Source organism: Maricaulis maris MCS10 (genome assembly GCF_000014745.1).
GTDB classification, from domain to species: Bacteria; Pseudomonadota; Alphaproteobacteria; order Caulobacterales; family Maricaulaceae; genus Maricaulis; species Maricaulis maris_A.
In genome coordinates this window covers 1,528,852-1,586,522 of sequence record NC_008347.1, presented here as the reverse complement: position 1 = coordinate 1,586,522, position 57,671 = coordinate 1,528,852, and the positions used below count along the sequence as shown (strand labels likewise).

Annotated in this window: 52 protein-coding genes (2 of these 52 only partly in view); 16 read left to right on the top strand and 36 right to left on the bottom strand. The window is 62.7% G+C overall.

All coding sequences use genetic code 11. The features are described from left to right. The 7 genes from MMAR10_RS07500 to dusB all read right to left on the bottom strand — a co-directional run. Positions 1-30: the 5' portion of a potassium transporter TrkG gene (locus tag MMAR10_RS07500; protein WP_011643385.1), read on the bottom strand. The gene continues 1,374 nt to the left of window position 1, outside the view; the window shows 30 of its 1,404 coding nt (coding positions 1-30); its start codon is at positions 28-30; the stop codon falls past the left edge of the window. A gap of 3 nt (positions 31-33) precedes the next feature. Beyond that, positions 34-1,407, bottom strand: a complete 1,374-nt coding sequence (gene trkA, locus MMAR10_RS07495) for a Trk system potassium transporter TrkA (RefSeq protein ID WP_011643384.1) — start codon at positions 1,405-1,407, stop codon at positions 34-36. Between the two features lie 21 nt (positions 1,408-1,428). Beyond that, positions 1,429-2,817, bottom strand: a complete 1,389-nt coding sequence (locus MMAR10_RS07490; RefSeq protein WP_011643383.1) for a sigma-54-dependent transcriptional regulator — start codon at positions 2,815-2,817, stop codon at positions 1,429-1,431. 3 nt (positions 2,818-2,820) lie between these two features. Beyond that, the gene (locus MMAR10_RS07485) at positions 2,821-5,034 is read right to left on the bottom strand and encodes a sensor histidine kinase (protein ID WP_233353879.1); all 2,214 of its coding nucleotides are present in this window, start codon (positions 5,032-5,034) and stop codon (positions 2,821-2,823) included. Positions 5,035-5,107: 73 nt separating this feature from the next. Next, a complete protein-coding gene (locus tag MMAR10_RS07480) occupies positions 5,108-6,373 on the bottom strand; it encodes a sigma-54-dependent transcriptional regulator (RefSeq protein ID WP_011643381.1) in 1,266 nt (421 codons plus the stop codon). Then, positions 6,370-7,419: a two-component system sensor histidine kinase NtrB gene (locus MMAR10_RS16145; RefSeq protein WP_011643380.1), complete on the bottom strand. Its 1,050-nt coding sequence runs from the start codon at positions 7,417-7,419 to the stop codon at positions 6,370-6,372. Before MMAR10_RS16145 ends, MMAR10_RS07480 begins: the two co-directional genes overlap by 4 nt. Then, a complete protein-coding gene (gene dusB / locus MMAR10_RS07470) occupies positions 7,416-8,360 on the bottom strand; it encodes a tRNA dihydrouridine synthase DusB (RefSeq protein WP_049755797.1) in 945 nt (314 codons plus the stop codon). The genes MMAR10_RS16145 and dusB overlap by 4 nt, the downstream gene beginning before the upstream one ends. A 134-nt stretch (positions 8,361-8,494) precedes the next feature. Between dusB and MMAR10_RS07465 the strand changes: the two genes are divergently transcribed. After that, complete coding sequence (locus tag MMAR10_RS07465; RefSeq protein WP_041637413.1) at positions 8,495-9,649, top strand: bifunctional 2-C-methyl-D-erythritol 4-phosphate cytidylyltransferase/2-C-methyl-D-erythritol 2,4-cyclodiphosphate synthase; 1,155 nt, start codon at positions 8,495-8,497, stop codon at positions 9,647-9,649. After that, positions 9,646-10,146, top strand: a complete 501-nt coding sequence (locus MMAR10_RS07460) for a CinA family protein (RefSeq protein ID WP_011643377.1) — start codon at positions 9,646-9,648, stop codon at positions 10,144-10,146. The genes MMAR10_RS07465 and MMAR10_RS07460 overlap by 4 nt, the downstream gene beginning before the upstream one ends. Here the strand turns inward: MMAR10_RS07460 and MMAR10_RS07455 are convergent. From MMAR10_RS07455 to MMAR10_RS07440, 4 genes are all read right to left on the bottom strand, one after another. Continuing rightward, entirely contained in the window at positions 10,117-10,617 is a 501-nt protein-coding gene (locus MMAR10_RS07455; protein WP_011643376.1) for a type II toxin-antitoxin system RatA family toxin, read from the bottom strand. The two genes, MMAR10_RS07460 and MMAR10_RS07455, sit on opposite strands and share 30 nt — an antisense overlap. Before the next feature lie 48 nt (positions 10,618-10,665). Then, complete coding sequence (gene lipA, locus MMAR10_RS07450) at positions 10,666-11,643, bottom strand: lipoyl synthase (RefSeq protein ID WP_011643375.1); 978 nt, start codon at positions 11,641-11,643, stop codon at positions 10,666-10,668. Positions 11,644-11,751: 108 nt separating this feature from the next. Then, on the bottom strand, positions 11,752-12,912 hold the full coding sequence (locus tag MMAR10_RS07445) for a Shedu immune nuclease family protein (protein WP_041636866.1): 1,161 nt from the start codon (positions 12,910-12,912) through the stop codon (positions 11,752-11,754). A gap of 185 nt (positions 12,913-13,097) precedes the next feature. Next, positions 13,098-14,141 (bottom strand): hypothetical protein, encoded by a 1,044-nt coding sequence (locus MMAR10_RS07440; RefSeq protein ID WP_011643373.1) that lies wholly within the window; start codon positions 14,139-14,141, stop codon positions 13,098-13,100. 1,085 nt (positions 14,142-15,226) lie between these two features. Here MMAR10_RS07440 and MMAR10_RS07435 point away from each other — a divergent pair. Continuing rightward, positions 15,227-15,958, top strand: coding sequence for a hypothetical protein (locus MMAR10_RS07435; RefSeq protein ID WP_011643372.1), 732 nt, complete (start codon positions 15,227-15,229; stop codon positions 15,956-15,958). A 148-nt stretch (positions 15,959-16,106) separates the two neighbouring features. Further along, positions 16,107-16,835 (top strand): SET domain-containing protein-lysine N-methyltransferase, encoded by a 729-nt coding sequence (locus MMAR10_RS07430; RefSeq protein ID WP_011643371.1) that lies wholly within the window; start codon positions 16,107-16,109, stop codon positions 16,833-16,835. A 12-nt stretch (positions 16,836-16,847) separates the two neighbouring features. Here the strand turns inward: MMAR10_RS07430 and MMAR10_RS07425 are convergent, their stop codons facing one another. From MMAR10_RS07425 to MMAR10_RS07410, 4 genes are all read right to left on the bottom strand, one after another. Next, on the bottom strand, positions 16,848-17,357 hold the full coding sequence (locus MMAR10_RS07425) for a DUF6702 family protein (RefSeq protein ID WP_011643370.1): 510 nt from the start codon (positions 17,355-17,357) through the stop codon (positions 16,848-16,850). Between the two features lie 24 nt (positions 17,358-17,381). After that, positions 17,382-19,817 (bottom strand): M1 family metallopeptidase, encoded by a 2,436-nt coding sequence (locus MMAR10_RS07420; RefSeq protein ID WP_011643369.1) that lies wholly within the window; start codon positions 19,815-19,817, stop codon positions 17,382-17,384. Positions 19,818-19,933: 116 nt separating this feature from the next. After that, complete coding sequence (locus MMAR10_RS07415; protein ID WP_041636862.1) at positions 19,934-21,247, bottom strand: hypothetical protein; 1,314 nt, start codon at positions 21,245-21,247, stop codon at positions 19,934-19,936. Positions 21,248-21,311: 64 nt separating this feature from the next. Next, the gene (locus MMAR10_RS07410) at positions 21,312-22,085 is read right to left on the bottom strand and encodes a hypothetical protein (protein WP_150099735.1); all 774 of its coding nucleotides are present in this window, start codon (positions 22,083-22,085) and stop codon (positions 21,312-21,314) included. A gap of 472 nt (positions 22,086-22,557) precedes the next feature. On the opposite strand from MMAR10_RS07410, the gene MMAR10_RS07405 reads away from it, so the two are divergent. Further along, on the top strand, positions 22,558-24,009 hold the full coding sequence (locus tag MMAR10_RS07405; RefSeq protein ID WP_418904046.1) for an AMP-binding protein: 1,452 nt from the start codon (positions 22,558-22,560) through the stop codon (positions 24,007-24,009). Between the two features lie 123 nt (positions 24,010-24,132). Here the strand turns inward: MMAR10_RS07405 and MMAR10_RS07400 are convergent, their stop codons facing one another. From MMAR10_RS07400 to MMAR10_RS07390, 3 genes are all read right to left on the bottom strand, one after another. Continuing rightward, entirely contained in the window at positions 24,133-24,795 is a 663-nt protein-coding gene (locus MMAR10_RS07400; RefSeq protein ID WP_011643365.1) for a hypothetical protein, read from the bottom strand. Positions 24,796-24,879: 84 nt separating this feature from the next. After that, positions 24,880-26,280 carry a dihydrolipoyl dehydrogenase gene (gene lpdA, locus MMAR10_RS07395; RefSeq protein WP_011643364.1) on the bottom strand — a complete coding sequence of 467 codons (1,401 nt, stop codon included), beginning with the start codon at positions 26,278-26,280 and terminating at the stop codon, positions 24,880-24,882. A gap of 125 nt (positions 26,281-26,405) precedes the next feature. Further along, on the bottom strand, positions 26,406-26,777 hold the full coding sequence (locus MMAR10_RS07390; RefSeq protein ID WP_011643363.1) for a cupin domain-containing protein: 372 nt from the start codon (positions 26,775-26,777) through the stop codon (positions 26,406-26,408). Between the two features lie 79 nt (positions 26,778-26,856). Between MMAR10_RS07390 and MMAR10_RS07385 the strand changes: the two genes are divergently transcribed. Next, on the top strand, positions 26,857-27,273 hold the full coding sequence (locus tag MMAR10_RS07385) for an ACT domain-containing protein (protein WP_011643362.1): 417 nt from the start codon (positions 26,857-26,859) through the stop codon (positions 27,271-27,273). Positions 27,274-27,328: 55 nt separating this feature from the next. Then, a complete protein-coding gene (locus tag MMAR10_RS07380) occupies positions 27,329-28,003 on the top strand; it encodes a 2OG-Fe(II) oxygenase (protein ID WP_150099734.1) in 675 nt (224 codons plus the stop codon). 1 nt (position 28,004) lies between these two features. Here the strand turns inward: MMAR10_RS07380 and MMAR10_RS07375 are convergent, their stop codons facing one another. The 12 genes from MMAR10_RS07375 to MMAR10_RS07320 all read right to left on the bottom strand — a co-directional run bounded on the left by MMAR10_RS07375 (position 28,005) and on the right by MMAR10_RS07320 (position 39,087). Next, a complete protein-coding gene (locus MMAR10_RS07375; RefSeq protein ID WP_011643360.1) occupies positions 28,005-28,787 on the bottom strand; it encodes an acyl-CoA thioesterase in 783 nt (260 codons plus the stop codon). 268 nt (positions 28,788-29,055) lie between these two features. After that, positions 29,056-30,378, bottom strand: coding sequence for a pyruvate dehydrogenase complex dihydrolipoamide acetyltransferase (locus MMAR10_RS07370; protein WP_011643359.1), 1,323 nt, complete (start codon positions 30,376-30,378; stop codon positions 29,056-29,058). 16 nt (positions 30,379-30,394) lie between these two features. Then, a complete protein-coding gene (locus MMAR10_RS07365; RefSeq protein WP_011643358.1) occupies positions 30,395-30,814 on the bottom strand; it encodes a GFA family protein in 420 nt (139 codons plus the stop codon). Between the two features lie 4 nt (positions 30,815-30,818). After that, entirely contained in the window at positions 30,819-32,189 is a 1,371-nt protein-coding gene (locus tag MMAR10_RS07360; RefSeq protein ID WP_011643357.1) for a pyruvate dehydrogenase complex E1 component subunit beta, read from the bottom strand. Then, positions 32,179-32,661, bottom strand: a complete 483-nt coding sequence (locus MMAR10_RS07355) for a DUF3291 domain-containing protein (RefSeq protein ID WP_011643356.1) — start codon at positions 32,659-32,661, stop codon at positions 32,179-32,181. Before MMAR10_RS07355 ends, MMAR10_RS07360 begins: the two co-directional genes overlap by 11 nt. Next, positions 32,654-33,064: a hypothetical protein gene (locus MMAR10_RS07350; RefSeq protein WP_011643355.1), complete on the bottom strand. Its 411-nt coding sequence runs from the start codon at positions 33,062-33,064 to the stop codon at positions 32,654-32,656. Before MMAR10_RS07350 ends, MMAR10_RS07355 begins: the two co-directional genes overlap by 8 nt. A gap of 2 nt (positions 33,065-33,066) precedes the next feature. Beyond that, complete coding sequence (gene pdhA / locus MMAR10_RS07345) at positions 33,067-34,107, bottom strand: pyruvate dehydrogenase (acetyl-transferring) E1 component subunit alpha (protein WP_011643354.1); 1,041 nt, start codon at positions 34,105-34,107, stop codon at positions 33,067-33,069. Between the two features lie 136 nt (positions 34,108-34,243). Next, positions 34,244-34,549 carry an FtsB family cell division protein gene (locus MMAR10_RS07340; protein ID WP_041636861.1) on the bottom strand — a complete coding sequence of 102 codons (306 nt, stop codon included), beginning with the start codon at positions 34,547-34,549 and terminating at the stop codon, positions 34,244-34,246. Between the two features lie 290 nt (positions 34,550-34,839). Continuing rightward, positions 34,840-36,114 (bottom strand): phosphopyruvate hydratase, encoded by a 1,275-nt coding sequence (gene eno / locus MMAR10_RS07335; protein ID WP_041636860.1) that lies wholly within the window; start codon positions 36,112-36,114, stop codon positions 34,840-34,842. Positions 36,115-36,261: 147 nt separating this feature from the next. Further along, positions 36,262-37,932, bottom strand: coding sequence for a formate--tetrahydrofolate ligase (locus MMAR10_RS07330; protein WP_011643351.1), 1,671 nt, complete (start codon positions 37,930-37,932; stop codon positions 36,262-36,264). 185 nt (positions 37,933-38,117) lie between these two features. Next, positions 38,118-38,300: a 50S ribosomal protein L32 gene (rpmF, locus tag MMAR10_RS07325; RefSeq protein WP_011643350.1), complete on the bottom strand. Its 183-nt coding sequence runs from the start codon at positions 38,298-38,300 to the stop codon at positions 38,118-38,120. Positions 38,301-38,433: 133 nt separating this feature from the next. Then, positions 38,434-39,087 carry a head GIN domain-containing protein gene (locus MMAR10_RS07320; protein ID WP_011643349.1) on the bottom strand — a complete coding sequence of 218 codons (654 nt, stop codon included), beginning with the start codon at positions 39,085-39,087 and terminating at the stop codon, positions 38,434-38,436. Between the two features lie 136 nt (positions 39,088-39,223). On the opposite strand from MMAR10_RS07320, the gene MMAR10_RS07315 reads away from it, so the two are divergent. Further along, on the top strand, positions 39,224-40,615 hold the full coding sequence (locus MMAR10_RS07315; RefSeq protein WP_041636858.1) for a pyridoxal phosphate-dependent decarboxylase family protein: 1,392 nt from the start codon (positions 39,224-39,226) through the stop codon (positions 40,613-40,615). Positions 40,616-40,760: 145 nt separating this feature from the next. Here the strand turns inward: MMAR10_RS07315 and MMAR10_RS07310 are convergent, their stop codons facing one another. From MMAR10_RS07310 to tpiA, 4 genes are all read right to left on the bottom strand, one after another. Further along, complete coding sequence (locus MMAR10_RS07310; protein WP_011643347.1) at positions 40,761-42,389, bottom strand: CTP synthase; 1,629 nt, start codon at positions 42,387-42,389, stop codon at positions 40,761-40,763. Between the two features lie 77 nt (positions 42,390-42,466). Beyond that, the gene (secG, locus tag MMAR10_RS07305) at positions 42,467-42,793 is read right to left on the bottom strand and encodes a preprotein translocase subunit SecG (RefSeq protein ID WP_041637408.1); all 327 of its coding nucleotides are present in this window, start codon (positions 42,791-42,793) and stop codon (positions 42,467-42,469) included. Positions 42,794-42,883: 90 nt separating this feature from the next. Beyond that, the gene (locus tag MMAR10_RS07300; protein WP_011643345.1) at positions 42,884-43,930 is read right to left on the bottom strand and encodes a response regulator receiver protein; all 1,047 of its coding nucleotides are present in this window, start codon (positions 43,928-43,930) and stop codon (positions 42,884-42,886) included. A 72-nt stretch (positions 43,931-44,002) separates the two neighbouring features. Then, entirely contained in the window at positions 44,003-44,773 is a 771-nt protein-coding gene (tpiA, locus tag MMAR10_RS07295) for a triose-phosphate isomerase (RefSeq protein WP_011643344.1), read from the bottom strand. 154 nt (positions 44,774-44,927) lie between these two features. On the opposite strand from tpiA, the gene MMAR10_RS07290 reads away from it, so the two are divergent. Together MMAR10_RS07290 and trpE are read left to right on the top strand one after the other, a co-directional pair. Continuing rightward, the gene (locus MMAR10_RS07290; protein WP_011643343.1) at positions 44,928-46,865 is read left to right on the top strand and encodes a peptidylprolyl isomerase; all 1,938 of its coding nucleotides are present in this window, start codon (positions 44,928-44,930) and stop codon (positions 46,863-46,865) included. After that, entirely contained in the window at positions 46,862-48,358 is a 1,497-nt protein-coding gene (trpE, locus tag MMAR10_RS07285; RefSeq protein ID WP_011643342.1) for an anthranilate synthase component I, read from the top strand. The genes MMAR10_RS07290 and trpE overlap by 4 nt, the downstream gene beginning before the upstream one ends. Here trpE and MMAR10_RS16140 read toward each other — a convergent pair. After that, complete coding sequence (locus MMAR10_RS16140; protein ID WP_011643341.1) at positions 48,323-49,375, bottom strand: divergent polysaccharide deacetylase family protein; 1,053 nt, start codon at positions 49,373-49,375, stop codon at positions 48,323-48,325. The genes trpE and MMAR10_RS16140 overlap by 36 nt on opposite strands. Before the next feature lie 98 nt (positions 49,376-49,473). Between MMAR10_RS16140 and MMAR10_RS07275 the strand changes: the two genes are divergently transcribed. The 4 genes from MMAR10_RS07275 to lexA all read left to right on the top strand — a co-directional run bounded on the left by MMAR10_RS07275 (position 49,474) and on the right by lexA (position 52,987). After that, complete coding sequence (locus MMAR10_RS07275) at positions 49,474-50,064, top strand: anthranilate synthase component II (protein WP_011643340.1); 591 nt, start codon at positions 49,474-49,476, stop codon at positions 50,062-50,064. Positions 50,065-50,350: 286 nt separating this feature from the next. Continuing rightward, a complete protein-coding gene (gene trpD, locus MMAR10_RS07270) occupies positions 50,351-51,370 on the top strand; it encodes an anthranilate phosphoribosyltransferase (protein WP_011643339.1) in 1,020 nt (339 codons plus the stop codon). 3 nt (positions 51,371-51,373) lie between these two features. Further along, positions 51,374-52,180 carry an indole-3-glycerol phosphate synthase TrpC gene (gene trpC, locus MMAR10_RS07265; protein WP_011643338.1) on the top strand — a complete coding sequence of 269 codons (807 nt, stop codon included), beginning with the start codon at positions 51,374-51,376 and terminating at the stop codon, positions 52,178-52,180. A 108-nt stretch (positions 52,181-52,288) separates the two neighbouring features. Further along, positions 52,289-52,987, top strand: a complete 699-nt coding sequence (gene lexA / locus MMAR10_RS07260) for a transcriptional repressor LexA (protein WP_011643337.1) — start codon at positions 52,289-52,291, stop codon at positions 52,985-52,987. A gap of 649 nt (positions 52,988-53,636) precedes the next feature. Here lexA and MMAR10_RS07255 read toward each other — a convergent pair. Beyond that, complete coding sequence (locus MMAR10_RS07255) at positions 53,637-55,745, bottom strand: ComEC/Rec2 family competence protein (RefSeq protein ID WP_011643336.1); 2,109 nt, start codon at positions 55,743-55,745, stop codon at positions 53,637-53,639. 70 nt (positions 55,746-55,815) lie between these two features. Between MMAR10_RS07255 and gltX the strand changes: the two genes are divergently transcribed. Together gltX and gltA are read left to right on the top strand one after the other, a co-directional pair. After that, positions 55,816-57,255: a glutamate--tRNA ligase gene (gene gltX, locus MMAR10_RS07250; protein ID WP_011643335.1), complete on the top strand. Its 1,440-nt coding sequence runs from the start codon at positions 55,816-55,818 to the stop codon at positions 57,253-57,255. A 24-nt stretch (positions 57,256-57,279) separates the two neighbouring features. After that, a protein-coding gene (gene gltA, locus MMAR10_RS07245; protein WP_011643334.1) for a citrate synthase crosses the window boundary here: on the top strand, positions 57,280-57,671 show its 5' end (the start). Its footprint extends 913 nt past the window's final position; 392 of the gene's 1,305 nt are visible here — the first part of the coding sequence; it begins with the start codon at positions 57,280-57,282; its stop codon lies beyond the right edge, outside the window.

Genomic DNA, 57,671 nt, shown 5'->3' with positions numbered 1-57,671 from the left:
AAGCGGCCGGAGGAAGGCGACGGGTGTCATGGCTCAGAAGTATTCGAGGCTGACACGGAAGAGATGCTCGACCTTGGGGATGAGCGCGGTGTTGCAGAACAGCAAGACCCGGTCATTTTCCCGGATCCGGCCCTCATCGCACGGCAGTATCACCTTGTCGCCCCGGACAACGGCCCCCAGGGCAACGCCGTCAGGGAGCTCCAGCTCGTCCAGCGTCTTGCCAACCAGGGGCGATGTGGACAGTGCAATCCCCTCCAGGGCCTCCGCCTGCCCGCCGCCAAGGCTCTGAAGTCCGGTAATCCGGCCGCGACGGATATGCTGCAGGATGGTCGAGACCGTGGTCGCCCGCGGATCGATCAGCACGTCGATTCCCAGTGCGTCGCGAAGCCCCTCAAAGCCACGATCATTGATCAGCGAGAGCGCGCGTTCCGCCCCTTCCCGCTTGGCCATGACCGCCGACAGCATGTTGACCTTGTCGTCATTGGTGACGCACACGACCAGTTCGGCTTCGCGGACACCGGCCTCATGCATCAATTTGGCATCAAGGCCATCGCCATGCAGGACAACGGTTTTCTTGAGGCTTTCCGCAGCCGCTTCGGCTCGGGCCTTGTTGGCCTCGATCAGGCGCACTTTCACGCCACCGGCCCGTTCCAGCGCCCGGGCCACATAGACCCCGATATTGCCCGCCCCGACCACCACCACACGGCGGATCTGTTCCGAACTGCGTCCGAAAATGTCGAGGATGCGCCGGACCTGCCGGCTTTCGGTCACCACATAGACGTCGTCACCCGCCAGGAGCGGGTCATGCATCTTGGGGATGAACAGGGTCTGTTCGCGCTGCACACCGACGACAGCCAGTCGCAGGTCCGGGAATAATTCCATCACTTGCTCGGTCGTCGAACCTGCGACCGGTGAATGCTCGTCCAGGCGCAGTCCCAGCAATTGGACGCGACCACCCGAAAAGACGGCGGTATTGAATGCGCCCGGCGTCTCCACACGCTGCAAAATGGCCCGGCCAACTTCCAGCTCGGGCGAAATCACCACATCCACCGGCATATTACCGGTCGAGAACAAATCGCCCCAGGCCGGGTCGAGATAGTTCTGTGCCCTCACCCGCGCGATCCGGGTCGGCGTGTGAAACAGCGAGTGGGCGACCTGGCAGGCAACCATATTGGTTTCGTCGGAATGGGTGACGGCGACCAGAAGATCGGCCTGACGCGCTCCGGCGCGTTCCAGCACGTCCGGATGCGAGCCGTGACCGACCACACCCTGCACATCAAGGTCGGTGACCACATTGTCGACCAGCTCGGTCGACCAGTCGACGACGGTGACGGAATTGCCCTCACGGGCCAGCGCCCGTGCGATACCGACGCCAACCTGCCCTGCTCCGCAGACTATCGCTTTCATGTCCGATCCATCCGTTCCGCGCTAGACCGCGCCCTCACGTTGAGGGCTGCCCACACCAAGCGATTTCAGTTTGCGATGCAAGGCCGAGCGCTCCATTCCGATGAAAGCGGCCGTGCGTGAAATATTGCCGCCGAAGCGGTCAATCTGTGCCTTGAGGTATTCCCGCTCGAAATTCTCCCGTGCTTCCCGCAAGGACAGGGCGATCATTTTCTCGGCATCATAGCCGACATCCTGATTGTCACGCGTAACGACTTCGGACGGCAGCGAGTCCAGCGTGATCGGTTCATCGAGTGATCCGGTCGCCAGGATCAACAAGCGCTCGATATTGTTACGTAACTGCCTGACATTTCCGGGCCAGCCATGGGCCTGGAGAGCGGCCATGACGTCATCCCCGAACTTGCGCCGCGGCAGGCCGGCAGCGGCGGTCAGGCGCTGGACAAAATGGGCGACCAGAGGCGGAATGTCCTCCCGGCGGTCCGCCAGCGGTGGCACCTGCACCGGAACCACAGCCAGACGGTGATAGAGGTCCTCGCGGAAATCTCCGCCCTGGATCCGGCTGGCGAGGTCCTGTGCGGTCGACGAAATCACCCTCACATTAACCTGTACATCCGCCGCTCCGCCAATTCTGCGGAAGCGTTGCTCGACCAGAAGGCGCAGCAGCTTGCTCTGGGTTTCCCGCGGCATGTCGGCAATCTCGTCGAGATAGAGTGTCCCGCCATGCGCCCGTTCCAGCAGTCCGACATGTTTGACGCTGCCATCCGCGTTTTCGCGGCCAAACAATTCTTCCTCGACGCCCTCTGGCGACATGCCAGGCGCGCTGACCGGCACGAAATCGGCCTCGGCTCGGGGCGAGTTTTCATGAATGAGGCGGGCGACCAATTCCTTGCCGGCGCCGGACGGTCCCCGGATGAGGACGCGGCTATTGGTCGGGGCGACCCGGTCAATCAGCTGGCGGACCTGAACAATCCCGCTGGACTCACCGATCAGGGAGCTCTGAGCCTCGCTGCGGGCCCGCAATTGCGCATTTTCCTGGCGCAAACGGCTGGTTTCCAGGGCGCGCGTGACCGTCAGCAGCAATTTGTCGCTCTTGAACGGTTTTTCCAGGAAGTCATAGGCTCCCTTGCGGATCGCCGCGACCGCGGTTTCGATCGTGCCGTGACCGGAGATCACGATGACCGGCATATTGGCATCGATCGAGCGGAACTCGTCGAGCAGTTCGATACCATCCAGACGGCTGCCCTGCAGCCAGACGTCGAGTATGACCAGGGATGGCTTGCGCGCCCGGATCTCGGCCAGGGCGCCGTCGGCATCAGCTGCTTCGCGGGTCTCATACCCGTCATCTTCCAGCAAGCCGCCGATCAGCTCGCGGATATCCGCCTCATCGTCCACGATCAGAATGTCGCGAGCCATTGATCAGGCCTCCTGTATGCTTTGAAGTTCTTGTTCCGGCAGGTCGGCGAGCGGGAAGATCAGGCGCACGACGGCGCCGCTTCCCGACGCAGGCAGGTCGAGTTCGAGCCGCCCCTTGTGGTCTTCCATCACGCGTTTGACGATCGCCAGGCCCAGCCCGGTCCCCTTCTCGCGCGTGGTCATATAAGGCTCGGTCAGCCGTTCCCGATTGGGTGTCGGCCAACCCAGACCATTGTCTGTCACTTCGATGATCGCGGATCCGTCCCGCTCGGTCAGTTGCACCGATATGGAGCCGGCACCACCGTCCTTTTCCATACGTGCTTCAACGCTTTCCGAAGCATTCTTCAGAATGTTGGCAAGGGCCTGGCTGGACAGTCGCGCGTCACACAGTCCGAGTACGGGCTGATCCGGCTTGTCGAAGGTGACATCAACCGAAGCGGAGGCCACGCGCCGCGCAAACACCGCCGACTTGGTCAGCTCACCCAGCTCCACCGCCTCCACCTTCGGCTGCGGCATGCGGGCAAAGGACGAGAACTCGTCCACCATGCGACCGATATCGCTGACCTGACGGATGATTGTTTCCGTGCACCGGTCAAAGGTCTCGAGGTCGCTGGATATCTCCGCCCGGTATTTGCGCTTGATGCGCTCGGCGGACAGCTGGATCGGTGTCAGCGGGTTCTTGATCTCGTGGGCGATCCGGCGGGCGACCTCCCGCCAGGCTGCATTGCGCTGCGCCGTTACCAGGCGGGTCACATCGTCAAAAGTGATGACCAACCCGGCTTCTTCATCCAATGAGGCCCGCGCAGTGATGTGGCGGATCTGCTCATCCGGCGTCTCAAGGTCTATCTGCGCCTCGGCAACCGAGCCGGGCCGGCGCCGGGCATCGAGGACGAGATCGGCCAGTGCTGGCGTAATGTCTTCAAGGTGGGTCCCGATCCTGTCGTCAGCCCCCGGCGACAGCATGGCGATCGCCGAGCGGTTGATCAGGGTGACCTTGTCATCCTTGTCCAGCCCGATGACACCGGCTCGAACGCCAGCCAGAATGGCTTCAATAAAGGCGCGACGTTGTTCGCTTTCCGCATGGCTCTCGATCAACTCGCGGCGCTGGGTCCGCAATTGCCGGGTCATCCGGTTGAAAGCCCTGGCCAAGGCCGCGATCTCGTCATCGTCGCGGCCCATTTGCACCCGCGCTTCAAGATCACCGCGACGGACACGTTCGGCAGCGGCGACGAGACGGGAAATCGGCGTGACGACCCGTGTGGCCGCGCTCAGTCCCAACCACACCGAGCCAATCAGGATCAGGGCAGCGACCTCGAAATACAGCAGGAAGAAGGTCTGCCGGATCGAGGACTCCTGTTCGTCGGCCCGGCGCAGGGCGACACGGGCTTCCTCCATCTGCCGGAACAAGTCCACATTCATGGGAATGGACACGAACAGATAGGCGTCGTCATAGGCTTCCAGCTGGTGCAATAGTCTGACGACGTCAGCCCCGACTGGCGAGAATTCCGGTGTCGATACGGCGACCCCGCCGTCGCTGGCAAGTTCATAGAGACGCGTCGAAGGCGCCACATAAGGTTCGTTTTCCTGGAACCGCGTCTGGGCCAGTAGATTGCCGCGCCCATCGACTACATAAGCCGCCGAGAAACGCTGTTCCGCCGCCAGCGAGCTCAAACCCCAAATGAATTGGATGCGGCTGGTGCTGAAGGTTTCCACGGCGTCCGGGCGATTCAAGGCTTCGGCCATCGCGGCGAGCTTGTACCCGGCTTCAGTGGTCTCGCGCTCATAGATTTCGCGGGCTACCGTGGCTGTCCCGTCGACCACGGTCGAGATACGCTCGCCAAACCAGTAATCGACGCCGCGGTTCAGGACTGCCCCCAGAAACAACGCGGCCAGGATGGCCGGGGCAGCGGCTGCCAGCGAAAACAGGGCGACGAAACGCAGGTGCAGACGCGGTGTCGGCTCCCCGAAACGGCGAGCCCGGACCCGCCGGACAAACCGGACAATCACGACGCCTGCCAATCCGGCGATCAACACCGAATTGCCGATCAACATCGCCATGGCGGTGCGATCACTCAAACGCATCACGCCATTATCGCCCAGCAGCCCGGTTGCCGCGATGGTCAGGAAAACCGCGGAGGCAACAAAGCCGATCCCGAACAGAGCCGCAGAGCGCGGCGATATGTTTCGGATCAGGGGCTTCGGGTCAGCGTTCGGCAAGTGTGGTCTCACATGTTGCAGAAGCGCATCATTACTCCGTTGTTGCACACAATCAACACCCGTGCCGCACAGGTCACATGTCGTCGCTGTCCGGGTCCAGTTCAGCCAAGCGCCGAGCGAGCGTGTTCCGATTCAGACCCAACAGGTCAGCGGCTCGGGATCGATTGCCGCCACACCTATCCAGAGCCTGGCTGAACAGGGCCCGGTCGACCGCATCAATGGCCACGGCCCGGGCACTCGTCCGGCTCAGGGACAGGGCCGCAATCGCATTGGCGTGCACATCGAGGGCTTCGCGAGCATCTCCGGCATCGGCCATGATGGCGGTCATGACATCGTCCAGGCCAGCCACCCTGCCCCGGGTCGCCAGCGACAAGCGCGACAGGACGGAGCGCAACTCGACGACATTGCCGGTCCAGGCCGAGCCCTCAAGGTATTGAACGGCATCCTTGTCGAGGCGCACCAGGTCTTGATTGTCCCGGCGTGCGAACTGACCCAGGAAGGCGTCGCACAGGGCCGGTATGTCACTGCGTCTTTCGCGCAAGGGCGGAACAGAAATGAGGCACTCGGACAAGCGCCCGAGCAAACGCGGATCAAGGCCCGCCTCCGGCGATTGAGAGGCTGTGGCAATGACCCGGCCAACTCCGGCGTCCAGAGCGTCGCGTGCGGCACGCTGTTGCTCTGAGCTCCATTCCTCCAAGCGCAACCACACGACCTGTTTGGCTGACTGGGTTGAAGCGAATATTTCGGCGACCGGGTTTGAGGGCGTCACCACGACGGCATCATCAGACGAAATCCCGCGCGCTCGCAGCAGGGCCTCGGCAGCCTGGCGCTTGCCGACCCCGGGTTCCCCCATGATCATGACGTGGGCCTGGCTGGTGGCGGCGCGGGCGATGGCCTTGAAGGCCGACTGCATGGCGGCGGACTGGCCGATAAAACCGGTCGGCTCCTCGGTCATCTTGCGCCGGCCAGCCTTGGCCTCCTCGCCGAGCGCAGCCGACACCGCCGAGATCATGTCGTCCAGGTCGAACGGCTTGGGCAAATACTCGAACACGCCGCCCTTGGCGGCGCTGATCGCCGTCGAAGCCGTGGCTTGTGCGCTCATCACGATGACCGGCATTTGCGGTCGCAATCGTGCGACCAGTCCGAGATTCTCAAGGAAATTACTACCGTCGAGCAAAACATCCGCGAGCAGGAGGTCGCCCTCACCGTTGCGAATCCAGTTCAGCGCGGTATCCGGCGATGCCGTGGCCCGGACCTGGTATCCCGCAGAGCCCAACGCACGGGAGAGGATCAGTTTCAGGCTTTCATCGTCTTCGAGCAACAGGATGCGGGCGGTCACGGCAAATCCTTCTTGGCAATCGGCAGGCGGATATTGAACACGGTGGTTCCCGGGCGGCTTTCAAAGTCGATCTGCCCGTCGTGCAGCGCGGCAATCCGGGCCGCGAATGCCAGCCCCAGACCTTCGCCGGCGGGTTTGGTCGTCACAAACGGTGTAAAGATACCCGGTCCGAGCGATTCCGGAATGCCGGGACCATTGTCGCGAACCGAGAGGACCAGCGGCGTGGGATGCCCGCTTGACCGGCTACGTGGACCGGCATCGTAGCGGGTCTCCACGGTAATCGTCCCGCCGGGATCGGACCGCACGGCATCGAAGGCATTCTGGATCAGATTCAGGACGGCCTGCATCAGCAGGTCCGGATCGCCATTGATTGACGGCAGGGATGGGTCAAAATTCTCGCGCAGGACACCGATCGTGGCCGGATCAGCCCGGTTGAGGCTCTCCATCGCACTCACTGCCAGCAGGTTGAGATTGATCTCCGACTGCTCGCCCAAGCGGATATCGCCGACCCGGCTCCAATGGTCAGCCAGCCGGGTGATGCGGTCGACATCCTGGATGATCAAGCGGGCCAGATCACGTGCGCCTTCCAGCTCGGTCTCGCGCCGGATCAGTTGCGCCGCCCCGCGAACGCTTGCCAGCGGGTTCTTCAATTCGTGCGCGAGCATGCGGCCGAAACCCAGCGCTGGCGCTTCAGACGCCTTGGCGCCCATGGATTGGTGGGGCAGGACCGAAAGGGCGAGCTGTTCATGCTGGTCAGACCAGCGGGCATGGACATCATAGAGCCCGGCCCCGCCCAGTGGTCGGCCCAGCGCCACCAGGGTCCGGCGCGCATCACAGGCTTGATCGACAATGTCGGCGAGGTGCGCGCAGACAGCCGACAATTCCCCGAACCGGCTTTTTCGGATGTTCCGGATCGACAGGCCGAGCCATTCCTCGGCCTGGGTATTGGCCCAGACACAGCGCGCCTCGTCGCTGAAAATGAGAATGGGGATAGCAGCCTGATCGGCGGCCAGGGCGGCAGCGCTGGGTTCGATCGCTGCCGTCATGCCACCGCCCGCCCATCGAGCGACCGCAAGCCGTCCAGCGCTGCATGGACATCGGCCGGCCGGTCGGACCGACACAGGATGGCCCGCTGGGCCCGCACCCAGTCCAGGTCCCCGACCTCGCATTCGACATCACAAAAGCTGGCAAAATGCTTGCGCATCATGCGGATACCCAGGCCTTCGCCATAGTGCTCAAGGCAGTCATCGAATTGCTGGCCGAGCGCGTCGATCTTGTCGTTCCAGGGCGTTCGGGCCGCCGGCTCACCCAGCAGTTCACGGCCGATTTCGCCGAGCAGCCAGGGCCGACCCTGGGCCGCACGACCGACCATCACCGCGGCAGCGCCGGATTGGTCCAGGGCCGCGCGGGCATCCGCCGTGGTGTGGATATCACCATTGACGATGACCGGCAGGTCGACCGCCTCTACCACCTTGCGGACGGCAGCCCAATCGGCCTGACCCTTGTAGAATTGCTGGCGGGTGCGCCCATGCACGGTGAGCAGTTTCACACCGGCATCGCGGGCCCGTCTGGCGAGCTCGGGAGCGTTCAGGCTGGCATGGTCCCAGCCGAGGCGCATCTTGAGGGTGACCGGTTTGCTGGTAGCGCCGACGGTGGCTTCGATCAGGGTCAGGGCGTGGTCGAGATCGCGCATCAGGGCCGAGCCGGACAGGCCCTTTGTCACCTGCCGGGCCGGACAACCCATATTGATATCAATGACTTCGGCACCCGCATCCTCGGCAATCCGGGCCCCTTCCGACATCCAGTGGGCCTGCCGTCCGGCGAGCTGGATGACGCAGGGCTTCAACGAGGCGTCGAGTGCTGCCTTGCGGATCATGTCGCGGCGACCGGCGGCCAAAGCGTCCGAGGCGACCATTTCGGAGACCACCATGCCGGCGCCGAAACGCTGCGCCTGGCGCCGGAACGGCAGGTCTGTCACACCGGACATCGGCGCCAGGACCGTCGGTATTTCAATGGCGTGGCTGTCGATTGAAAAGCGCATGCGGCTGGACAAATCCTCGGTGTGCGTCGTAAGGCCAAAGGCTAGCGAGTATGCTGCGCTGCGGCAATCCACGAGGCCTGTTGATGAAGATCGCTGCTGTCATTGTTGCCGCCGGACGCGGTGAACGGGCCGGTGGCGGGGTGCCCAAACAGTATCGGCGACTGGGTGGCTTCTTCGTACTCACCCATACGCTTCTTCGTCTGCTTCATCGTGAGGTGTTCGACAGCATCATCGTGGTGGTCAATCCGGCCGATGCCGACCACATCGCCGCCGTTGAGGCCGAACTCGACATTAAATTGGATACAGTGCCCGGCGGCGCGACCCGGACCGCCTCGGTGCGCGCCGGTCTGGAGCGGGCCCGTGATCTGGGTCTCGACGCAGTGATGATCCATGATGCGGCCCGGCCATTCCTCGGCGACGCGCTGATCGACCGTCTGGTGAAGGCCCTCGCCGACCATCCCGCCGTGATCCCGGCCCTGCCGGTCGCCGATGCCCTGTTTCGCGGCGGCGATGCGAGGATGGGAGACCCGGTCTCCCGCGATGGCCTTTACGCCGCTCAAACGCCGCAGGCCTTCCATCTGGCGCCACTGCTCAAAGCCTATGCCCGGCTGGGCGACACCGCCCTGCCCGATGATGCCGCGGTGATCCGCGCCGCGGGGGGTGAGGTTGCGCTGGTTCCCGGTGAGGCGGAGAATTTCAAGCTGACGACCCGGGCCGATTTCGAACGGGCAGAAAGACAGATCATGAGCGAGACGATCACCGTCACCGGTCAGGGCTATGATGTGCACCGGCTCGAGCCGGCGGATGTGATGTGGCTGTGCGGCGTCGAGATACGGGCCGGGCTGGGCCTGATCGGCCATTCCGACGCCGATGCCGGCCTGCACGCGCTCACCGATGCCGTCCTGGGCGCTGCGGGAGCCGGTGATATCGGCCAGCATTTCCCGCCCTCGGACCCGCAATGGAAGGGCGCCGCGTCCGACGCCTTCCTGTTGCACGCCATCAAGCTCCTCAAACAGGTCGGCGGCGAGCTCGTCCATGCCGACATCACCCTGATCGCCGAACGGCCCAAGATCGGCCCCCATCGCGACGCCATGCGGGCACGGGTCGCGGAGCTGACCGGGCTGCCGGAAAAGCGGGTCAATATCGCAGCGACCACGACGGAAAAACTCGGCTTTACCGGGCGCGGCGAAGGCCTGGCTGCCCAGGCCATTGTGACAGCGAGACTGACAACATGATGTTCAACCACGCCCTGATCGAACAGGCGGAAACCCTGATTGACCGCGCCCGCACGGCCGGTGTGATGGTCGCCACGGCAGAGAGTTGCACCGGCGGGCTGGTCGCCGGCCTGCTGACGGAAATCCCCGGCTCGTCAGACGTGGTCGACCGTGGTTTCGTGACCTATTCCAACGCCGCCAAGACCGAGATGCTGGGCATTCCGGCGCGGGTGATCGCGGCCAATGGCGCGGTCTCCAGCGAAGTCGCCCGGCGCATGGCGGACGAGGCCCTGTTGCGCTCGAACGCCGATATCGCCGTTTCGATCACGGGAATCGCCGGCCCGGGTGGCTCAGACCACAAGCCGGCCGGCCTGGTGCATTTCGGGCTCGCCTGCCGCGACAAGCCGACCCGCACCGAAGTCTGCCGTTTTGGTGATCGCGGACGCGACGCGGTCCGCCTGGCCAGCGTCGCCACGGCGCTGGACCTGCTAGCCGATGGCGTTGATCTCTTCGGCTAGGTCGAGGGCGGGATCACCGCAGGTTTGATAGCGACGCTCGGCCTCGGCCGAGAATTTGCCGATCAGGACCCGGCCGGCACGCTCGCGATTGCTCTCCAGCAGCATTTGCAGGATGGCATTCCTGAAGGCGGCACGGATCGAAAAATCAACCAGGCAGGACCCGTCGGTCAGGGCGTGAAAGCGCCAATGGTTTTCCAGCACCCGGAAGGGCCCGGCGACAAAGCCGACATCGATCCGCCGCACGGCCCGGTCGGCCTCGACCTTCGAGGTGAAACGCTCGGTGACGAATTTATAGCGCACGCGTGCTTCCGCAGTCAGCTCAAAGCGCGACCCGTCAAACCGCTCATCGAGCACGCGCATGGCCGTGATCTGGGGGATGAATTGCGGATAGCGACGGACATCGCTGACCAGGTCATAGAGATCATCGGCGGCATGAAAGAGGCGCAGGCGTTCGCGGACTTCAACAACCATCTTCGCCCCCTGCCACTGCCCTTGCCCTCACAGCCCGCCTGAACGCGATCAGCCGCGCGCCATCATCTGCTCGCGGGCCGCGCGCAGCTTGGCGAAATCATCACCGGCATGATGGCTTGAGCGGGTCAGCGGCGTCGCCGAGACCATGAGGAAACCCTTGGCGCGGGCGATCGTCTCATAGGCCTTGAACTCATCGGGATGCACGAAACGGTCAACGGCGGCATGCTTGCGGGTCGGCTGCAGATACTGGCCGATGGTGAGAAAATCGATGCCGGCAGAACGCATATCGTCCATCACCTGCATGACTTCTTCCTTGCTCTCGCCCAGCCCGACCATGATGCCCGACTTGGTGAATTGCGCCGGATCGCGATCCTTGACCCGCTCCAGAAGCCGCAGCGAATGGAAATAGCGCGCGCCCGGACGGATCGACAAATACAGCCGCGGCACCGTCTCCAGATTATGGTTGAACACGTCCGGCCTGGCATCGATCACCGCTTCGGCGGCGCCCGGCTTGCGCAGGAAGTCCGGGGTCAGGATCTCGATCGTCGTCGAGGGCGTCGCGGCGCGGATCGCCTCGATCACGTCGACGAAATGCTGCGCCCCGCCATCATCGAGATCATCGCGGTCCACAGACGTGATGACGACATGATTGAGACCCATCTGCGCCACCGCCTCGGCCACACGGCGCGGCTCGTCCGTGTCGACCGCGGCCGGCAGGCCGGTCTTGACGTTGCAGAAGGAACAGGCGCGGGTGCAGGTATCGCCCAGGATCATGAAAGTGGCGTGCTTTTGCTCCCAGCACTCACCGATATTGGGACAGCCCGCCTCCTCGCACACCGTCACCAGACCGCCATCCTTGACGATTTTCTGGGTCTCGGAAAACGTCTTGCCCAACGGCGCCTTGACCCGGATCCAGTCCGGCTTGCGAAGCACCGGCGTATCCGCGCGCTTCTGCTTTTCCGGATGGCGAGCCGCGCGCGCGTCAGAGGCAGCGGAACGGGCGGTGTTGTCGATCAGATTGGCCATGGGGGCGATGTATGATGTGGGGCGCGATGTGGCAAGGTTTTGGGGCTGTGGTGTGTGGGGGTGGGGGTCGAAGAATGAATTCTGGAAATATCACGGAGCGGTGCGCTGCTAGCGATCTCGAACGATGAACTGAGCACGGTCGAGCAGTTCGTCGAATGTTACGATCTCCAGGCTCCTGTTTTCGCGGCGAAACAATTCAAATGTATCCCGTTTAATATCGGCGCTTCGTCGATCTTCGCTATTGAATTCTAACAGAGACCCGACAACGAGGATGGTCTTCGCGTTTCGAGTCCGCGCGGCGAGGCGCTCATTTCCTGCGTGATTGTACTGTTGGCCTACTTGCGCAAATGAAAGCCATTCAGCCTTTTGTTCAAGTACCTGGGAGACAGCGCTCGTGAATTCCCTGCTGAATTCCCACGTCCCTGCCCGCCCCCCTCTACCTTTTCTGAATATCGGGGTGCTCGGCTTCTTAATTTCGACCAAGGCCGTGTAATCAGTAAAGGTCATCAAGAAGTCGACGACCGGCTTGTTTTTGTTATCAGTGCCCCCACTCCCGACAGTCATTTCGCGGTCAAATTGGCGCATGACCCGGTAATCCAGCCCATAGCCAAACACCCACGGCTCTTTCTCGAAAAAATCTTGCCATTCCGACTCAGCCCAATCGTCCATTTTGAGATGATTACTGTAGGTTTGAAGCGCATCTTTTCGTCCGAGAAGAATGTTAACCTCGTCCTTCGAAATCGTCCCTCGCAACTCTTTGAGAAATTCTTCGCGTTCTGATCTAGACATTTTCTTGACACGATCGACGATCACACGATCTGTGCCGTCTATAATAGCCTTGTGTCCGGCTTGCGTGGAAATATCCTCTATGTGGAAGTTGTCTTCATTGGACAAATCCACAAACTTGATCGCCTCTAGGAACTCTAGAAGCCGATTAAACTCATTCGCTCTGAATGTGAATGCGTGCTCTTCAATTGCCTCGAGCCAATCACCAGCTCGATTTTTGAACGTCAACAACGAAAGACGCTCCACCTTTTTGTCATCTTGGGTAACTAACGCCGTTATCTGAGTCTTTCGAATATTTCCTGTTAGACGTAGGCACATAGCGCCTTCAATTTCACCCAAGTATAATTCATCTGATCCATCAAGCACCATCCGGATTTTTCGGACGGGCTCAGGATTTTTTGTGTCAAAACTAAAAACTTTTGAAATGTATGTTTTCGTGGCTTGGCGGGCCCGGAAAAACTTGTGCTCGTTCTCGTCAATCATCCGGCTTAGCCTTTCGGTGTAATTGGACACGCTGTAGCCTCAGAGAAAGGCGCAGGAACAGCCAAACATTGTACACTCAAGAGAAGCAAGCGTTAGATGTGATTGAATGTATCGGCGTTTCGCCTTGGTCGACCTCCGGCCAGGAAAATGGGTGCGTACACCTGCTTATTGGAAAGCTGCTAGTTCTAGAACACGTCAGCAAGGTCTAGCGGAGTGCCCGACTCAATTGAGCCCTGATGGGCCCTGGCACATTCATGCACATGAGTTCCAAGTCGTTCGATATCGGCGGTGTGGTCTGACAGCTGCTTTCGAAAGATGACGTGCAGCTCGCCAGTTGCCTTATTGTGTCCGTTCCGGTGAACACAATCATGCCGCATGTCGATAATTCGTTTGAACCGCTCAATGTCACCATCCGCATCCGGGAAAATGGAAAAGCCGAATGCATTAGTGAACATTCTATCGACGAGCGGCAGATGGTGGAACGACATCGAATGTAGATGAGCATTGATCCGTGTTTCGACAATGTCCGGATCAGTCATCACCTCCGCGAGACGAATCGACTTTCCGTTCAGTTTGTCCGTAGAAGAAACAAAGCGGTGCTTCGCAGCTTCATCAATGTCAATAAGCGTCCGAAACGTCTCGTGGAGAAACTTTTCCAGTGCGCCGACCTGATGAATAAAGAGAAGGCGGCAAAGGAACGGGTCCTCGATCTCCATCGCTTGAATGCGTTCTCTAGTGTCCCTAACGTCTAGGCCAAATGAGAAAAAGGGGTGCGGTTCGCGATGGGTCCAGTCTAACCAATCTTCAGCTTCGGCCTGCTCGCGCTCGTACGCGTCGACGATCATTTCGTAGTTGCTGCATTGGTCATAAAACGGCGGTTCGCCGTCGTACACACCGTCGTCAGGCGCATGTTCTATTAGGGCATTCGCGACTTGGTCGTCACACTCCATGAAGTCCTGAACGCAGATGACTAGAGGTTCGCCTCGCTGGGTCATAAACGGTTTGTCGCGACTGTCGAGGCCGGCAAATTCTTGGCCACCTAGGCAATACTCGCTTCGAAATGCTTCATCGAAAATTTGCGCTGCCTCATCGATCAGAATTACAGGGTAACGGGTCCCGTGCGCGGTATCGAAATCGCATCTCCCGGCGGATCTCCCATGAAACAAATCTTCACTAACGGCCTTGTTCTGGATGCACGCTGAACAAACAAAAGAATCTGCGCCTAACATTTAGTAACGTCTCCTATTGAGCAGAGAGGGTACAGCCTATACGGATTTGCTGGGAACTTGCATTGGTGTTGTACAAATGGCCCAACCTAAAAAGATCTCGTTGCGAAGGAAAAGATAACAAGCACCAATTTTCAACGCACCCCACCCCATAAACCCCATGCCAGCCAGCGGGCCGTATCCGTTTCTTCAGGTCAAGGGCGCCGCAGGCGCCGCTTCGCGGGCATGCCCCTTGAGCTGAAGAAACGGATACGGCGATCTCCCGGCAAGGGGTTTATGGCCCAGAGCGCGCTCGGCGCGCTTGCTTCATGTCTGGATAGTGCGCGCTCGGCGCGCTTGATTGACGGGCTGTGGGATCGCCCGCCTCGCCTCCCCATTTTTCCCGGACGCGCTTCGGCGCGATCCGGGATCTGCCGGAAACGCATTGCTTGACGGGTCGCTCGGTGGGTCCCGGGTCTTCGCCCGGGAAAAATGAACATGGGGACGGACGCCGAACGCTCCGATCCGCGGTGCTGCCTTTCTTCTCCCTGGGGAGAAGGTGTCGCGGAGCGACGGATGAGGGGGATCAGCACCCAGGCACCGGGCTTTCCCCCTCACCCGGCCTTCGGCCACCCTCTCCCGGGGGGGAGGGAAAGGCGGTGCCTCTTTTCTTCCCCACGGCGTGGGGAAGTGGGCCGGCGCGCAGCGTCGGGTCGATGGGGCCGAGCGTCAGCGAGTGTGCCCCTGCCGCCTGCGGCGCCACCCCTCCGTCTCGCCCTGGCGGGCGATCCACCTCCCCACATTGTGGGGAGGAAAGTCGGAGCTCATACTCGCCTCCCCATTTTTCCCGGACGCGCTTCGGCGCGATCCGCTGTGCTGCCTTCCTTCTCCCTGGGGAGAAGGTGTTGCGGAGCGACGGATGAGGGGGATCAGCACCCAGGCACCGGGATGTCCCCCTCACCCGGCCTTCGGCCACCCTCTCCCGGGGGAGAGGGAAAGGCGGCGGCTGTTTTCTTCCCCACGGCGTGGGGAAGAAAATCCGCCCAGCCTTGCCTTGTCGGGCGCAACGCGCTCTTTAGGGACCGGGCTGTCCAGCCCGGGGGAAAAGCATGATCCTGCGGCGTCTTGCCATTGCCCTGCGCAAGCAGGACTGGTTCACCGTGGTGATCGAAACGCTGATCGTGGTGTTTGGCGTGTTTATCGGTCTGCAGGTCAACAACTGGAATGAGGCGCGGCAGGAGCGGATCGAGACGCACAGCCTGCTGGAGCGGCTGGAGCGTGATTTCGAGCAGCAATTGGCGCTGACCGAGAGCGGGATCGCGCGGCAATTGCTGTATCTGGAGGTCACGGACCGCTTGATCACCGGTATTCGTGCCGGCCAGCTTGATGAGGACTTCCTTGCCTCCGACCTCGCCCTGGTGGATTCCATCGGCAGCCTGCCGGCGCCGTCCGCCGCGTTCGAGGAATTGGTCTCGACGGGCCGGATGCGCCTGATCAGAAACGCGGTCTTGCGCGACGAACTCTACAGATATGACAGCTATACCGGCTTCCTGTATCTCCAGTTCTCGCAAGTCGCCGAGCCGGTGGCCGAACTGAGCCGGGTCATCATCCGGGCGAAAACACTGGAACTGACCGGGCAACCCTCACAGAGGTTCGAACAGCTTGGCCGGGTTGAGGCGATCGATCACGCGGTTCTGCTGGAAGATCGAGACATCATGGATGCGCTGCAGAGCGCTTATATCACCCAGGACAACACCCACCTCATCCTGATAGCCCTGCGGGCGCGGATCGAGCGGATCCTCGACCTTCTGGCCGAGGAGCGCGGAGAGGCGGGTCCCTAGTCCGAAACCGGGCCAAGCGGCCATATCGACACTGCAGGCGCTGTTAAAATGGCGCTCATGACTGGTCAGAATGCGCCCGCGCAAGCTTGCACCACAACACAAATCCCCTAACCTCGCCGGACCTATTGTTTGTGTTGGGGATTCGGATATGACGCAGTTTCTTGGAGCAACCAGAACGGCGTCAGTGCCGATTCATTTGATCGGTTTTCATGTCACCGCCGACGGGACGCGGCTGTATGACCGTGCCGCGCTGCTGATCGATACCGACGGCCGGGTCTCCGGCTCGGTCGAGCGCATCGCCGAGCGCGACGGTGTGGCCCGGCCCGCCGAGGCGCGCGGCATGGTGATGGGCGACCGCCTCGCCCTGATGCTGGAATTCGAGGGGCCGGCAACGGGCAGTGCGGCTGGCGTGATGCTCGACCTCGGGCCGGCGCCCTGCCTGCACGGCGAGGCGCTGGGCGGACGTATCGCCGGTGCCGGTGGTAGCGGTGCCCTGCCCTATGTCATGGCGCATGCGCCGGCGGTCCGGCTTGACCGGTCACCGACCCATGGCTGGGGCAGCGTGCTGGAACAGGCGGTGGCACGCGGTGAGGTCTTGCTGGGCATTGACGGACCGGTCGGCGCCAGGCAGACGCCCTACTCCTTCCGCACCGATGACAATCGCCATGTCGAGCCGACCGGTTATGGCCATTTCGTCAATCATGCCTGCGAGCCAAGTTGCGAAATCGTCTATGACCTGGAGACCGCACTGCCGACCCTCGTGGCGCTGCGCGATCTGGCGGCCGGGGATGAGGTGACATTTGACTATACCCGCACCGAAGGCGCACTGGCCGGGTCTTTCGAGTGCCGCTGTCCGGCGCTCGTACACAAGGTTTAGGCGCGGCGGGCCCTAGTCGGAAAAGCGGACCCGGACCGGGGCGCGCCGTCCCGGTCCCTGCATGGCCGTGCGGACAGCCGAGTTGAAGCGCAGGTTGGTCATCATCACCTGGTCGTCGAAGGTTTCGGCGAGCAGGTCATTGTCGACGATGAAGCTGGCCTGCTGCGCAGGAATGGCGGCGGAAAAATAGATCCAGGCAAACTCGCCATCGGCCTCGGCACCGACATAGCTGAGCGCCAGGAGCTCACCATCCGTGTCGGCCATGCGGAAAGTCTCGCCGGCATAGGTCCCGGCCGCGGCCAGGCCTTCCGGCGTGGCCAGGAAGGTCGCGGCATCAAGGCCGGTCCGGTCCAGCGCTTCCATCAGGTCGTGACCATAGATGCGGTGGATGATTTCCAGCTCTTGCGTGCGCTCATTGACGGCAATCTCGGTGACGCCGGCATGCATGCGATGGGCCCATGACGGGGCTGTCAGCAAGGACAGCCCCGCCAGTGCGGTCAGGATGGTCGAACGGATACGCATCTCGTTGAACCGGTCTCCTGTGGCTTATTCCGGACGCGTGCGGACACTGTCACGGGTCACTCGCAGGTCCAGATCATCCATCATGCTCGATGGATTGCTGGACGAACGATAGAGCTCGAGACGGGACGGTTCGATGCGCGGCGGATAGTAGTTGTCGGTGCGGTCGGCATCGGCGGTCTCGCGCAGCGGGTCGAGCTCGACCGAGACGACCTGGCGATCGGTGACATAGGTCCAGGTCACATTGCGCGGATCATAACGCCAGACTTCAGCCGGGATGCGGACGAGATCGGTCGTGCCGTCGGCGAAGGTGAATTCCAGGATGATCGGCATGATCACCCCGCCCTCATTGGTGAAGTCGAGATAGTAGACGCGTGTCCCGCTTTCGAGGATCTCCGCTTCCCAGTCTTCCATCCGCTCGCGCGCGGACTCATAGGCTTCCCGCTCGCGCTCGGTGACCGTGAACGGGTCATTGGCCGAGTAGAAATCCTGAACTTCCGGGTTGCGGTCGGCATAGGTCACGATCCCCTCAGCCGCATTGCGCTGCGGGGTGAGGTTTTCGCGGAATTCGGTATCGTCGGCCCGCTCCAGCAAGCTTTCAATGGCCGGATCCTCGGTATCGAACCTGCCTTCGATCACCCGGTCGAGCGAGATGTCGACATGGTCGGTAGAATAGAACCAGCCACGCCAGAACCAGTCGAGATCGACACCGGAGACCTCTTCCATGGTGCGGAAGAAGTCATAGGGCGTCGGACGCCGGAAACGCCAGCGCTCGGAATAGGCGCGGAAGGCATCGTCGAAGAGTTCCCGGCCCAGGATCGTCTCGCGCAGCACGACCAGAGCCGTGGCCGGCTTGCCATAGGCGTTGGAGCCAAACTGGACGATGGAATCCGACTGGGTCATGATCGGCATCTGATTGCTCGATGCCATATAGGCTGAGATCAGGTCGGGATCGCCGCGTCGGGAGCGGAACCCCTCTTCCCATTGCTGCTCGGCCTGGAATTGCAGGAAGGTGTTGATCCCTTCGTCCATCCAGGTCCACTGGCGCTCGTCGGTATTGACCACCATCGGGAAATAGATGTGGCCGATTTCGTGAATGATCACGCCGATCAGGCCGCGCTTGGAGCCGAGTGAATAGCTCAGATTGCCGTCATCATCGACCATCGGACGGCCATAGGAACCGCCATTGAAGGTGATCATAGGGTATTCCATCCCGCCCTGGGGACCGGCAATCGATTGCGCGACCGGATAGGGATAGGGGAAGGCAAACTCGTTATAGACGTCCAGCGTGTGCTCGACAGCGCGCGTCGAGAAGGTCGACCAGAGCGGCTCGCTCTCATTGGGGTAGAAGGACATCGCCATGACCAGGTCAGGCGCATCACCACGCCCGTCCTGCTCGACGCCAACCGCGTCCCAGATGAATTTGCGCGAGCCGGCCCAGGCAAAATCGCGGACATTCTCGGCCCGGAATTCCCAGGTCGCCATGGACCGGGTGCCCCGGCGCTCATTGGCGCGGGCTTCGGCCGGGGTGACAATGAAGACCGGCTCGTCGGCAGTCCGCGCCTCTTCAAGGCGGTCACGCTGCGGCTCGGTCAGGACCTCGTCGGGGTTTTGAAGCACGCCGGTCGCCGAGACGATAAAGTCCTGCGGTACCCGGATCGAGACGTCGTAATCGCCGAATTCAAGGGCGAACTCACCGCGGCCAAGGAATGCCTTGTTGTGCCAGCCCTCATAGTCAGAGAACACAGCGGCGCGCGGGAACCACTGGGCGATCTGGTAGATACAATCGCCGCCGGTATCCTCGGTCTCCTCGAAGCATTCCCAACCGGCCCGACCGCCAATTACCTGGGTCTCGACCAGGCGGTAATCCCACTCGATCGTGAAAGTGACGCTATCGCCGGTATTCAGATCATCGTCGAGATCAAGGCGGAGCAGCGTATCGACAATTGTGAAGTCCATCGGCTCGCCATCGGCATCGGTGACGCCGGTGATGTTGAAGCCATAGCCGTCAGCCTCGATCATCTGGCGACGCCGCATCGCCGACGCCGAAATCCCGTCCGGGAATGAGCCGCCGGCGCGTCCGGCCGAGCGTCCGCCACCGCCAACCGTCTCGGTCATCACAGCCATGGAATCGGGCCGGAAACGGTTCTGGTCGAGCAGGAACCACAGGAAATCGAGCGTGTCGGGGGCGTTGTTGGTGTAGGTGACCGTCTCGGTGCCGTAGAGATGACGGGCCTCTTCATCGAGGCGGATATCGATGTCGTAATCGACCTGTTGCTGCCAATAGTCCGGACCCGGCGCGCCGGTAGCGCGGCGTTCGCGGTTCGGTGACGGCCAGTCCTCGTCCTCAAGCTGACGGAAGGCGTCCTGCCAGTCATTGACGGTCTGCTGGACTGGCTGGGCAACCGCGACGTTGAAGGTCGCGGTTGCCGTCGCCAAGGCAATCATTGTGATGGTGCGCATAATTTCCCCGTTACCCCGTTTACTGGGCTGTGTTCAGGGAGAGAATTAGCGCGCACCTCCGGTCGGGTCACCCCTGGCTTACCGTATTGTCATGATACGGCCGGCCCGGGGAGTGACTAGACCGCCTGGCCCGGAGCCGGAATGGCGCCACGATCCCGTCGCTTGCCGAGCGACAGCATCCAGGCTCCAAAGCCAATGAAGAGCAGGGTGAACCCGGCGAAGAAGCCTAGCACGGTGACCGATCCCAGCGCCGCGAAGACCGCAATCACCACGAAGGAGGAGACCAGTCGCATGCCGAGGCCGAGCGATTTTTCGTCCGGACGGCGGTTGAAGATCATGTCGCCAATCGCGATGGCGCCAAAACCCATGCACAACAGCATGAAGGGCCAGAAAATAACCCACATGATCGGGATCAGCAGGACACCGATCACCGTGATCGCCAGCAGCACGGTCAGGATGACCAGGATGACGGGCGACAGGGCAAAGCCGATGAAGCCCAGGAAGCCACTGACGACCGGCTGCTCGCGGAATTTACGGGTGATCGCACGGGTCCCGCCCGGAGCGATCAGCAGGGACAGGGCGGCCAACAAAAAGGCGGCGCCCGGAATGAACAGGCCGAACACGGCCATTGACGGGAAGAAATCGAAATCGAAATCGACATCTTCCCAGTCTTCCGCACCGAAATTGAACTCGGAATACTCATAGTCATAGGCACCGAAGGTCGCGCCGTCGGCAACAACCGGCGCCTGCGGCGAGCGAATGGTCAGCGTACCGGTCACGCGCGTGCCTTCCAGGATATAGACCTCCTCGGCCATGATCTCGACATCGTCCAGAAACACACCGGACAGGTGGATTTCGCCGCCCTCCACATCAGCACGACCGTCAATCTGCCCGCGCAGGTGGACCTCTCCGCCGACGATCTCCGCTTCACCATTGATGCGGCTGGAGGAGGTCGTTGAAATATATCCGCCGGCCAGCTTGGCGTCGCTGCCGACCTGGCTGCCGATCTCGACATGGCCCGAGGCCGCATTGAGGAATCCCGCAATGGTGCCGGAAATTCGTGATTCGCCGCCGGCAAAATTGGCATCGCCGCCAACATTGGCATCAGAGTCGATCTCGCCACCGGCCAGATCAAGATCATTGCCGATTGTGCCGGAGACACTGACCTCACCGCCAACCAGCTGCACCGATCCGGTCACATCCGCATCGACGCGGATACTGCCGGCAATGCCCTTGATATCGCCTTCGACCTGGCCGCGAACGTCCATTTCTCCGCCGAGGAAAACAACATCATGGCGGCTGCCGTCGACGTCGACCTCGCCACCAATGATCTGGGCAGACGCATTGCCTGCGAAAAGGGAAATGGCCAGCCCCCCGGCCATCATCCACGTCTTCGCCATCTTCCACGTCTTCATCGTGTTCGTGTTCATTGACATATCTCCCTGCGCCCCCCGGCGGTCAGGTGAAGGATGAAAAAAACTGGGCCGCCCTCGATCAGTCGTCAATCAGGTCGTCGCAGTCGCGACCGTTGCGTGGGCGGTAGTCGAGCCCGGACACCTGGGCGCCAGACGCCACGCTCGGTGCGCTCTCGGCCCAAACGGTCACGCCTGAGCCGACACGGCTACCTTCGGCGAAGGCGACCGAAATCGCACAGATTTCACCACCACCGGCCAGCGTGCCGTCGATCTCGATCAGGCCGCGCTGATTGTTGCGACGGGAATTGCGCAACTCGTCAGCGGCAACCAGCTTGACGGGACCGCGCGCCTCTCCGGTAAACCGGATTTCGTCGGCTTCAGCGTGCAGGCTGTCGCCAAACCATCCGGCCAACACCATTTCGCCAGCTGCCATCGACGCTTCGCCATGCACCCGGCCTGAAAACTCGATTTCGCCGCCAGCAAGATTGAGTTCGTCGCCCACTTCGGCCGAAAAATTGATCTCGCCGCCTGTAATGGACGCTTCGCGGCCAACCCGGCCGGAAAAATTGATGTCACCGCCGACAATTGACGCATCCCCGCCGATATCGAGATCGTCGATATCAACATCGCCCGCGACAAGGCTGAGGTCGCCGCCATTACGGCCACGCAGCTTCACATCACCGGCCAGGCGTGTGTAGTCACCGTCGCGATCCAGCACGACATAGCCGTCGGCGGTTCGAGTGCTGTTGCCACGCATCATCTTGGCGTCACCTTCGTCAGCCACGACAATCACGCAGCCCGAAGTGACAAGAGCCATGGTCAGGGCCGTAGCGGCCAGCAGGACCTTTTGCATGTAAGTCTCCGTTCCAGTCAGGGCCATTGGAAGACCCGGTCAAACGCTCCCCAACGTTGAATCGGAGCATACATTATCGAAAATCGATATCAACCGGTTTTTTCGTTTTTCGATAAATTATTTCCGTAAATCGCGATGTCATGAGAGCCGGATGGATGTGAATCATTCCTCCCCCTTCCCTATGCGTCAGCCGCGCGTAATATCGACGGTCAAACGAGCATCCGCCCTACAAGGATGCCGATGGGAGGATTTCATGGCTGACACTACAGCCGCCGGAGCGATTCCGGCCGACACCGCCTTGCCGACCGATACCGCCGTGCCGACCGACGGTCAGGTTTATTCCGGCGGTGACTTCAACCTCAAACGGATCCGCAAATCCGTCTTCGCTGCCCTGCTTGATTCAAAACGGCGGTATGGCAGCAAGAAGCTGGCCGCCGTCGATGCGGACGGGCGCGAACTGTCCTTTGGCGACCTGACCAAGGCCGTGTTCGCCCTGGGCCATGCCCTCAAGGCCGGTACCGAGCCTGGCGAGGCTGTCGGTGTTCTTCTGCCCACCGGGGTCGGCGCCATCATCTCCTTCTATGCGGTGTCGGCCTATGGCCGTGTCCCGGCGATGCTGAACTTCACCGCTGGCGAACGGGCCCTCAAGGCAGCCTGCCGGGCCTGCAAGGCCAAGCGGATTGTCACGGCCCGTCGCTTCATCGAACTCGGCGAGCTGGAAGAGCTGGAGGCAACCCTCAAGGAAGATCACGAGCTGATCTATCTCGAGGATGTCCGCGAGAACCTGTCGATCATGGACAAGATTGCTGCCGCGGTCGGCATGGTGGCTCCCTTCCTGGTGCGTGCCCATCCGGACCCGGACAGCCCGGCGGTCTATCTGTTCACCTCAGGGACCGAAGGTGATCCCAAGGGCGTTGTTCTCAGCCATTCCAACCTGTTGGCCAATGTCGAGCAGGTCCGTGACCATATCCGCATTCTGCCCACGGACGTCCTGTTCAACCCCCTGCCCACATTCCATTGCTTTGGACTGACCGGCGGTGTGCTGGTGCCGCTGGGCCTGGGTGTGCCGGCGATCTGCCATCCCACGCCCCTGCAGGCCAAGACCATCGTCAAGCGGATCGCCGAGACCAAGGCGACCATCCTGTTCGCGACCGATACCTTCATGAACCAGTATGCGCGGGCCGCTGGAGCCGACGACCTGTCCTCGCTGCGCATGGCCGTCTGCGGTGCCGAGCGGGTGAAGGACGAGACGCGCTCCTCGCTGCGCCGCCGTTTCAATCTGGAAATCGTGGAAGGCTATGGCCTGACCGAAGCCGCACCGGTGTTCTCGGTCAACCAGCCGGACAATAACCGCCCCGGCACCGTCGGCCAGATCATGCCCGGTTGTGAAGCGCGCCTGGTCCCGGTACCGGGCATCAATGATGGCGGGCAACTGCACATCAAGGGCCCGAACATCATGAAGGGCTATATCCGGCCGACAGCACCGCTGGAACTGGAGGCGCCGGCCGATGGCTGGCACGATACCGGCGATATCGTCTCGATTGATGATGAGGGTTTCATCTCGATCCGCGGGAGGGTGAAGCGTTTCGCCAAGCTGGGTGGCGAGATGGTCTCACTGGCCGTGGTCGAAAACTGCGCCACCTCGCTGTGGCCCGACAACATGCATGCCGCCGCCGCGATCCCGGACAAGCGCAAGGGCGAGCAGGTCATTTTGCTGACCGATTACGACAAGGCCGACCGGGGTGACCTGGTCGCCTTTGCCCGCAATCACGGCATTTCCGAACTCGCCATCCCGCGCAAGATCATCAAGGTCGATTCGATCCCGGTGCTGGGGACCGGCAAGACCGATTACGGCTCGGTCCAGAAAACGGTCGAGGCCCTGATGGCCGAGACCGAAGCGCCGGTCGCAGAACCGGCCGAGTAGGTCCGGGGGTTTCCGGGGTCTGACACATCCAGCCGGGACAAGGGGGCTTGGGCTGGCTGGCTTCCGCGCAGGAAGCGTGATGTGCAGACCCCGAAAGGCAGAAGCGGGCCCGGAGAGCGGCGCTCAGACCCGGTCGCAATCCCGTCCGGCCAGGGCTTCAAAGGTGAAGCCAACGCCATCGGGTCGATTGTCGGAAATGATCCGCAAATCGCCTTCGATACGGGCAGCGCGGCGGATATTGACTTCGGCCGCACAGATCAGGCCGCCCTGGCGCAGTCGCCCGGCGAGATCGACGCGCCCATTGCGGCTGTCATCACGGCCCTGACCGCGGATCTGGACCGGTCCGGCGATATCGGCCCGCAGGATCATGCGGCCACCATCCATTTCCAGAGCGCCATCGATGCGGCCATCCAGCGTGATGCGCCCGGCGGCGATCACGGCGTCGCCGCGAATGATGGCATCAACATAGCCGGTCCCTGCGTCGATTTCGGCATCGCCGGCCACTTCGCCGGTAAAGCGGACACGGCCGCCGGCGGCGGTAAGATTGCCACCGACATGGGCACTGGACCGGACACTGGCACCGGCCAGGTCGAGATCGCCACCAACATCGCCATCCGCTCCGACAAACATGCCGGAGAATTCGGCGTCGCCCGGCACATCGACGTCGCGCGAGGCGACGAGACCGGCGGACTCGACCGAGCGATTATCGCCATGGCCCGACACCGAATAGGTGCAGGCGCTCAGGGCGAAGGCGGCGGTGGCACAAAGAAGGGATCGGGTCAGCATGGCATCCTCGCAAGGGTCTGGTTTGACCCTTGGATGCGCGGCATCGCAGAAACGGATGCAGTCGCCTCAGCTTTCTGCATTCACTCAAATGTGGAGGGCGCGTCCGTAGGCGTCGAGAACGCTTTCATGCATCATTTCCGACAGGGTCGGATGCGGGAAAACCGTGTGCATGAGTTCCGCCTCTGTGGTCTCCAGCTGCCGCCCGACGACATAGCCCTGGATCATCTCGGTCACTTCCGGGCCGACCATATGGGCGCCCAGGAGTTCACCCGTCTTGGCATCAAAGACGGTTTTGACCAGGCCCTGGTCATCACCCAGCGCGATCGCCTTGCCATTGCCGACAAAGGGAAAGCGGCCGACCTTGATCTCATGTCCGGCGGCCTTGGCCTTGGCCTCGGTCAGGCCGACAGAGGCGATCTGCGGATGGCAATAGGTACAGCCCGGGATATTGCCGGTCTCGAAGGCGTGGACATTCTCGCCGGCGATTTTCTCGATGCAGACAACGCCTTCGTGCGACGCCTTGTGCGCCAGCCAGGGCGGACCGGCGACATCGCCAATGGCGTAGAGGCCTTTGACATTGGTACGCCCGAAACCGTCATTGACCACATGGCCGCGATCAATCTTCACGCCCAGCGCTTCCAGGCCCATATTCTCGATATTGGCGGCAATGCCGACAGCCATGATGACTTTCTCGACCTCGACAATCTCGACCTTGCCCTTGGCGTCCTTGACGTGGACCTTCACAGTTTTGGCCGTCTTCTCCAGCTTCTCGACCTGGGCCGAAACCTTCAGCTTCAGGCCCTGTTTCTTGAAGCTCTTGGCCGCGAAGGCCGAGATTTCCTCGTCTTCGACCGGCAGGACGCGGTCCATCATCTCGACCACCGTCACCTCGGCACCCATTGTGCGGTAGAAGCTGGCGAACTCGATACCGATGGCGCCGGAACCGATGACCAGCAGGGATTTGGGCATTTCGGTCGGCACCATGGCCTCGCGATAGGTCCAGATCTTGTCGCCATCCGGTTCGAGGCCGGCCTGCGGGATGGTGCGGGCACGGGCGCCGGTGGCCAGGATGACATGCTTGGCGGTGTAGCGGTCCTTGCCGACGACGACCGTGGGGGCATCCTTGCCCCTGTCCAGCGCGGCTGAGCCTTCAATCACCGTGATCTTGTGCTTCTTCATCAGCATGCCGATGCCGCCAGTCAGGCGCGACGAGACCTTGCGGGAGCGCTGCACGATAGCCTCGATGTCGAAGCCGATCTTCTCGGCCGAGAGACCGAAATCAGCCGCGTTCTGCATGAGGTGGTAGACTTCGGCCGAACGCAGCAGCGCCTTGGTCGGGATACAGCCCCAGTTGAGGCAGATGCCACCGAGATTGTCGCGCTCCACGACGGCCGTCTTGAAACCCAGCTGCGCGGCGCGGATCGCTGCCACATAGCCACCGGGGCCTCCACCGATCACGATCACGTCGAAAGCGCCTGCGCTCATGGCCATCCTCATTTATTTTGCATGCGAAACAGATGCGTACAGTCTGTTCGCGGGATAGCAGTTGCCCCCGTGCAGATCAATGCCGGACACGAAAACCCTGACGGTGAAGGCGGCGGTGGGCCGGTCTACAGGTCAACAAGTTCCTGGGTCAGGTCGCTGTCGGGATTGTCACCGGTATTGGTCACGCCGGCCTTCTCGATCAGCAATATATGGACGGTTTCAGTCTGGGTGACGGGGCGGTGGCGCACGCCCTTGGGGATCACGCACAGCTCGCCCGGCCCCAGCAGGACCGGGTCCTGTCCCTCGATCTCGATCCTCAGAATGCCCTGGCTGATGAAGAAGAGCTCGTCCTCATCCTCGTGGCAATGCCAGTCAAAACTGCCCTCGCCCTTGGCCAGCTTGACCTCGTAATTGTCCAGCTTGGCGATCCGCTTGGGTGACCAGGGCTCGTCAAACTGGCTGTGCTTCTCCACCAGTGAGATCACGTCTACCGTCATTTGTCCGTTCCCCTCGTGCGACTCGTTATTCATTGTCCTCTAGTGCATCGATTCTAGTGGCAAGCGGGAGCGCTCCGAAATGGCCGGTATCAGTGATCTGAACGTCCTGTTGGCCGGCCTGCGGCCCGAGCCGGACCCGATCCGCTATGGTTTTGTGACCGGCCCGGCTGCCCGCCTGGACCCGATTGCCGGACAGGCCTTGATGCGTTTTGTCGAGGCCGAGGGTGTCACCTTGATCCTGCCCTTCGATGACGCCCTCGCGGCGGGACTTGAGCCCATCTTCCCGTGTCGCCGGATCACGCTGGCGATCCACTCCTCGCTCGAAGCGGTCGGCTTCATCGCCCGGGTCGCCGCGGTGCTGGCAGCCGAGGGGATCGGCTGCAATCCGGTGGCTGGCTATTTCCACGACCATGTCTTTGTGCCCGAAGACCGGCTCGGTGACGCCCTCGCCGCACTGAAGGCGCTGGCCCGTGCCAGCGGGCGCGAATTCGATTGACCGCGCAGGCCGCCGGGCGTACCAGCGCGCACCCTGATTGATCGGACCCACGCGTTTGAGCCTCATCCCATCGGGCCTGACCGGCCTGCCCGCCCTCGACATGGACACCGTCTGCGACGCCCTCGCAGGCCCCGGATATGTCGCGGTGCGCCTGACCGATACCGACATGCTGGCCGCCCTGCGCCGGGAGGCCGAGGCGCTGTGGCAGGAGGATGCCCTGACCCCGGCCGGCATTGGCCGCGCCGATGATCATGAGCTGATCGCCCGCGTCCGTCGCGACAAGACGAAATGGCTCGACGGATCAACGCCGGGACAGACCGCCTGGCTGGCCTTCGCGGAGACCCTGCGCCGGGAGGTCAATGCCCGCCTGATGCTGGGACTGTTCGCCTTCGAAGCGCATTTCGCGGTCTATGAGGCCGGCGCTTTCTACAAACGCCATCTCGACAGTTTTCGCGGCGCGCGCAACCGTGTCCTCTCGACCGTGCTCTATCTCAATCCGCACTGGCGCGAGGGCGATGGCGGTCATTTGCGGATCTATGGCGAGGACGATGACGTCATCACCGAGCTGCGTCCGGAATTCGGCACGTTGGTCCTCTTCCTGTCCGAAGAAATCCCGCACGAAGTGACAGTGTCGCACCGCGAGCGCTTCTCGATTGCCGGCTGGCATCGCTGCAATGATCGAGGCCTGGCGCCGGCGCTGCAGGTGCGGGCCCTGCCGATCGCACCCTAGACTATCCCAGAGGCCCGGCCGGGGTCGGTCGGCCCTCATCATCCAGGGCGACCATGACATAATCCGCCGTGCCGACCTTGCGGCGCTCGCCGGTCATCAGGTTTTCGGCTTCGGCCAGGACACTGACGGTCATGGAGGTCCGCCCCACCTTGGTGACCTCGGCGATGACATCCAGCATTTCGCCTTCAAGCGTCGGCGCGATGAAGTCGATTTTGTCAGTGGCCGCCATGCCGACATCGAAACGCGTATGGCGCGAGGCGGCGATATAGGCGGCCTTGCCCATGATCGACATGGCATTGCCGCCAAACAGCTGACCGAGATGATTGGTGTCGCCCGGAAAGACGAGTTGCAGCGTGCGCGCATAGGCTGGCGGGCTGGGCGCGAAATTCGGCGCTGCGTCGGGCGATGGCGGCAATCGGTCAGGATTGGTCTTGCGGTCCGCGGCGACCATGGTGAAGGCGCCGCGCGTGCACACATGACGCGCGCCGGTGGTCAGGTCTTCCGCCGCCAGTTCGACATCGACGATGAGCGAGGTGCGGCCGACCATGCGCACCTGCCCGGTCAACTCGATCAGATTGCCGACATGGACCGGTGCCACGAAATCCAGCTTGTCACAGGAAGCGGTCACGAAGGGCCGCCGGGCGTGACGGGCCGCGACCAGAAAGGCGATCTTGTCCATCTCCGCCATCGCCGCGCCACCAAAATAAGAGCCCTGGTGATTGCTCTGGTCCGGGAAGACGAGATCGGTATGGCGGATTTCGGCGAGATGGCGGGGCTGGGTCATGGGAGAAGGCCTCACTTTGTCGGTGATTTCTGACGACCGGCGCTTGCGCACACCCGCCCATTGATCGCTTGCCGAGACGACGCCTCAGCGCGTTTCTTCAGTCAAGGGGCATGCCCGCAGCGCGGCGCCTTCGGCGCCCTTGACTGAAGAAACGCGCTGAGGCCCGCTGGCTGCCAAGAGAACAATGTCTCCAACCGCGCAGAGCGCCGGTTTGATACGGGCTGACTGGTACCGGCCGAGGCCGGTCTCACCGCCCTACATCGGCCCCCTACATCAGCATCGTCATCGGGTCTTCGACATAGGTCTTGAAGGCCTGCAGCCATTTCGCGCCTGTGGCACCGTCGACGACACGGTGGTCGCAGGTCAGCGTCACCGTCATCACCATGGCAATGGCCAGGGCGCCGTCCTTGACGACCGGGCGCTGCTCTCCAGCCCCGACCGACAGGATCATGCCCTGGGGTGGATTGATGATGGAGGCGAAGCTGTCGATACCGAACATGCCCAGATTGGACAGGGAGAAAGTGCCGCCCTGGAATTCTTCCGGCTTCAGCTTGCGATCGCGGGCGCGCGTGGCGAGATCCTTGGACTGGCGCGAGATCTCGACCAGACCCTTTTGATCCGCATCGGCGATGATCGGCGTGATCAGCCCGCCTTCAATGGCCACGGCCATGGAGACATCGGCGTGCTTGTGGCGGGCGATCATGCCGCCCTCAATCCAGGACGAGTTGGCCGCGGGTACCTTCTTCAGCGCCAGGCCTGACGCCTTGATCAGGATGTCATTGACCGAGACCTTGTCGCCATCCTTCTCGGCGGCGGCATTGATGCGCTTGCGGAAATCCATCAACGCGTCGATGCGGCAATCGACCGTCAGCGGGAAATGCGGGATGTCACGGAAGCTTTCCGACAGGCGCTTGGCGGAGATCTTGGTGATCCCGTCGGCCTTCTCGACGTCATAGCGATCGCGGGCAATGCCATAGGCCTTGAGCGGATCATCCATGTCGACCGGTGCGGCGGCCGGCGCTTCGCTGGCGCTGGCAGAGGTCGCGGCAGACGGTTGGGCGTTCTCGACATCGCGCTTGACGATCCGGCCATAGGGACCTGATCCGTCAATGGTTTTGAGATCCAGACCCTTGTCGGCGGCGATGCGCTTGGCCAGCGGGCTGGCCTTGATGCGGTTATCGCCGCCCTTGGCGGCGCCCCCTTCGTCTCCGCCTTTGGCGGAGCCACTTCCCCCGCTCGCGGGGGCAGAAACAAGCTCGGATTTTTCTCCACCGCTTGCGGGGGAGGTGTCAGCGGAGCTGACGGAGGGGGCCGGCGCCGCAGGCGTCGGGGCAGACACTTCCGTCTCACCCTCTTCGAGAAGGATGGCGATCACGGCGTTGACCTTGACGCCCTCAGTGCCGTCCTCGACCAGGATCTTGCCGACCGTGCCTTCATCGACGGCTTCGACTTCCATCGTCGCCTTGTCGGTCTCGATCTCGGCCAGGACCATGCCGCTTTCCACGACATCGCCTTCCTTGACGTGCCATTTGGCGAGCGTGCCCTCTTCCATGGTGGGCGACAGGGCGGGCATCAGGATTTCTATCGACATGGTTTCAGTCCTCGCCTCAGGCGTCATTGGCGCCCGGTTGGGCCAGTTCGGGGTTGATCTTGGAGACGTTCTTTTCCCAGTTCGCGCCGTCGAATTCCTCGAAGCGCAGCTGGAGATCGGCATCGGCGTCGAGCGCGCGCAGATTGACGCTCCAGCCATCGGGATGCGAGCGCGGCACATAGAAGCTCTTCACGCCGCATTTGGAGCAGAAGAGGTGCTTGGCCTCATGCGTGCCGAATGTATAGGTGGTCAGGCTCTCCGCGCCGCGTTCGATCTTGAAATCGTCTTTTTCGACGATGAGATGAATAAAGCCGGTCTTGGCGCAGATCGAGCAATTGCACGACAGGGCGACGACACTGTCCGGCAAGTTCACGGCAAAGCCGACCTCGCCGCAATGACACTCACCGTGGCGCCAGGATTTATCCGGAGATGCCATCAGCCTACTCCGCGTAGCAGACGGCTTTCACCGCCTTCACGATATCATCCACGCCCGGCAGGGAGAGTTTTTCCAGATTGCCGGCATAGGGCAGCGGGACGTCTTTCTGGTGGACGCGGGCGGGCGGGGCGTCGAGATAGTCGAAGGCCTCGGCGGTGACGACGGCGGCGATCTCGGCGCCGACACCCATGCGGCCCCAGCCCTCTTCGGCGCAGACGATGCGATTGGTTTTCTTCACTGATTCCACCACCGTGTCGGTGTCGAGCGGACGCAAGGTGCGCAGATCGATCACCTCGGCGTCGATGCCCTCGCCGGCCAGGATCTCGGCAGCCTCAAGCGCGTAACCCACCATGCGGGAATGCGCGGTGATGGTGACGTCAGAACCCGTGCGACGGATTTTGGCCTTGCCGATCGGCAGGACCCAGTCTTCCACGTCCGGCACATCAAAGCTCTCGCCATAGATCAGCTCATGCTCAAGGAAGACGACCGGGTTGGGATCGCGGATGGCGGCTTTCAGCAGGCCCTTGGCGTCGGCGGCGTCATAGGGCGCGATGACTTTCAGGCCCGGCACATTGGCATACCAGGAGGAATAATCGTGGGAGTGCTGGGCGCCGACGCGGCTGGCTGCGCCGTTGGGACCACGGAAAACGATCGGGCAGCCCATCTGGCCGCCGGACATGTAGAGCGTCTTGGCGGCGGAATTGATGATGTGGTCGATGGCCTGCATGGCGAAGTTGAAGGTCATGAATTCAACGACCGGACGCAGCCCGTTGAAGGCCGCGCCGACACCCAGGCCGGCAAAGCCGTGCTCGGTGATCGGCGTGTCGACGACGCGCTTGGGACCGAACTCGTCCAGCAGGCCACGGGTGACCTTGTAGGCGCCCTGGTATTCGGCGACTTCCTCACCCATCACGAAGACGGTGTCATCGCGGCGCATCTCCTCGGCCATCGCATCACGCAGCGCGTCGCGGACCGTGGTGGAGACCATGCCGGTACCGGCCGGAATATCCGGATCAGCCGGTGCGGCGACAACAGGCGCCGAGACGGCAGCCGGTTCCGAGTCCGCAGTCGCGACCGGTGCAGCTTCAGCCGGTGCTGCGGCTTTGGGCGCGTCCACTGAGCTGGCGTCCTCGCCGTCCTCGGCCAGGATGGCGATGGGCGAATTGACCTTCACATTCTCGGTGCCTTCAGCGACCAGGAGTTTGGCGACGACGCCCTCCTCGACCGCTTCGACTTCCATTGTCGCCTTGTCGGTTTCGATCTCGGCAATCACGTCACCGCTCTCGACGGTGTCGCCTTCCTTGATATTCCACTTGGCAAGCGTGCCCTCTTCCATCGTGGGAGACAGGGCCGGCATGAGAATCTCAATCGACATCGGTTTTCATCCTGTTTTCCGATGGCATGCCCAGCGGCACCCCATCGACATCGTAGGGCTGGCCGAAGGTGAACGCCTCCGGGGATGGCCCGTTTTGCTGCAAATGGTCGAGACGCCGGATGGCGTCATCATAATCCGGCCCGTCACCTGTGTCGTCGAACCACCAGAGCGCCATGTGGGCACGTCCGGGCGACACGAACCATTTGTCGCGCTTGGAAAACAGGTTTCCGTGCGCCGAGCGGTAGGTGAAGTCGCGGAGGCTGTTTATGTCCTCCCAGACGGTGAGGTTGGGCAGGGCCTTGGGGTCACCCCAGGGCTGATAGCCATTGTCCGGCACAATCCGGACAAAACCGGGCGAGCGCCCGGCAAGCTTGTGCACGCTGTCGATCGCACCGACGAAATCGGCCATCACCGGATCGTCGATACTCCCGCGCATCCAGGCAATATTCAATTGCGCCAGATGCCTAGCCATTGGCCGCCTCGGGTTTGTAGCGCAGCGCGTGCTCGCGCATCTTTCCGGCGAATTCCATCAGCGTGTTCATCGGGCGGATCAACACTTCGATACGCACCATCTGGCCCTCATCATTGAGGGTGATCTTGTCGATGCCGACCAGGCCCTTGCCCTCCACCGTGCCGGTGAATTCGAGGATGAGATCATTGCCGCTGACCCATTCCTGACGATAGTCGAAGCCTTCGACCACCGTGATCACGCCCATCAGGATGTGCAGCAGGTAATGCTTGTCGGCTGACGGCTTCCACACCACCGGCGAATGCAGTTCGCAGCCTTCAGCGATGATCGAGGACAGACGCTCGGCATCGCGTTCACGCACGGCCTGGTGCCAATTGTCGAGGAAGTGTTTCACTTGCGGTGTCATGATCAGACCTCCACCAGCACGTCGGTATACAGCTCGGACGGATCCGGCTCCGGGCTGTCCTTGGCGAACTGGGCGGCCTCGTTGACGATGGCTTTCACATCCTTGTCGAGCGCCTTGAGCTCGTCTTCGGTTGCGTGGCCGCCTTCGACCAGACGCTTCTTGATCAGATCGATCGGGTCATGGTGCGAGCGGATGTCGTCGACTTCCTCGCGGGTGCGGTATTTGGCCGGATCGGACATGGAGTGGCCGCGATAGCGGTAGGTCTTCATTTCCAGGATATAGGGGCCATTGCCGCCGCGGGCGTGCTTGACGGCTTTTTCGGCCGCGCGCTTGACCGCTTCGACATCCATGCCGTCGACTTCTTCGCCGGGAATGCCGAAGGAGATGCCGCGCTTATGCAGCGCCGTTTCCGAAGAGGCGCGCTTGACCGAAGTGCCCATGGCGTACTGATTGTTCTCGATCACATAGATGACCGGCAGGTTCCACAGCTTGGCCATGTTGAAGCTCTCATAGACCTGGCCCTGATTGGCCGCGCCGTCGCCGAAATAGGCGACCGAGAGCTTGCCATTGCCCTTGTACCAGTCGGCAAAGCCAAGGCCCGTGCCGAGCGCCACCTGGGCGCCGACAATGCCGTGACCGCCATAGAATTGTTTCTCGCGGGAGAACATGTGCATGGAGCCGCCCTTGCCGCGCGAATAGCCGCCCTCGCGACCGGTCAGCTCGGCCATGACGCCCTTGGGGTCCATGCCGCAGGCCAGCATGTGAGCGTGGTCCCGATAGCCGGTGATCACCTGGTCGCCCTCTTCGAGCGCCGCCTGGATACCGGTGACGACCGCCTCCTGGCCGATATAGAGGTGACAGAAGCCGGCGATCAGGCCCATGCCATAGAGCTGGCCGGCCTTTTCCTCGAAGCGGCGCATCATCAGCATGTCGCGATAATACTGAAGCAGCTCGTCTTTTCCGGCTGTACCGGGAGCAACTGTGGTGGGCTTCTTGGCGGCCGACTTGGACGCGGCGGTCTTGCTGGTACGCTTGCTGGTCATTTATTCGCACGCGAAATATATTGTTCGCGCTCCCATCTGACGTCTATTGCCGCATAGCAGATGACGCACTGCACGGGCAAGCGCGAAGCGGTAATTCAAGCAAAGGGGGAATGCGCCAAAGGAGTGACGCCTGATCTCAGCGACGGTCTTCGGTATCGAGCTCGACGATGAATTCGCGCGGATGGGCGACGTTGAGTATGTCGCGGGCCCGCTCCTCGACATAGTCGAGATCAAGGCTGTCGGAACGCAAGCGGGCGGCTGTGACCTCGAGGGATTCACGCTCGGCAACGGCCAGGGCCAACTCGGCCTCGGCTTCGCTGATTTCGGTCTCGACCACGATCCAGTTCAACACACCCTGCTCGCCCGTCAGCGCGTGATAGCCGAAATAGGCTATCGCAACGGTCAGCAATGCTGTTGTGGAAAAGCGCTTGATCGCGTCCAAAACCCGTACACCCTCGTTGAGACCGGCGCTTTTGCACCGTGTTCTTCTGCAAGCGTGATTCAACACGATCACACTTTAGGAGTCGTGAATCCGGGATTCAGGTCTGGGTAAGGGATTGGGCCGGAATGAGGCTGGGTGGCCCCGTTTTGTCATCCCCGTGGGATGTCCGGCGAAGGCCGGACGCACGACGGGGATCTAACTGGTTGCAGGCACATAGGTCCCTGACTTTCGCCCCGCCTGCACGGGGCGTCCATCAGGGATGACAAAAAATTGAAACGTGCCGCTTAACCCTAGCTGGCCAGACCGGACGGTCCGGCGAACATGCCGGTTTCGCCCAGCAGGCTCTCGATTCGCAGCAGCTGGTTGTATTTGGCGGTGCGGTCGGAGCGGGCCAGCGAACCGGTCTTGATCTGTCCGCAATTGGTGGCAACGGCGAGGTCGGCGATGGTCGCGTCCTCGGTCTCGCCCGAGCGGTGGCTCATCACGGCGCCATAGCCCGAACGCAGGGCCATATCGACAGCGTCGAGGGTCTCCGACAGGGTGCCGATCTGGTTGACCTTGACGAGGATCGCGTTGGCGGCCCCGGTCTCGATACCCTTTGCCAGGCGTTCCGGATTGGTGACGAAGAGGTCGTCGCCGACCAGCTGGCAGCGACCATCCAGGCGCTGTGTCAGCGCACGCCAGCCATCCCAGTCATCCTCGGCCATACCGTCCTCGATCGAGACAATCGGGTATTTATTGACCAGCTTTTCCAGATATTGCGAGAAGCCCTCGGCATCATGGCTCTCATCGGCGCCTTCCAGAACGTACTGGCCGTCCTTGTAGAATTCCGTTGAAGCGACATCGAGCGCCAGGGCGACATCCTCGCCCGGCTTGTAGCCGGCCGCCTCGATGGCATCCATGATCACGTCGAGCGCCTGTTCGGCCGAGCGAAGATGCGGCGCGAAACCGCCCTCATCGCCGACATTGGTGTTCAGGCCATCGGCTTTCAGGCGCGATTTGAGGGCATGGAAGACCTCGGCACCGCAGCGCAGGGCTTCGGAGAAGCTGGGCAGGCCGACCGGCATGATCATGAATTCCTGGAAGTCGATCGGATTGTCGGCATGGGCGCCGCCATTGATGATATTCATCATCGGCGTCGGCAGGACGCGGGCATTCATGCCGCCAATATAGCGATAGAGCGGCAGGCCCTGCACGTCAGCCGCGGCATGGGCAGCCGCCAGCGACACGCCCAGCATCGCATTGGCGCCCAGGCGGGACTTGTTGGCGGTGCCATCCAGCTCGATCATCGCCTCGTCGATGCGACGCTGGTCTTCAGCGTCCATGCCGGCAATGGCTTCGAAAATCTCGCCCTCGACCAGATCGCAGGCTTTCAGGACACCCTTGCCGCCATAACGCTCACCGCCGTCACGCATCTCGACGGCCTCGTGGGCACCGGTCGAGGCACCCGACGGCACCGCGGCGCGACCGAAGGAGCCGTCTTCCAGCAAAACATCGACTTCGACCGTCGGATTACCGCGGCTGTCGAGGATTTCGCGAGCGATGATGTCGGTGATGGCGGTCATGGGACTCTCTTCAAGGTAAGGGCGCGTTGGGCGCTTCATAACCAAGGCTGGCCCATACGCAAGCCCGCCAGTGCGGGGAATCCGCCGTGTTACCGCGAACACCCGAAATAAGTGCGGTTAATGGCACGGTTGGCGCAAAAGCCCGGCCTAGAACAACCCTTCAACCTCACCCTCAGCATTGAGGTGAATATCCAGCGCTGCCGGCTTACGCGGCAGTCCGGGCATGGTCATGATCGCGCCGCAGACCGCCACCACGAAACCGGCGCCTGCCGAGAGACGGACTTCGCGCACGGGCAGTTCATGGCCTTCAGGCGCCCCGGTCAGGGCCGGATCGGCCGAGAAGGAATATTGCGTCTTGGCCATGCACACGGGCAGATGCCCATAACCCGCCTCCTGCCAGCGCTCCAGCTGCAGGCGGGCCGAACGTTCGAACACCACCGATCCGGCGCGGTAGATGGATTGGGCCACGGTCTCGATCTTGTCGACCAGGGGCATGTCGTCGGGATAGAGCGGCGCAAACCGGCTCGATCCGCCCTCCACAAGCTCGCTGACGGCCTCGGCCAGCTTTTGCGTGCCCTGCCCGCCCTCGGCCCAATGAGTCGCCAGGACGGCCTTCACGCCGCGCGCTTCGCAAAAGGCCTCAACCGCGGCGACCTCCGCCTCGCTGTCGGCGGTGAAATGATTGATCGCGACGACCACCGGCACGCCGAATTTGGCCAGGTTCTCGATATGACGACCGAGATTGGCGCAGCCGGCCTCGACAGCGGCGACATTCTCTGCGCCCAGCTGATCCTTCGGCACCCCGCCATTCATTTTCAACGCCCGGATCGTGGCGACCAGGACAGCGGCGGAGGGTTCGAGCCCTCCCTTTCGGCATTTGATGTCGAAGAATTTCTCTGCCCCCAGATCCGCCCCGAAACCGGCCTCGGTGACCACATAGTCGGCCAGGCGCAGCGCCGTGTCGGTGGCGACCAGCGTGTTGCAGCCATGGGCGATATTGGCGAAGGGACCGCCATGGATGAAGGTCGGCGTGTGTTCCAGGGTCTGAACCAGATTGGGCTGGAAGGCGTCCTTCAGGAGAACCGTCATCGCTCCGGCGGCACCGATATCACGGGCTGTGACCCGGCTGCGATCGGCCCGCTCGGCAATCACGATGTCGCCGAGACGCTCTTCCAGATCCGCCAGGTCACGGGCCAGGCACAGGATCGCCATGACTTCGGAAGCCACGGTAATGTCGAAACCGCCCTCGCGCGGCGTGCCGTGCGCCGGACCGCCCAGCCCGGTGACCAGATTGCGCAGCGAGCGGTCATTCATGTCGAGCACACGGCGCAAGGCGATGCGGCGACTGTCGATCTGCTGCTCATTGCCCCAATGGACATGATTGTCGATCAGCGCGGCGAGCAGGTTGTGGGCCGAGGTGATGGCGTGGAAATCGCCGGTGAAATGGAGATTGATATCCTCCATCGGCACGACCTGGGCCATGCCGCCGCCGGCCGCCCCGCCCTTCATGCCGAAGCAGGGACCCAGGGATGGTTCACGCAGACAGATGGCGACCTTTTTGCCGATCCGCGACAGGCCATCGCCGAGGCCGACCGTGGTCGTGGTCTTGCCCTCACCCGCCGGGGTCGGACTGATTGCGGTGACGAGGATCAGCTTGCCGCGCGGGCGATCCTTGAGCGTGGCAATGAAGTCGCCCGAAAGCTTGGCCTTGGAACGGCCGAAGGGAATGATGGCCTCATCCGGTATCCCCAGCCGCGCCGCGATGGCGGCCATGGGCTTGAGCGTCGCCGCGCGGGCGATTTCGATATCGCTGGTCATGTCATCCCCTGTCGGTACGAGACCGCCAGTTTGGGCAAGTTGCAGCCTTGTGCAAGCGGCGGGAGAAAACACGCAAAATCCCGCGCAACAGGACAGAACACGCAAAGAAAAACGCGCCTGGCATTGGCCTGGCGCGTTTTCCTGTCAGCTATGTTGACCGGGAAACCCGGTCAGCCGGAAACGACTCAGTCGTCCTTCGGCTCGAGGATCTGGCGACCGCGATACATGCCCGACTTCAGGTCGACATGGTGCGGACGGCGCAGTTCACCGCTGTCCTTGTCTTCGATATAGACCGGGCTCGACAGGGCGTCGTGGGCCCGGCGCATGCCGCGTTTGCTCGGCGTCGTTTTTCTTTTAGGGACGGCCATTGAGCCTCTCCAGCGCTATGAATCAGTGGTCGGGACAGCTTTCACTATCCTTTCGAGCCGCGCCGTATACAGGCTTAATCAACGCGGTGCAAGCATGGCGCGCGGCCTGATGCAGGCCGCGCTGCCAATCATGTCAGCCGCCGGCGGAATGGCTGACCGATCCGCCCATCGAACTGCTCGCATGGCGGGATGGCGGATTACCGTGAATGCGCACCGAGGCGCCCATGCTGGCCGAGGCATCGGAGGCCTCTGTGGCATGCGCCGACACTGACGCCCCGGTCGAGGCGTCGACATTGACCCGGGCACAGATCAGGTTGCGGGCGTTGAGCGATGTCCCGGTCGAGGCATCGATCTCGAGGGCGTTGCAGCTGCCTGACAGGCGGACTGATGCGCCTGTGGAGACATCAACGTCCAGCTGTTCGGAATCAATCCCGGACACCTCGGCGCTGAGCCCGCGCCCGAAGTCCAGCTCCTCAATGAGCGGCATCGTGACCTGGACGACGACATCCAGGCTGTGGCGACGCGAGAACCAGCCCGTATCCTGATCGATTTCAAGCGTGCCGCGCTCGACCTCGATTTCGATATCGTCGAAATCATCGGCGTCACCGACCAGCTCGACCGAGAAGGTCTCACCCTGAACCACAACCAGCTCATAACCGCCATTGGCGTCGATCGCCGTGAAGCCGGCGAACTCGCGGGTCTCGCTGTCCTGGGCCAGGCCCGGCGCGGTGAGGGCCAGCGCCGCGAGGGCAGTGCCGGCGAGGATGGTGAAGCGGTGATGGCGCATGGCAGTCTCCTTGATCCCGTATGATCCCGATTGATCCAGTGGCCGCATGATAGCGGTCTTGCTCACAGGATGCGTGTGACAATGGGTTTAGATGCACGGGCGATGTAAAAAACTGCGACTGCCACCGGGGATGATAATGAAGCTCGAAGAATTTGGCCTGTGGTCGCGGCGCATCGCCGACTGGTCGAAAACCTACCTCGAAACCCTGCGTGAGCGCCCGGTCCGCCCGGCGACACGGCCCGCAGACGTGCTCAATGCCCTGCCCGTCACACCGCCCGAAGACGCCACCGACATGGCCGAGATCTTCGCCGATTTCGAACGCATTGTGCCGGATGCCATGACCCATTGGCAGCATCCCCGTTTCTTCGCCTATTTCCCGGCCAATGCGGCGCCGGCCTCGATCCTGGCCGAACAGCTCGTCTCGACCATGGCGGCGCAATGCATGCTGTGGCAAACCTCGCCGGCGGCAACCGAGATGGAAACCCGCATGGTCGACTGGCTGCGCCAGGCGCTCGGCCTGCCCGATGGCTGGCGCGGCGTCATCCAGGACAGCGCCTCCTCGGCCACCCTCTCCGCCGTCATGACCATGCGTGAGCGGGCGCTGGACTGGCGCGGCATCCGCTCGGGTCTGGCGGGAGAAAAGGCACCGCGCATTTATGCCTCGGCCCAGACCCATTCCTCGGTCGACAAGGCCTGCTGGGTAGCCGGCATCGGTCAGGACAATCTGGTCAAGATCGCCACCACCGATGATTACGGCATGGACCCGGATGCCCTGCGCGCCGCCATCCGGGCTGACCGCGCCGCTGGCCACCTGCCCGCCGGCATCGTGATCTGCGTCGGTGGCACCGCCATCGGCGCCAGCGACCCTGTGGCGGCCATCATCGAGGTCGCGCGGGCCGAGGGCCTCTACACCCATATCGATGCGGCGTGGGCCGGCTCGGCGATGATCTGTCCGGAACTGCGCCATATCTGGGAGGGTGCCGAGGGCGCCGACAGCATCGTCTTCAACCCGCACAAATGGCTCGGCGCCCAATTCGATTGCTCGGTGCAATTCCTTCGCGATCCCACCGACCAGCTCAAATCCCTCACCCTGCGCCCGGATTATTTGGAAACGCCGGGCATGGATGACGCGGTCAATTATTCCGAATGGACCATTCCGCTGGGTCGCCGTTTCCGCGCCCTCAAGCTCTGGTTCCTGATCCGCGCCTACGGGCTGGAGGGGCTGCGCACCCGCATCCGCAATCATATCGCCTGGTCCAACGAGGCCTGCGAGGCCATCCGTGACCTGCCCGGCCTGGAGATTGTCACCGAGCCCCGCTTCAGCCTGTTCAGCTTTGCCTGCACAGCGGGCGATGAGGCCACCGCAGACCTGCTGGAACGCATCAACAGCGATGGCCGCACCTATCTCACCCAGACGCGCCATGAGGGCCGCTATGTGATCCGCCTCCAGGTCGGGCAGTTTGATTGCACGCGGGCGGATGTGATGGAGGCTGTGGCGGTGATCGGGGAGTTGCGGGGCGAAGGCTAGCCTTGTCATCCCTGATGGACGCCCGGCGAAGGCCGGGCGAAAGTCAGGGACCTATGTGATTGCGAGCAGTTAGGTCCCTGCCCTGCGTCCGGCTTCCGCCGGACATTCGGCAGAGATGACAATCAAGGGCGAGAGGTTCTGGCCCCTAAACCATCCGGCTCTGGTGCAGGGCTGCCGCAATAAAGCTCGCAAACAGCGGGTGCGGCTCGAACGGCCTTGATTTGAGTTCCGGGTGGAATTGTACGCCGATGAACCAGGGATGGTCCTCGATCTCGACGATTTCCGGCAGCACGCCATCAGGTGAGAGACCGGAGAAGGTCAGGCCGCACGCTTCCAGCCTGTCCTTGTAGCCGACATTGACCTCATAGCGGTGGCGGTGGCGCTCTTCGATATGGGCCTGGCCATAGATCTCGCGGACTTTGGAGCCATCTTTCAGAACGGCCGGATAGGCGCCCAGGCGCATCGTACCGCCCATATCGTCGCCGACCTTGCGGGTCTCGACTTCATTGCCGCGGGTCCATTCGGTCAGAAGGCCGATCACCGATTCGCCCGTGTCCGAGAATTCAGTCGAGACGGCATCTGTGACGCCGGCCAGATTGCGGGCCGCTTCCAGCACCGCCATCTGCATGCCGTAGCAAATCCCGAAGAAGGGCACCTTGCGCTCACGGGCAAAGCGCGCCGCGGCGATCTTGCCTTCGACACCGCGCTCGCCAAAGCCGCCCGGCACGAGCACGCCGTGCACGTCTTCCAGCGGTTCGAACGGGTCGTCTTTTTCAAACTGCTCACTGTCGAGCCATTTGAGTTTGACCTTCACCCCATTGGCGATGCCGCCATGGGCCAGCGCTTCGATCAGGGATTTATAGGCGTCGAGCAGGCCGACATATTTGCCGACCACACCGATCGTCACTTCGCCGTCCGGGTTGGCGATGGTCTCGGAGATGCCCTGCCAGCGTGACAGGTCCGGCGCCGGGGCATCGTCAATGCCGAAGCAGCGCAGGATCTCGGTGTCGAGACCCTGGGAATGGTATTCCAGCGGCACATCATAGAGCGAGGCCGCATCACGGCCCTCGATGACGGCGCTTTCCTTGACGTTGCAGAACAGGCCGATCTTGCGCTTGTCGCCGGGCGGGATCGGGATTTCGCAGCGGCACAGGAGGATATCCGGCTGGATACCGATCGAGCGCAGCTCTTTCACCGAGTGCTGGGTCGGCTTGGTCTTCATCTCGCCGGCGACCTTGATGAAGGGCAGCAGGGTGACATGCAGGAAGACCGCATTGCCCTCGCCCAGCTCCTGGCCGAGCTGACGGATCGCCTCGAAGAAGGGCAGGCCCTCGATATCGCCGACCGTGCCGCCGATCTCGCACAGGACGAAGTCGACATCCCCGGCGTCGGACAGGACGAATTGCTTGATCTGGTCGGTGACGTGCGGAATGACCTGAACGGTCGCGCCGAGATAATCGCCACGTCGCTCGCGCTCGATGATGCGCGAATAGATGCGTCCGGTGGTGATGTTGTCGGCCTGGCTGGCGGGAACGCCCGTGAAGCGTTCATAGTGACCCAGGTCGAGGTCGGCTTCGGCCCCGTCATCGGTCACATAGCATTCGCCATGCTGATAGGGCGACATCGTGCCCGGATCGACGTTGAGATAGGGGTCCAGCTTGCGCAGGCGGACTTTATATCCACGCGCTTGAAGCAGGGCTCCGATGGCAGCTGACGCGAGGCCCTTCCCCAAAGAGGAGACCACGCCGCCCGTAATAAAGATATATCGCGGCATGGGCCGTCTGATTATCCCAGATTCGGACGCCTCGAAAGACGCGAGTTGAAATATGTGATGATTAAATGCGCGAGGGACTAGCCGTCGGTCGGCACCGGTGCCCCGGATTCGTCCTGCTCGATAACGCCGATGGCCGGGTTGTCGATCTCGGTATCGAACACGCTGGTGCCCTCAGCCGTGACGCCGGTCACAATGGCAAGCAGGATCGAATTGCCGATGAAGACCGCGCCGAGGATCATCGTGGTGCGGGTCAGGATATTGGCTGCGCCGCGACCGGACATCATGCCCCCGCCGCCACCGCCGCCACCGATACCCAAGGCACCGCCCTCAGACCGCTGCAGCAAAATGACGCCGATGAGACCAAGGGCGACCAGGAGCTGGATGATCAAAAGGACTGTGGTCATGAATACCGCCATAAATCGGGCCAGACCGCCTCATCGGGCGGCTCGACCTGTTATATAAGGAGTTCCCGGTGCGATGCCAGCACCGTCCGGTCACATGGCGGCGCGTTTTATAGCAGGCGACCCGACTTGGCCAGCATCGTCTGCGGTTTGGGCTGCGGCTTCGCTGGCTGCCAGCTGGGCTTTGCGTTTCACGGCTTCTGCCCGCGCCTGCAGGCGCTTGCGCAGATTGGAAACAGTCCGCCCGATCTCGTCTTTCGAGCGCTCGATGGTATCGCCATTGGCGAAGGCAGCGTAGGAGCCCATCGCCAGCTCCTTGACCAGCTTCAGCGTGCCTTTTTCCGCATTACGGCCATCGCCGAGCGTGCCGATCTGATCGATCAAGGCTTCGGCGACCTCGGCCGCCTCGCGGCGCCCGGCCCGGATGACATGGGCCCGCAATTCACGGGCCGCGCGCTGAAGGTCATTGACGTCCAGCGCGATGGGAACCTTGCCGCCCGTCTCCTTGGAAGCCTCCAGCTCGACCGAGATGACAATGCGCATGGCAACGCGCCGAACGCGCTCAGAAGTGACAGCTTCTCGTGCCTCCTGGACATGCTGGCGCCCATTGTTCAGGGCAACCTCGTCATTTTCGACGGCCGCCTTGAGGAAATTTGGAACTGAAATCGGCACCGCATCGGTCGACCGGTCGGCATCCTTGCGACGATCGGGACCGATATAATCGGACGTGACGATGAAATCCTTGCGCCCCTTGATCAGGGTCCGGACCCGCTCCTCGGCGAACATGGTCGAGAAGGGCCGCACGATGACATCATCGGCGCCGCATTCGATCGCCTTGCGAATATGGCCGGTATCGCGACTCCACGTGGTCAGCAGCATCACGACGAATGGATTGGATCCGACTTCGCTGCGACGGACGCCGCGAACAAGCTGGAAGATTTCGGTGTCGGTAGCGCTCGACTCGGCCACGATCATGGCCGGTGCACTGTCCGCGATAGCCGATTTGAGATCAGCCAGCGAAGCGACACACTCGATCTGCCGGAATCCGATCTCGAACAACGCATAACGGGTCGTCCGCTGGTTCACATGGACAGGATCAAATAGGAGCACGGGTGCCCGGGCGTAGTCGATTTCGGCCATACTCGGTTCGGCTCCAGCAGCGGCTAACGGAAACTCAGACCTGGAGATTGACGCGAATAGGTTTCGATCCACTTACCGAAGAGGTTCATTCTCCAGACTGACGGCCTCGATTATCGCACTGAAATCAGCCGCATCGAGGCTCGCACCACCGACCAGGGCCCCATCCACATCGGCCAGTGACAATAGCTCCCGAGCATTGCCCGGCTTCACCGAACCACCATAAAGAATACAAGTGGTTAGAGGATCTGGCAGGCGTTCTCGGATGGCCGCATGCATGGCTGCCACATCGGCCGCCGAGGCCGTCCGTCCGGTGCCGATGGCCCAGACCGGCTCATAAGCTATGACTAAATCCAGGATTGCAGAATTTTCCGGAAGTGATCCAGCCAGCTGGCGGGCCACCACCTCGACCGCCCGGCCGGCTTCACGCTCGGCCAAGGTTTCGCCGACACAGATCACCGGCACCAGGCCAGCGGCAAGGGCGGCAACTGCCTTGGCGCGGACATCCCCGTCGGTTTCACCATGGGCGGCGCGGCGTTCGGAATGGCCAAGGATCACATGAGTGGCGCCGCAATCCCGCAGCATGGCGGCCGAAATATCACCCGTGTAGGCGCCATGGTCCTGGGCGTGACAATCCTGGCCACCGACACGGATACCGGTTCCGGCGCAGGCCTGAACGGCAGCATGGATCAGGGTCGCGGGCGGACAGACCAGCACATCAGCTGATGCTCCGGCCGCGACGGGCGCGAGTTCCGAAAAATAGCCGAGCGCGCCCGAAAGCCCGTTCATTTTCCAATTGCCTGCAATAAGTTTGCGCCGCGACATCCAGCCTCCCCGATCTGCCATTCCGACCCCCTGTCGATGCGGCAGGAGTACTCATCATTTCCGGCTCGGGCAACGGCCTGCGTCCACAATCGCAGGACAACCGCCCCTGACGCTTGCGACGGCCATACCTCGCCGCTACCTTCCGCGCGACGTTTTTCAAAGGCATCCCGGTCTCATGCTTTCCAATTTTCGTGCTTTCGCCCAGTCGCCCATAGCGCTGATCATCATTGTCCTGCTGGTATTGTCTTTCGCGATTGCCATGCCGGGCGCCGGCGGCATCTTCACCGGCAGCGGTGATGCAGTGGTCGTGGTTGGCCCCGAACGGATCAGCCAGCGGGAAATGGCGACAGCCTTCAATCGCGAGGTTGCCCGCCTGCAAGAGCAGAACCCGGACGTGACCCGCGAAATGGCGCGCGAGGAAGGGATCGCCTACCAGGTCCTGCAACAGCAGATCACCATGGCAACCATGGCCGCCCGGGCCCGGGATCTGGGCCTGGCCATATCCGATGTCGCCATCGTCAGCGAAGTTGCCGACGTCCCGGCCTTCCAGAATCCGATCACGGAACGCTTCGATCGTGACACCATGGCGGCCGCGCTGCAGCGCTCGGGCGTGACCGAAGACCAATTCGCCCGTGATATCGAAGGTGACCTGTTGCGGTCGCAATTGATGGCCACCCTGGCCGGCTTCAGCGATGTCCCCGACCAGATCGCCGCGACCCGCTATCTCGTTGCCGAGGAACAGCGCCGGATGACCGGCCTCGTGATCGACGCCTCGACCGCCGACGAGATCGAGGACCCGACGGATGAGACCCTGCAAACCTTCATTGACGAGACCCTCGGCGCCAATGGCGAGCCGGTCTTCACTCGCCCGGAATACCGCGCCATCACGCTCGTGCGTTTCCAGCTCGATGACTTCATCCGCGATGTCGCTGTTGATGAAGCGACCCTGCGGGAGGTCTATGACTATGAAATTGCGACCAACCAGATCGGGACGCCCGCCTATCGCAGCTTCACCCAGCTGACCGTCAGTGATCAGGCGGGTGCCGATGACGCAGCCAGCCGTCTCGCCGCGGGCGAAGCCCCGTCTGCCGTTGCCGCCGAGCTGGGCCTCGACACGCCGCTGGTCCAGACCGATGTCCAGCAATTCGAGATCCCCGACGAGGGTCTTGGTGAAACCGTATTTGCCATGTCGGCCGGTGAGGCCCGCGCGGTTGAGGGACGTTTTGGCTGGAGCGCCGTGATTATTACTGGCGCCGAAGAGGCGACCCAGCCTGCATTTGAGGAAGAGCGTCCGCGGCTGCAGGCCGATGCGGCCCGGGCCCAGGCGACGGACGACATGTATGATGCCATCTCGGCGTTCGAAACCGTTCGCGCAACCGGTGCTTCGCTCGAGGTCGCTGCCGAGGAATCCGGTACGCCGCTGGAAATCTTCCAGCCTCTCGCCGTGAATTCGATCGACGAGGACCTGCAATTTGATGGCGAACGCTACCAGGCACTCGCCCCTGAAATCCTGCCGGCGGCCTTCGATCACATCGAGGGATTCGCCACCAATCTGGAAAGCTATAACGAGACCGATTTCTACACGCTTCGCGTCGACGAGATCATCCAGAGCCGTCCGTTCGAACTGGAAGAAATCCGTGAACAGGCCGAGAGCCGCTGGCGCTCGATCCAGGTCGACACCCAATTGCAGGCTCGTGCCGAGGATGCGCTGGCCCAGCTTGAAGCCGGTTCCGACATGGAAATCGTCAGCCTGATGGTTGGTGGGCGCACGGAAACCTCGACCCTGAAACGCGGTCAGACGGCGGGTGGCTTTGATCGCAATGCGGTTGCCCTCGCCTTCACGACGGACCCTGGCGCCTACGAAATGATTCAGGTGGGCGAAGGCCAATACCTGGTTCTCACCGTCAACGAGATCATCCCGGCCGACATCGCCGCGGCCCCCGCCGCCGACCTTGCTGGGATCGAAACCAGCCTGACCACCGAGCTGGGCAATGACATCGTTTCGGCGACCCGGGAATACCTGATCCGCGATTACGGTATCACGGACGAGTCGATCGACAATCGCCTGTATTCGCTCGCCATTGGTGAGACCGATCCCAGCACACGGCAATGACGCCGCACGCGGTCATCACGCCTGACTTCGCAACCGCTGCGGCCCAGCTGGAGCGGGGTGAAACCTGCGTCATACAGGCGCGGCGGGTCGATGACCTGCTGACCCCGGTCGCCGCCTATCTTCGACTGGCTGACAGCCAGCCCAACACCTTCCTGCTCGAATCGGTCGAGGGCGGCGCCTGGCGTGGACGCTATTCCGCCATCGGCCTCGACCCAGACCTGATCTGGCGTTGCCGCGATGGTGTGGTCAGTGAAGCGCGCGGCATGGACGTCGCCAAACGCCGTTTCTCGCCGATCGAGGCCGCCCCGATGGAAGCCCTGCGCGAGGTGATCGAAGCGGCCCATTGTCCCCTGCCGATCGATGCCCCGCCCTTGGCCTCCGGCCTGTTCGGCTATCTGGGCTATGACATGGTGCGCTACCTGGAACGCCTGCCCGAAGGCGCAGCACCGGACCCGCTCGGCCTGCCCGAATCCATCCTGCTGCGCCCGCAGACCATGGTCGTGTTCGATGCGCTCAAACAGGAAATCCAGGTCTACTGCCCGGTCCGCCCCGGCGAGTACTCAGCGCGCGAGGCTTATGACGCTGCTGTCGAACGCCTGCAGACGACCTTGCAGAAACTGGCCGGTGCAACGCCCGAAAAGGCGGCGCCAACCGGCGAGCTGGGCCCGCGCCAATCCAATCGCAGCCCTGACGATTATCGCGCCGCGGTCGACAGGGCGCGTGACTATATCCGTGCCGGTGACGCCTTCCAGGTCGTCCCCAGCCAGCGTTTCTCCGCCGACTATCCGGCCGATCCGTTCTGGCTCTACCGCTCGCTGCGACGCCTGAACCCCTCGCCTTTCCTGTTCTTTTTCCGCTTTGACGGGTTCGAAGTGGTCGGCTCCAGCCCGGAAATCCTGGTGCGGTTGCGCGATGATGTCGTCACCATCCGGCCCATCGCCGGCACCCGTCCGCGCGGCAAGACCCCGGCCGAGGATGACGCCTTTGAGGCCGATCTGCTGGCCGACCCGAAAGAGCGCTCGGAACACCTCATGCTGCTCGATCTGGGCCGCAATGATGTCGGCCGAATTGCCAAGCCCGGCTCGGTCCGCATCACCGCCCGCGAGATCGTCGAACGCTATAGCCACGTCATGCACATTGTCTCGAACGTCGAGGGTGATCTGCGCGACGACCAGGATGTCGTCTCGGCCCTGTTTGCCGGCTTCCCGGCGGGCACAGTGTCCGGTGCCCCCAAGGTCCGGGCGATGGAGATCATCGATGAGCTGGAGCCACACCGGCGCGGCGTCTATGCCGGGGCGGTCGGCTATTTCAGTGCGGGTGGCGGCATGGATACGGCGATCGCGCTGCGCACGGCGGTGTTCAAGGACGGGCGCATGCATGTTCAGGCCGGTGCCGGCGTGGTGCTGGACAGCGATCCGGAATCCGAGCGTGTCGAGACCGTCAACAAGGCCGAAGCGCTATTCCGCGCCGCGATTGATTCCTTCGGCCACTGAAGCCTGCAGACCGGGTTCGGCCAGGAAGAGCTGATCAGCCAGCGTGCCGGCGGTGACAAAGTCGATGCCTTGCGCGGCCGGGCTTTCGAGCCAGGCGGTCAGCGTGTCGAGGGTCAACGTGTGCGGATGCCCGATCACCACGGCAAACCCGTCCTGCCGCGCCAGCTCGGCGGCGTCCGCCAGGCGCGCTTCGATCGCCTCCGCACTCCGGTCATGGTCCAGAAAGATGTCGCGTTCCAGGGCTCTCAGGCCGAGACCGGCCGCGACTGCCCGCCCCCGGCTTTCACCCGTCGTCAGACTGTCGAGGAAGAGCGGGTTGGTGTGGCTGACAGCCGACAGCGCCACGCGCAGGGCGCGTGGATCGGCGGTAAAGCGGCTGCCCATGTGATTGTTGAGACCGATGGCGCCCGGCACGCGCGCCATGCCCCAACGCACACGGGTCTGAAGGTCGACATCGCTGAGACCGATGCGCAGGGCATTCGGTCCCGGATCGGCCAGACCGACCGGCTCCATCGGCATGTGCAGCAGGACGTCATGCCCGTTCAAACGCGCCAGCGCAGCCAGTTCGGCCGAAGCCTCGGCATAGGGCAGGATCGCCACGGTCAGCGGTATCGGCAGCGCCACAACCCGCTCGGCCGCGGCAACATCCAGCCCGACATCATCGATGACCAGCACGATTTGCGGGCGTGCGATCGCCGACAATTGCGGGTCTGCCGGCGCGATGACAACCGGGCTCATATTTGATGCGGCGATGTCGATCGGAGCCTCCAGAGAGGCCGCTTGCACGTCAGCGCCGTCGTTTTCGAGCGAATCGAAATTGCGTATCCGGCTGACCCGCACCGACAGGTGATGGTCGGAACTGTCAGCGGAGGCGACCGAAAAGCTCGGGAAATCGCCCTTGCTCACGACAGAAAACACAACTGCGCCAAGCAGATAGGCCGACGCCGCCAGGGCACCGGCAAAAGCTGGGATGGCGGAATGACGGGCCTTGAGCGGAGCGAAGACGGGTTTCGACATGTCACCAGCACGCTGGAATGCGGTTAATCAGAGGTTAATGCGTTCGCGGGATTGGCGAAATCGGCCCTGCTGACTAGGGTCGCGGCAGGGAGAGCGCCATGCTGCTGATCATCGATAACTACGACAGTTTCACCTTCAACCTGGTCCATTACTTCGAGGAGCTGGGGGCCAGCACGAAAGTGATCCGCAATGACGCCATGAGCGTGGCGGAGGCGCTGGCGCTCAAGCCCAGCGGCATTGTCCTGTCGCCGGGGCCCTGTGACCCGGACCGGGCCGGGATCTGTCTCGAGCTGATCGCCGCCGCGCCGCACGACCTGCCCATTCTCGGTGTCTGTCTCGGTCATCAGTCGATCGGTCAGGTATTCGGCGGCGAGGTGATCGCGGCCAAGGCCATCATGCACGGCAAGACGAGCGCGGTGAGCCATGATGGCAGCGGTCTGTTCACCGGCCTGCCCAGCCCTTTCACCGCAACGCGCTACCATTCCCTCGCCGTGCGCCCGGAAAGCCTGCCGGATGTTCTTCGGGCGACCGCCCACACTGCCGATGGCGAGATCATGGGATTGTGTCACCGAGACCGGCCTGTCCATGGCGTCCAGTTCCATCCCGAATCGATCGCTTCCGAGCACGGTCACGACCTGCTGCGCAACTTCCTCGACCTGACCGGGCTGCCCCGCGCCGAAGCCGCCTGAGCCCCGTCACCGCCAGCCGGCGTTGAACCAGCGGCTGGCACGCGCTAGATCGTGTCTGTTCGCTTTGTTCAATCCGGTGACAGGTATGCCGTTTTCTGCCGATCCACACGCTGTTCGCCCGGCCGCCCGCGCCGGTCGCTGCGCTGTGATGGCGGTGACGCGCGTTCGATACTCCCAGCCGGCAGCGCAGTGGTGCCCGGATCATCGATGGCGCGACAACCACGCCTGACCCTTCCGGTTCGCGGCTTCTGTCCGCCTGTGATCATACCCAGCGAAACGACTGACCATGCAAAACATCTATCTGTGCCTGACCGCCTTTGCCCGCGGCACCTATCCTGACGACGCGGCCATTGCCGGTGCTTTCGACGAGCTGATGTCCGGCGACGCCCCGGATGCCGCGATCGGCGGATTCCTGGTCGGCCTCGCCGCGCTCGGCGAACGCCCGTCCGACATTGCCGCCGGCGCCCGGGCCCTGCGCAGCCGGATGACCCGTATCGAAGCGCCTGTGGGCGCCATCGACACCTGCGGCACCGGTGGCGACGGCAAGGGCGCCTGGAATATCTCGACCACAGCCGCAATCATCGCCGCCGGAGCCGGGGCGACCGTGGCCAAGCACGGCAATCGCGCCGCCTCGTCCAAATCCGGCTCCTCCGATGTGCTGGCGCAGCTCGGGGTCAAACTCGATTGCCCGCCTGCTGCCGTCGAACGGTCTCTGGCCGAGGCCCGCGTCGGCTTTCTCTTCGCCCCGGCCCACCATGCCGCCGTCCGCCATGTCGGCCCGGCCCGTCAGGCACTGAAGGTCCGCACCGTATTCAATCTCTTGGGACCGCTCTCCAATCCGGCCGGCGTCAAACGGCAATTGCTGGGCGTGTATGACAGGCGCTGGCTGGTGCCGATCGCCGAGGCGCTGCGTGACCTGGGCTGCGAGCACGCCCTTGTCATTTGCGGCCAGGACGGCATGGACGAGCTGACCACCACGACCGGATCCGACATTGCCGAGCTGCGCGACGGCGATATCCGCGAGTACAGCTTCCACCCGGAAGAAGCCGGCCTGGCCCTGGTCAGGGAAGCCGATCTTCAGGGCGGAACGCCAGCCGACAATGCCGCGGCGATCCGGGCCCTGCTCGACGGTCAGCAAGGCGCCTTCCGCGACATCGCGATTCTCAATGCCGGCGCCGCACTTGTGCTGGCCGGGCTGGCCACGACTATTCCCGAAGGCACAAGCCTCGCCGCGGCCGCCATTGATGATGGACGGGCCAAGGCCGCCTTGATGCGGATGGTCGCCATTTCAAACGGGGAGGCCTGAGCCATGACCAACCCGCCCGACACCCTCGCCCGCATCGGGGCCTACAAGCTCGACCATATCGCGGCCTGCAAGTCCGCCCGGCCCTATGCCGAGATCGCCGCCGCCGCTCGGGAGGCCTCACCGGTGCGCGGCTTTACGAGCGCCCTCGCCGCCGCTCCCGGCGGTCTGGGTCTCATCGCCGAGATCAAGAAAGCCAGCCCCTCCAAGGGGCTGATCCGTGCCGATTTTGATCCGCCCGCCCTGGCAAGGGCCTATGAGGCCGGCGGCGCCAACTGTCTGTCAGTGCTCACCGATACACCCAGCTTCCAGGGAGCCGACGCCTTCCTGACCGCGGCCCGTGAGGCCGTCTCCATTCCGGCCCTGCGCAAGGATTTCATGTATGACCGCTACCAGGTCGCCGAAGCCCGCCTTCTGGGCGCCGACGCGATCCTGGTGATCATGGCGGCCATCGACGACGCCACGGCCCGCGATCTGATCGAGGAGGCCGCATTATGGTCGATGGACGTGCTGGTCGAGGTTCATGATGCCCCCGAAATGGAGCGGGCCCTGCAGCTCGATGCGCCGCTGATCGGGATCAACAATCGCAATCTGCGAACCTTCGAGACCTCGCTCGACACGTTCGACGCCCTCGCCCCGATGGTGGGCGGTGACAGGCTGCTGGTCGCCGAGAGTGGCATTTTCGGCCCGGACGATGCCCGTCGTGTCCAGGCTGCCGGTGCGCGGGCGCTGCTGGTCGGTGAAAGCCTGATGCGGCAGGACGACGTCACCACGGCCACGCGGGCACTCATGGGACCATCCGGACCTGCTTGACGGCATTTCAGAACACTTGTAGAACAAACTCAGCTATTCCTGATTTGTTCCTGCAGTATCGGTACCGATGCCCGGCCCGATTCCCGGAACGCGAACAAGGGGGTCACCTTGCTGACGCGGAAACAGAACGAGCTTTTGCTCTTCATCCATAATCGCATCAAGGAAACCGGGGTTTCACCCTCGTTTGACGAGATGAAAGGTGCCTTGCAGCTGGCGTCAAAGTCCGGCGTGCACAGGCTCATCACGGCGCTTGAGGAACGCGGCTTCATTCGTCGCCTCGCCCATCGCGCCCGGGCGCTGGAAGTGCTCAAACTGCCTGAATCGGCCGCGGCCCACGAAACCCCGGCTATTCCCAAAGGCGATCTCGGCGCCAATGTGGTCCGCGGCAATTTCGCCAAGCCTGAACCGGACGCCCGCGAGAACACGGTGGACATTCCCATGCTCGGCCGGATCGCGGCCGGTGTTCCGATCTCCGCAATCCAGCACGAAACCGACCGCTTCCCCGTCCCCGCCGACATGGTGATGGGCGGTGAGCATTTCGGTCTCGAGGTCAAGGGTGACTCAATGATCGAGGCCGGGATCATGGACGGTGACACCGTGCTGATCCGGCGCTGTCAGTCGGCCGAAACCGGCGATATCGTGGTCGCCCTCATCGATGATGAGGAAGCCACGCTGAAACGCCTGCGCAAAAAGGGCGGTTCCGTCGCCCTGGAAGCGGCCAATCCCGAATATGAAACGCGTATTTTCCCACCCGATCGGGTCAAGGTGCAGGGTCGCCTTGTGGGCCTGATCCGGCGTTATCATTAGGCCGATCTGATTTCAGAGCGATCAGGCTTCAAGCCAGGGCGCGCCCGGTCAAACCGCTCCGACGCCGCAGCAGGGCAAGTCAGGCCGCCCGCGAACCATCAGCCGGAGGCCTGCTGACAGGGCGCAGCGGGCGACATTGGGTGCTTACCACCAGGCTGTGCCCCGGTCTGAGCTGCCGCGAGCCGGCCGCGCACGTTGTCACGGGTTTGCCGGACGAATTACCGAGCTCAAATCCGTCTGAACAGGCTTGAGTAATGACACGTCCGGGCAGAGTGACACGTCCGGGCAGAGTGACACGTCCAGGCAGAATGACACTTGCGGACCGACGTCTCTCGGCCGTTGTCTCCTGTTCGTGGGGCCCTGATCTCGGTTCCCTGGTCTCGGCTCGCTGATCTCGGTTCCCTGGTCTCGGCTCGCGGATATCGGTTCCCTGACTTCGGCTCGCTGATCGCGGTCCCCTGATAGTTACAAGCTGGTCGCGGCATCCCGAACTTGGCGACCCGACCAGGGCATGCCCACCAGTGCATCCCGACCAATGCCTGCTGATCGATGTCACCGGATTGAGACTTTTTGCTCGTGACGGCCTGTCATGCCTCCCTGATCAGGCCTGTTTTGGCCCTCCTGTTCAGGCCTGTTTGCAGCCTCCTGATCAGGACTGGGTCCAGGGCCGGACGACGCCCGGCGGCCGGGCGCTCTGCACCCTTGCAATGCCATTCGCGCCCAGATGAATGACCTGACTGCCGGTCGTGGCCAGCCTGTCCGGATCAAAGATCGCGGCCTGGCACTGGCTGACAATCCAGCCAGGTATTCGCGCCGCACTGACAATGACATCAGACCGCGCGCAGTCCGTCGCCCAATCAGCGACATGGTCCAGACGGGTGACGACAAGACCATTAATACGCGTACTGCAGCCATATGGGTCGCACAGGGCCTGCCAACGTTGCGGTGTCGGGCCGGCGACACCGCGTGCCTCGAGGAAGACCCGCGCTGCAAACCGTGACGTCCGCCGGTCACTAACGACCCACTCACCATGGCCATCCCGCGCCAGCACCAGCCCGTTCTCCGAGATGAACAGGTCGGGCTGCGGCATCAGGGTCCACACGGCCAGTGCCGCCGCCATAACCAACCCACCTGCGCCACGCATAGGTCCGCGCATCAGGATAAGCAGGACAAAGCCGATCGAGAAGGCGGCGAGCACGCCACCGGAGGCGGCGGCGACGGTGCGCTGCGCGCCCGGCCAGTTCGCGACATGGCCGGCCAGATCCAGCATCAGGCTCAGACCGGCTTCCATCGCCGCGAAGGGGATGGCATCGAGCCCGATCGGAATCAGCACCAGACCCAATACGCCCGCCGGCATCACCAGGAGGGAAAAGATCGGCATCACCAACAGATTGCCAGCCAGGCCGAACGTGGCAATGCGGTGAAAGTGAAACGCCGCAAAAGCCGCTGTTGCACTGCCGGCAACCAGGCTGGTCGTACTCAACCCGGCGACAAACAGGCGGATTTGCCCCAACACACCCCGGGCGTCGCCACCACTGCGGGATTGCTGCCAGACACGGGCCACGGCAACAAGGGCGGCGGCGGCGGAAAACGACATCTGAAACCCTGGTGTGATGACCGCCTGAGGCTGCAATACCAGGACCGCGATCACGGCGATTGCCAGGGTATGCATGGACAGGGCCCGGCGTTTCAGGATCACCGCGCCCAGCACCGACACGGTCATGATGAAGGCGCGTTGGGTCGGGATCGTCCCACCTGACAGGATGAGATAGCCGGCCGCAAATACCAGCGCCATCCCGGCCGCCGGAATGGCCGGATCATGCCGCCTGGCCCAGGGCGTGACGGCAGACAGCAAGAGGCGGATGGCAAAAAAGACCCCTCCGGCCAGCAAGGCCATGTGCATTCCCGAGATCGCCAGCACATGTCCAAGTCCCGCCCGGCGCAGGGCTTCCACGTCACGGGCGGCTATATGCGCCCGGTCACCGGTCAGCAGGGCCGCGGCGAGTGCACCAGGCCGCGGTGCCATGCGGTCGCGTATATGGGCCGACAGGGATGCCCGGATACGGGCGATTCGACGGGCCAGCCGATCGCCGGTCACTGCGGGACCCGCGGCGGCCGGTGCGATCGCATAGCCAGTCGCGACAATATCGGAAAACCCGGCATGGAAGGCGAAATCATAGCCGCCGGGGACCGCTGACGATCGTGGCGCGGCCAGCACGGCGCGGATGGCGATGGGGTCGCCGGCCACAAGACCGGCCGGATCGCCCAATACCCTGACCCTGGCGATACCGCGTGACGATCCCGGCAAGCTGGCGTCCTGGCTGCGAATCAAAAGTCTCTGGCGCCCCGATCCGCTGCGATCAACCCGCTCCAGCCAGCCCTCGATCAGGACTGCCTCGCCATCGCCGCGATAAGATTCGGCGCCGTGATGTGCCTGCGTATGGATCTGGGCGCGCCACATGAAGGCCAGGCTGGCAACCAGCAACATCGCCAGCATGATGGCCACGCGCCGGAGGGGTTTTCGGCCGACAGGGGAAAAGCGGGCGCTCCAAAGGACAAGGAGTCCGGCCGCGCCTGCCAGCAGGAAGACGACCGGTCCGGGCTCGACCGGCAGGACAAAATAACTGCTGCAACCGATAATTCCGCCCAAGGCGGCAATCGTGACCGGGCCGAAGTCCGCGAATGGATCGATAGACTTAGCCGATTTCTTCCAGCGCCGCGCCGCCGGATGCGGCCTGAGGGAGTCAGGATCGAGCATGAAGCAGCCTACGGTCTATCGCAAAACCTGATATTCATGCTAACACGACTTCTTCCTCTCGCAGTGCAACATGAATTCGCAATTGCAAAACAACGACAAGATGATCCGCACACGCTTCGCGCCCTCCCCGACCGGCTTCCTCCATATCGGCGGAGCCCGCACGGCCCTGTTCAACTGGCTGTTGGCCCGGCGCCATGGCGGCGCCTTCCTGCTGCGCATCGAAGACACCGATCGGGCCCGTTCCAACCCGGCTGCCGTTGAGGCCATTCTCGACGGGCTCTCCTGGATGGGCCTGGACTGGGATGGTGAGCCTGTGTCCCAATTCGAGCGCGCCGACCGGCATGTCGAGATCGCTCACGAATTGCTCGCCCGCGGCCACGCCTTCAAATGTTATTGCACTGCTGAGGAAACCCAGCTTCTGCGCGATGAGGCCTTCGCCGCCGGACGGGCCCTGCGCTCACCCTGGCGCGATCGGGACGCTTCAGAGGCTCGGGCCGACACGCCCTTTACCATCCGCTTCAAGGCACCCGACAGCGATGTGGTGATCGAGGACGCTGTCCAGGGTCAGGTCCGCTGGGCCGCCAAGGAGTTCGATGATCTCATCCTGCTGCGCTCGGACGGGACGCCGACCTATAATCTCGCCGTGGTGGTCGACGATCACGACATGGAGATCACCCATATCGTTCGCGGCGATGATCACCTGGTCAATGCCGGTCGCCAGAGCCAGATCTATGATGCCATGGAATGGCAGCGCCCGGTTTTCGCCCATGTTCCGCTGATCCACGGCCAGGACGGCAAGAAACTGTCCAAGCGCCATGGCGCACTGGGTGCCGAGGCCTATCGCGACATGGGATATCTGCCGGAAGGGCTGCGCAACTACCTGCTGCGCCTGGGTTGGTCACATGGTGACCAGGAATTGTTCAGTGACGCCGACGCTGTCGCGGCATTTGACCTGGCAGGGCTGAACAAGGCGCCGGCCCGCATGGACCTGGACAAGCTGAACCATATCAATGGTTACCACCTGGCCCAGGCTTCTGACGACCGGTTGTGCGAATTGGTCACACCCTTCCTTGATAGCCTTGAAAACCGGATCGAGGATATCAATCTCACCACGGCCCGCCTGAAAGCGGCCATGCCAACATTGAAAACACGGGCCGCGACACTGGAAGAATTGGCGGACCAGAGCTATTTTCTGCTTCGTCAGCGCCCTATCCAGCTGGAGGGCAAGGCGGCCAAGCCACTCAAGGACGACGAGACCCGACAGCGGCTTTACCGCCTGTTCACGCATCTCGGCGATTTGAAGGCTTGGAATGAAGCCGCGTTGTCCGACGCGCTCAAACAATTCGCTGAAGCCGAAAGTGTCGGTTTCGGCAAAATCGGTCAGCCGCTGCGCGCAGCGTTGACTGGAGGAGCACCCGCTCCCGATCTTGCGCTGGTCATGACCTTCATCGGTCGCGACGAGACGCTGGACCGTATCAAGGATCAGATGACGCCGGCTACAACCGAGTAGGCGGCGAACCATGGGGATGACGTGATGAAAAACAAAGCCAAACCAAACGGATCGGCCACGCTCAACTACAATGGCAAATCACTCGAACTGCCGGTGTTCAGCGGCGAAATCGGGCCGGATGTGATCGATATCCGCAAGCTCTACGCCGAAACCGGCATGTTCACCTATGACCCCGGCTTCACGTCGACCGCGAGTTGTGAGAGCCAGATCACCTATATCGACGGCGACAAGGGCACCCTGCTCTATCGCGGCTATCCGATCGACCAGCTGGCAGACCATTCGAATTTCATTGAAGTCTGCTACCTGCTGATGAAAGGCAATCTGCCGTCCAAGGACGAGCTGGAAACCTTCGACTGGACAATCCGCCGCCATTCGATGCTGCACGACCAGTTCGACCAGTTCTTCCGCGGTTTCCG

Excerpts from the sequence above, each read along its gene's own strand:
- secG (WP_041637408.1), bottom strand. The coding sequence starts at position 42,793 with ATGACCACAGTCCTTTTGATCATCCAGCTCCTGGTCGCCCTTGGTCTC.
- MMAR10_RS07445 (WP_041636866.1), bottom strand. The coding sequence starts at position 12,912 with ATGATTGACGAGAACGAGCACAAGTTTTTCCGGGCCCGCCAAGCCACG.
- MMAR10_RS07390 (WP_011643363.1), bottom strand. The coding sequence starts at position 26,777 with ATGACGGTAGACGTGATCTCACTGGTGGAGAAGCACAGCCAGTTTGAC.
- MMAR10_RS07460 (WP_011643377.1), top strand. The coding sequence starts at position 9,646 with ATGATGTTCAACCACGCCCTGATCGAACAGGCGGAAACCCTGATTGAC.
- trpE (WP_011643342.1), top strand. The coding sequence starts at position 46,862 with ATGACGCCGCACGCGGTCATCACGCCTGACTTCGCAACCGCTGCGGCC.
- MMAR10_RS07350 (WP_011643355.1), bottom strand. The coding sequence starts at position 33,064 with ATGACACCGCAAGTGAAACACTTCCTCGACAATTGGCACCAGGCCGTG.
- MMAR10_RS07410 (WP_150099735.1), bottom strand. The coding sequence starts at position 22,085 with ATGCAAAAGGTCCTGCTGGCCGCTACGGCCCTGACCATGGCTCTTGTC.
- MMAR10_RS07320 (WP_011643349.1), bottom strand. The coding sequence starts at position 39,087 with ATGCGCCATCACCGCTTCACCATCCTCGCCGGCACTGCCCTCGCGGCG.
- gltX (WP_011643335.1), top strand. The coding sequence starts at position 55,816 with ATGAATTCGCAATTGCAAAACAACGACAAGATGATCCGCACACGCTTC.
- MMAR10_RS07355 (WP_011643356.1), bottom strand. The coding sequence starts at position 32,661 with ATGGCTAGGCATCTGGCGCAATTGAATATTGCCTGGATGCGCGGGAGT.
- MMAR10_RS07440 (WP_011643373.1), bottom strand. The coding sequence starts at position 14,141 with ATGTTAGGCGCAGATTCTTTTGTTTGTTCAGCGTGCATCCAGAACAAG.
- lpdA (WP_011643364.1), bottom strand. The coding sequence starts at position 26,280 with ATGAGCGCAGGCGCTTTCGACGTGATCGTGATCGGTGGAGGCCCCGGT.
- MMAR10_RS07255 (WP_011643336.1), bottom strand. The coding sequence starts at position 55,745 with ATGCTCGATCCTGACTCCCTCAGGCCGCATCCGGCGGCGCGGCGCTGG.
- MMAR10_RS07420 (WP_011643369.1), bottom strand. The coding sequence starts at position 19,817 with ATGCGCACCATCACAATGATTGCCTTGGCGACGGCAACCGCGACCTTC.
- MMAR10_RS07330 (WP_011643351.1), bottom strand. The coding sequence starts at position 37,932 with ATGACCAGCGATATCGAAATCGCCCGCGCGGCGACGCTCAAGCCCATG.
- lipA (WP_011643375.1), bottom strand. The coding sequence starts at position 11,643 with ATGGCCAATCTGATCGACAACACCGCCCGTTCCGCTGCCTCTGACGCG.
- MMAR10_RS16140 (WP_011643341.1), bottom strand. The coding sequence starts at position 49,375 with ATGTCGAAACCCGTCTTCGCTCCGCTCAAGGCCCGTCATTCCGCCATC.
- MMAR10_RS16145 (WP_011643380.1), bottom strand. The coding sequence starts at position 7,419 with ATGACGGCAGCGATCGAACCCAGCGCTGCCGCCCTGGCCGCCGATCAG.
- MMAR10_RS07315 (WP_041636858.1), top strand. The coding sequence starts at position 39,224 with ATGAAGCTCGAAGAATTTGGCCTGTGGTCGCGGCGCATCGCCGACTGG.
- MMAR10_RS07430 (WP_011643371.1), top strand. The coding sequence starts at position 16,107 with ATGACGCAGTTTCTTGGAGCAACCAGAACGGCGTCAGTGCCGATTCAT.
- MMAR10_RS07375 (WP_011643360.1), bottom strand. The coding sequence starts at position 28,787 with ATGACCCAGCCCCGCCATCTCGCCGAAATCCGCCATACCGATCTCGTC.
- MMAR10_RS07385 (WP_011643362.1), top strand. The coding sequence starts at position 26,857 with ATGGCCGGTATCAGTGATCTGAACGTCCTGTTGGCCGGCCTGCGGCCC.
- MMAR10_RS07455 (WP_011643376.1), bottom strand. The coding sequence starts at position 10,617 with ATGGTTGTTGAAGTCCGCGAACGCCTGCGCCTCTTTCATGCCGCCGAT.
- pdhA (WP_011643354.1), bottom strand. The coding sequence starts at position 34,107 with ATGACCAGCAAGCGTACCAGCAAGACCGCCGCGTCCAAGTCGGCCGCC.
- trkA (WP_011643384.1), bottom strand. The coding sequence starts at position 1,407 with ATGAAAGCGATAGTCTGCGGAGCAGGGCAGGTTGGCGTCGGTATCGCA.
- MMAR10_RS07365 (WP_011643358.1), bottom strand. The coding sequence starts at position 30,814 with ATGGCATCTCCGGATAAATCCTGGCGCCACGGTGAGTGTCATTGCGGC.
- MMAR10_RS07360 (WP_011643357.1), bottom strand. The coding sequence starts at position 32,189 with ATGTCGATTGAGATTCTCATGCCGGCCCTGTCTCCCACGATGGAAGAG.
- MMAR10_RS07425 (WP_011643370.1), bottom strand. The coding sequence starts at position 17,357 with ATGCGTATCCGTTCGACCATCCTGACCGCACTGGCGGGGCTGTCCTTG.
- MMAR10_RS07370 (WP_011643359.1), bottom strand. The coding sequence starts at position 30,378 with ATGTCGATAGAAATCCTGATGCCCGCCCTGTCGCCCACCATGGAAGAG.
- MMAR10_RS07290 (WP_011643343.1), top strand. The coding sequence starts at position 44,928 with ATGCTTTCCAATTTTCGTGCTTTCGCCCAGTCGCCCATAGCGCTGATC.
- MMAR10_RS07435 (WP_011643372.1), top strand. The coding sequence starts at position 15,227 with ATGATCCTGCGGCGTCTTGCCATTGCCCTGCGCAAGCAGGACTGGTTC.
- rpmF (WP_011643350.1), bottom strand. The coding sequence starts at position 38,300 with ATGGCCGTCCCTAAAAGAAAAACGACGCCGAGCAAACGCGGCATGCGC.
- MMAR10_RS07300 (WP_011643345.1), bottom strand. The coding sequence starts at position 43,930 with ATGGCCGAAATCGACTACGCCCGGGCACCCGTGCTCCTATTTGATCCT.
- trpC (WP_011643338.1), top strand. The coding sequence starts at position 51,374 with ATGACCAACCCGCCCGACACCCTCGCCCGCATCGGGGCCTACAAGCTC.
- MMAR10_RS07415 (WP_041636862.1), bottom strand. The coding sequence starts at position 21,247 with ATGAACACGAACACGATGAAGACGTGGAAGATGGCGAAGACGTGGATG.
- eno (WP_041636860.1), bottom strand. The coding sequence starts at position 36,114 with ATGACCGCCATCACCGACATCATCGCTCGCGAAATCCTCGACAGCCGC.
- dusB (WP_049755797.1), bottom strand. The coding sequence starts at position 8,360 with ATGTCCGGTGTGACAGACCTGCCGTTCCGGCGCCAGGCGCAGCGTTTC.
- MMAR10_RS07490 (WP_011643383.1), bottom strand. The coding sequence starts at position 2,817 with ATGGCTCGCGACATTCTGATCGTGGACGATGAGGCGGATATCCGCGAG.
- MMAR10_RS07400 (WP_011643365.1), bottom strand. The coding sequence starts at position 24,795 with ATGCTGACCCGATCCCTTCTTTGTGCCACCGCCGCCTTCGCCCTGAGC.
- MMAR10_RS07275 (WP_011643340.1), top strand. The coding sequence starts at position 49,474 with ATGCTGCTGATCATCGATAACTACGACAGTTTCACCTTCAACCTGGTC.
- tpiA (WP_011643344.1), bottom strand. The coding sequence starts at position 44,773 with ATGGCAGATCGGGGAGGCTGGATGTCGCGGCGCAAACTTATTGCAGGC.
- MMAR10_RS07310 (WP_011643347.1), bottom strand. The coding sequence starts at position 42,389 with ATGCCGCGATATATCTTTATTACGGGCGGCGTGGTCTCCTCTTTGGGG.
- trpD (WP_011643339.1), top strand. The coding sequence starts at position 50,351 with ATGCAAAACATCTATCTGTGCCTGACCGCCTTTGCCCGCGGCACCTAT.